This is a genomic window from Nostoc sp., from assembly GCF_036917155.1.
Classification (GTDB): domain Bacteria; phylum Cyanobacteriota; class Cyanobacteriia; order Cyanobacteriales; family Nostocaceae; genus Nostoc.
On the sequence record NZ_JBALDZ010000210.1, the window covers coordinates 1 to 53,347 of the forward strand.

The window sequence follows — 53,347 nt, forward strand, 5'->3', positions numbered from 1 at the left end:
GATGTTTGAATGGTTTATTCGACACACTACCTTTGATTTTGCCACTCTTAAAATGTACGGAGTTTTTTCAAAAATCAAATAGGATTCCTATAGTATAAAAGTTAAGTGTCAATCATTGATTCAGATGCTAGTTTGTCCAGTCATCCACTGGACATATTAAAATTGTCCAGTAGACAACTGGACAAGTTAACAATGACTGGACAAACCATCAAAATATCTAGCCTGCAACAACGCTACAAACTGAACTCTAGGCAAGCAGTCAACAACCGGATCAATGGATTAAAGATAGACCCAGTAGCCCGTGGGGAAATATCCCTTGAGCAATTAGAGCTACTGGACAGACTGGACAAGCATATTCGGGGTGGGGGTGCGATCGCTGATTTCCCAATTCAGCCAGAAGTCCAAATGGACAAACTAGACATTCTAGACAAACCGGAAAGACGCATTGAATTTAATAACAGTGAGGCGACTGCCATCAACATCATGGCAGGGTTGATGGAAAAAATGATGTCTTGCGCCTATGCAGGGCATTCGTCACCACTGGCTAATTATGAGGAACTGGAGAAAGCAGTCAAATTTGAATGGGTGCTACCGACATCTTTAGTCAAAACATTAACAGGAGTTTCCCCAAAAACGACGCATGACAGTGATACTTTTGTTTGTGGAAGCTTTGCCTTTACCAAGACAGGTAAAATTGGGCGTGAAGCTGGCTGGGAGGTAACAAAACGACTGGCTAACTTTGACTTAAAACAGCTATTTCCTGCCCGCCAATCAATTTAGCAGCTATGCCTTGAGCATCACTTGGTAAGTGGTCTTTACCAATGCTTAAACTAGCTGCTAACACAGCTTTTAGTTCGGCTTCTGGCAGATATTCAATTACTAGCGCGATCGCCTCCTTCAACTGCTCAGAAATATCAGTCACTTCCACATCAATAATCTCAGCATCCACGCTCACAAGGGATTGAGATTCAGGAACCAATTCTTTTTTTAAGAAGGGAATTTCCCCAAAAGAAGTCTTGCAAAGTATTACGTCTCCTTTACTCAACTCTTCCTTAACTTCAACTGTCTCCCCGTAGCACGGATGCGATGAGAGTGATACCTTATACTTTGTGGCTGGCGGTGACGGTGGCGTTTCTGGTTTTGGTTCGGTGGCTGCTAGAGCGATCGCAACTCTAAGCGATGGCAATGGTGATGATGAAGCGAAACGCGTTTCGTTTCTTAGTTCATCCCACTGTTTGATTATGCGATGCCATTCCCTAGAAATCTTCATTAAGAATTGGGCATGACGCATCGTAAAACGACAGTTTTCTTCCACCCAAGAAGTGAATTGACCATAAGGCAATTCAGCTTTTACTTGAATTAGTAAATCTCCAGCTTGTTTATCGCACAATAGCGCTTGCTGCAAGTTATTAATTCCAGCTTTGTAAAACTCCTTTGATTGATTAAAAGCTTGATTAATATTGTTAGCTAATTCTGATAGCGCTAGCGGTAGCGACATAGGAGCGTCTAAATTCATAATTCTTCTTGTGATAATGATATTCGTAATTTGACCAATCCTAAGTTAATATAAGCCTTGATTCTTTCAGGAGTTGCCTTTTGGCGTTTGGCAATATCTTGAATCGAAACATTGCTGAAAAATTTTTCAACAATGGCAGTTCGTTGTTTAGCTTGCAGTCTGTTCAAGTGTTTTAGGATTGCTTCGTCATCAACCTCTTCATCCAATGCCTGCATAGGCTCATGAAGAAGCTCGTCCAAGCTGATGGTTACATTGCTGTCTAAGGCATCTATCTCTCGCCATTTTTCTTCACTTATGCCCAATCCCAAGGCAATTTGTGAAGCATCCATAACTCTGCCAAGTACTGCTAAAGACCTCTGCAATCTCCGCACTTTTGCTTTAGTTTCAATGGCAGTGCGCGGCAACTTTACCGATTGCCATTGGTCACGTAAAAAGTGCTGAATTTCCCCTTGAATGTAGGGAATAGCGAAGGAACTGAAGGCGTTTCCCGTAGCAGGGTCAAAGCGATCGGCCGCTTTGATTAACCCGATATAACCTAATTGGTATAAGTCCTCATAAGGTTCGCGGCACACTTGAGACATCCGGTGTACTACTTTGTGGACTAATTTTTCATTTGACTGAGCCAACAAATTCCGCTCACTAACAGCAATCGACCGCATAAGGCAAGCAACCAAATATATAATCAGGTTATTTGGTGGCAACTAATACAGTCATGAGCAGCAGTACGGAAGATTGATATTATTTTTATGAACCCCAAATATTATCATGCGAGACAGCCCAGTAAGTAACTTTACTTGCTAACCAGTTAATTGCTTGACTTGTAGAGTCACACATATCGTCGTTTGCCCCATTAGGAAAGGTACTAAACTCAGTCACAAAGTCACCCACCCAGTTCGCGATACTAGGATCTGGTAGAAAAACATTACCCGCCTCGACGAAAGGCGCGATCGCAACCGCACGAACTAGTTTCCCCCCTTCTGGTTCAATGGCAATTAATCCTGGTATCTCGCGCTCCAGCATACTAATTACAGCTGGCCCGTTAGCTTTATCCTCAATCAGTTTGGCAGTGGAATTGGGGTATTTGGCAGAGAGGGCGCGAATTGCTGCGATCGTGGCGTTGATGTCCATGCGATCGCGTACCTGGTCAAGTAAGTAAAATTGTCCTCCCCTCTTACCCCAAACCTGCCCCACGACGAAATCAGACTTTTTAGAATCTTTGAAGGTGCAATCCCATGACTGAATGACCATATCAAAGTCGCTGGGAGCCACTTTGTAGTACTGCCACCATGAGCGCTTGAAGTGTCCGCCGTCAGCAGGTGCAGGGCGTTGTTGATGCTGTCCGGCATAGCCATAGGAACCAAGCGCTGTTTTTTCCTCTTGCAATATCTCCTTTGAGAAGCGCTCTGGAAACATCAACTCCCCTGGCTCTGTTCTGGGGTCAACCCAGCCCAATGCAGTGGGTGATTGTTGTTTTTCAAATTCTTGGGGGATGCACAGATGTTGCCATCTGCCTTGCTTGAGAACGTGACCTGATAAATCCTGTTCGTGCAAGCGTTGCATGATACCAATCCGCACAGATGACTTTAGATCATTGACCCGGTTACGAATAGCGCTATCCCAGCGATCAATAACTCCCTGCCTGATAAGCTCAGAATTAACTTCTTGTGCATCATGTGGATCATCCCAGAGAAGGCAATCCCCGCGATCGCCTGTAATCCGGCTGTTGAAACCAAAAGCACTGCGTACACCGCCCTTTGTGTTCCAAAAACTTGTTTTGGAATTATTGTCATCTCGCAACTTCCAGTCTGGTGAAAAGCGCTTCTGATACCAATCGCTCTCAACCACATCCCGGCAATAGACGCTATCTCGCAAAGCCACGCGGGGATTCGCTGAAAGGAAAATAGCTCTCCATGAAGGGCAAATTGTCCAAAACCAAGCAGGGGTGCAAACAGATACCACTCGACTTTTTAAACTCCCTGGCGGGACGTTGATTAAAAGGTTTTGAATTCGCTGGACGTAATGCGGATTTGTTTTATGCTTAAACCAATCAAGCAGGGTTTCTTGAATATGCCAGCACATAGCATCAATGTGCCAAGTCCAAAGCAAATCCGTGCTGGGTTCCAAAACTTCCCAGCTTTCTCGCACAAAGTCTGACAGAGAGAGCGTTATCTTGACTGTCTGCGAGGCAGATGCGTTAAGAGCAGCTTGCTCCCACTGCCGTCTAACGCTTACGCTCTTTTTTGCCACGCATTATTCAACTCAATCAAAAATTCTTCAGGGCCAATATCAAGCTCAATCACGCGTTCGACTAAATCAGCCACCGTCTCAGGCTTCAACTTGCGCTTCAGTTCAATCAATTTCACAAGCGCCGTCGCCATACTTCCTTTACCTAGTTCCGCACCTGGAAGCGAAGCGTGAATATCCGCGATCGCACTTTCAACCACCTCAATGTCATCCAGTCCCTCGCTCGTGTCACGTCGTCTAGCAGCTTCACGTAGCTTCGTCCCTCCAAGCTTCTCTTTTGGCTTTGGTTGCAATTGAATGACATTGCTGCTTTTGCCTAATTGTCTGTGCGAATCCCAGTTACCATCTTTTGCCCAGCGATCAATAGTGCGACGAGTGACACCAAGGGCAGCAGCTATTTCTTCAGGTGGGACACCTGTAATATACTTGGCTTCAGCAAGCTTGATTTTGCCGTCGTCTTTCTTTCTGGACATTATTCGGACAATATAGAAATTATGATCTTATAGACAAATCCAGAATTCCCTACTGAGTAGTGATCGCAACCTTTTTGTCTGATTTGTCCAACGATTTTTTTATGAGTAATTTTCCCCCAGAACGCATCGAGGATGCCCTAAAATTTTGCTGCTGTTCATTCTATCGTGACCGACAGATTTGTATTTACGCTGGGGGAGGGAGCGCAAGTCAGCATGATATGTATTGGGCTTATGCGATTTACGATGCGAATGGCGATCGCCTAGCCTACGAAAATCTACAAAACTGTCTGGATGTTGATGATGGGCTGAGATTTTGTGAAAACTTGATTGACCAATGGGACGCGCCCATAACCTACGAAGATGTCAGGCTGTGGCGTGATATTTGCGAATATCTAAGTCAACGAAAATCTCCTACTAGTTCCTACTACATAACACTCAGAGTCCCAGGATGTGATTACCTTGTGGGTTATGATCGCACCCACAGACAAAAACTCTGGGATAAATTCAAAATCCAGTTAATAGTTTATGAAAAATTTTCCAAGAAGTACGAAGGTTGGAGGCTGAAAGGCAACTGGGAAGATAAAATCGACTTTCTAGAGCAGGTTTATATCTTGGGGCGCGATCCTGAGAGTTTGCCTCGTCCTTGGTTGGATAAATGGGAGAGGAAGCAGCAAGCCAAGAAATATCAGGAATTAGTAAGCGTTTTAAGGTCTATAGAACAGAGATTAGACAACATTCATAGCTGTGATGAGTGGACGCGATCGGGCGTAATGGACTACCTCTCAGCCCACTCATATATACTCAAAGGGCAGCTAGAAAACTTAAGTTATCGTTGTAAAGAAGCTAAGGGTTTGTTGTCAAAACTATTAAGAAATGAACCAGATTGAGAGTATTTTAGGATTTCTGACGGGCTGCGATTTGCGCCTGTGGAGCGATGCCACACACCAGGTTGACACGGAAGGTATCAAGCACCTAGCTAGATTGGTAGCTGAACAACTTGACCTAGAATTATTACGAATCGACGCATATTATTACCAAGAATGGCGAAACTGGGTAATCGTTTTTCGATGGCACACACCTGACGAGCAATTGATTGGAGTTGATTACAGAATAGATGCTAGTCACCTTGAGCGATATAGAAAGCGTGGACAGCTTACCTCTGTAGCTTCTGATGCGATCGCTCGCATTAGAAGAACCATCCCGATCGATAGTCAAAATTGGGTTATTGTCAGGTGGAGAGAGGGTTTTCTAGCCGGAATTCATCAGGCAGGAAAAAGGTCAGTTAGCTTGATTTTGCGCGAGGTAACACAAGACAGAGACTTTGCTACCAACCACGCAAAAGTAACGATTGAGGCATGGATACCTGGTAACGCCATTCCAAGGGGTGATGGTGTAGAAGTTGATGGTATGCTGCTCCAAGGTGAGTTACTGGAATGGCTCGAAATTGGCGAAGAGAGGCGGTTTCGCTTTTCTCCTAACACTCATCAAGTGAATGTGTCTGCTAGTTCGTTGGATGAAACTCGTATCACTTTCACCACCCGCCCAAGAACTAACAGACTGGCTTCTTTTGAGCGAATGCGCCAAATGCTTGAGCTTGGGCAAATCGAGATACCCAGAAGTGGGTATTTTGACAGAATTCTGATGGATTACCCTGGATACCCCAGAGACAGGGACAGGATAGAAATACCACGCCAACGGATGCCAAGCACTGAAATCAGTTTTACTGAGCCATCTGGTGTACCCTTGCAAGAAATCATGTCTCCAATCCCAAACACAATAAACGCAATAGGTGATGTTAGTTGCGAATATAATGCCAAATCCAAATATTTAAGATGCACCGTCAATCCGTGCGGCCCATGTGAAGGGTGTCAACATTATGAAAAAATTTGATTGGTTTACGATACTGGGTGCGTTAGCGAAGCTCGCCTTCGGCATCGCCATTACTGAAAATACCATCTTAATGATTACCCAAGGTGGCTGGTGGATTCTTGTAGGGCTAATGTTCGGTGGGGTTTTCGCGTTTCTAGGGTACTGGAACTGGAAGAATAGGCGATTAGCTCAAACACTTGACTATCTCTCGCGCAACAGGGTAGAGGTGGAATCTGCTGAGTCTTGTCTTGAAACCCTAGTGTCTGCTGGAATGTCAATGGCAGAGGCTATTGTTGCTTGCAGTCAGCACAGTGAATCTCGTGGTTGCATAGGGGATGTGAGTTGCAACTGGAATGCGCGATCGCCCTACATTCGGTGTGCTATGAATCCCGGTGGGGAGTGCCAGGGGTGCAAGGATTATGAGGGAGCTTGATAGCAAGAAAAATTATCTATATGTATCATTCTTAAACAACCCAGAAGCGAAGACTTCCTGGCTCTTAAAGCCTCTTATCGCAGAAGAGAGATGCCGACTTTTTGCGGATATGGAAAATCTGCTAACTCACCTGAAGAGCGTAGATCCCGATCTTAAAAGATGCAGTTACGAAATAAAGCAATTTAATGATTCTGAGTTTTTCCTCTAGACCTAGTAGCGATACCTCAAGCCCATCTCAGCACAAATAGGAAACAGCCTGATAGCCATAGCTTCACCTATCTTAATTCCGTGGTCAGCCACCGTATCCAAACCCCAATCAGCACCACCTTTGTAAACCGCGAAGTCTTGGTTAAACCCAATTCTGGCTACATAGCAGTATTCGCCCAAGATAAAATAGAGCCTAATCCCAGGTTTTATGTCTCTGATGGTTGCGTCCGTGGTTCGCAGATAATTCATAAGCCTAAGTAATTAGAAGTAGAATCCGTAGGGTTAGAATGCAAATATTTATCACTCGTAGCCACGCTTGCATGTCCAAGAGAGTCTCGTACCAGCGCAAGTGATGCACCCCTAGACAGTGCGTGACTCGCGTTGCAGTGTCGAAGCCAGTGCATAGAAACCTTTGAATTTACTCCAGACTCAACTGCTGCATTCTTAATTATCTTATGCGCCATCACCCTGTCAATGGCGTTACCTGTTGCCCCAGTAAATACGTGTTCATGCCCGTGCAGTTGATCTAGCTCTACCCACACAGCGATTGGTACTAGCACCGTCCGCAGCTTCTCACCCTTGCCCAATACGGTAACTTGCACTTCCCCGCTATCACGCTCTTGAAAATCTTCCCATCTCAGCCTACAAGCTTCACTCACTCGCACCCCAGTGGCATAGACAAATCTCAGGAAAGTGCGATCGCGAACTGATAATTTTGGGCAATTAATCAGCTTCAGCACCTCAGTTTGCCTGAGAATGCGACCAGCAAGAGCGGTATCACCCTTGGGCATCTTCAATGCTGCCGCCACATTAAAGCGGGTGTAATTGAGTTTCGTTGCGAAGGTAAATAACGACTTAACTACGTTGAGCTTGCGCTTTTTAGTGCTGGATTTGATGCTCTGCCCATCTAAATGAGTGGAGTAGTCTTGTAAATCTTCCAGTTGGCACTCTTGTAGACCCTTGCCAATGAAACTAAAAAAACGATTTACATCACGACGGTATTCTTTGACCGTAGAAATCGGCCTGCCGTGCAGCCACATCTCTATCAATTTTTGGTCAGTCGAAACACGAGATAAGGAACTCATTAAAGCTAATAATTGCAATGCTTTAGAGTTCCTATAACAAAAGTATCGTTTTGTTTTTTACTTCAGGCTGCAACTTTCGACTGTTCAGAGCTACCAGCCACTTTCCCCCTAAAAGCTTTTCCAGCCGAAAACCCAGGCACTCTGGTAGCCGCAATCTCTATCTTCTCATTGGTTTTCGGGTTGCGACCTTCACGGGCTGCTCTATCCCGTGGGTTGAAGCTCCCAAAACCTACGAGTGTCACCTTGTCCCCAAACGCTACAGATTCCATAATCGCCTCCAATGCAGCACTCAAGACCACATCAGCTTGTTTTTTGGTAATACCAGTTTTTTCGGCTACAGCGTCCACTAATTCACCTTTGTTCATTTTCCTACCTCAAACCCTTGTGACAAAGGAACTCTAACACCGATGCCTCTTTACAGCAAAGGGGGAAAAGGAAGAAAAATTAGGCGATTTTATGAATATTAACAATGGTGAATTACTTTCATTGCTATTTGATGAACCGAAACTAGTAACAGCGCTAAACCAAGCGATGCCCTATATTTCAGTATTTAAGGGACAGACTATCTTAAATGTCAGGTGTGCGAGTATTTCATCGCTTTTGACTCTACTGCAATATCGCCAAGAACTATTTCAAAAATTAAAACCACTTTTCGGCTATGAAATATGTTTAGAATGTGAAGAAACTGGAGCAAGTAATATGGTTGCAACCGCAGAAAGAATCACCCAAGCCAACAGCGTTACAGAAACAAGATTCTTGAGCCTAGAAAGGCTAGCTCGTGTCACAAGCACATCGCCAATTGAAGTGAAAAAGCTACTTGGTAGAGCTAAAGAAGTGATTCACCCGATGGAAGATGGTTCAGAGATGATAACCGAAAATGCCTTTGACAGCGTGGTTTTGCAATGGGCTAAATCCTTCAAAGACAATGGCGTTGAGAGCATGACACCAAACAATACCTCGTCAAAAGAAACCAGACCCCACAAGACTACTACAAAGGTTCTGACGAGTGAGCTAGACACAGAAGACATCATCAAGGTGAAAACTGGAAAAACTGCTGGTTCGCCCAACCTTACTGAAAAAGGCATTCAGCAGACTCTTGAAAACTTTTTCAGCAAGGTGAAGCTAGAGGATACAAGCATTGTTGATGCTGTGAGCGCCTTTATTGAAGGGACAAGCGAATTTGGGCAAGCGCTACGCAAGAAAATAATGGCTGCTTACAAGAAGTTTACTAAAGGTGGAAACCCCCAAGACATCCAAGATAAGCTGATTTTTGGTGCTAAAGCCTATTTGGAGAGCATGGCGGCGACCTCTTGCCAAGAGTAATAATATAGATGCAATTAAACCTACCCCTTGACGAAAAGCGAAAAACGCGGTCTTGGGATGCATCCCAAGTGGAGCGATTTTTCAAGGCAGGGCATAGGCTGCTAGGCAGACGGTTGATATTTCTCGTTAGCATACCGTAGCCGAAAAAGAGCAACATATTCGGGGACGCGATCGCCTCAACCTACAAAATGCGTTGCGTGCGGACAGGGCGATCGCTTTGGCATTGCAGCGTATGTGACGAGCGCATGGAAGCCACAAAACAGGAAACTGAGGCGTGGACTTGGGGACGAAGAACAATAAGCCCTTGCAGGTTTGACTCCTGCCTTTGCCCTTGATAAAATATGATGTTGACAGAGTGGCAGAAATAGTAAATGCACGAACGTGGTTTACCGCACGCAATCGTTCCTACACTAACCGGAAAGTAGGAAGTGCAGGTGCAAGCCCTGCCTTTGTCTTTGGGGTAGCATCTGGCTGCTCTCTATAGGGAATTTTGGCTAAGTACACTCCTATGCAGGGAAAGCGCTTGCCTCCCACCAATTCCATCAATCCCAATAATTTACCATCAACCCTTTCGGATGCAGTTGTCACATACCAAAGCAATCTGATACTGCTACTTGATTGCTGGAATAATCTGGAGGGACAGGAAAGAATGTACCTTCCCAAAGAAGCGAAAGAACCACCCCAGGCGTGGAGCGATCGCATCCGCCGCACCACCTTCGACAACCGCTTTGAGCCTGCAATTAAAGATTACGCAGGGCTTTTAAGCGTTTTTAGCCTCAATGATGATGTTGCCCAAAGCATCATCGACAACAAAAACAACATCGACCAGATGGGCAATGACATCTGGACATTTTTTAATGAAGCTGACCAATACTGCTTGAGGGACGGCTGGTGTGGGGTGATGGTGGAATACCCACCAGTTGATCCAAGTATTGATTCTCAAGGTGATTGGCTGGCAAGCGATCGCCGCCCTTACCTTGTATTAATAGATAGGCGCGATATCATTAACTGGCGCACAGCTAAAATCAACGGAAAGCCAACACTCACACAAGTTACGATTCGTGAGACTCGACTAGAGCCAAGTGGTGATTACGGGGAGCAGGAAGTCGTTTACTACCGAGTTTTGCGTCCTGGAGAATATTTTATATTTCAGATAATTCAGCAAGCAAACCTTCAGCAATTGGTGCTGATAGACCAGGGGACAACCAGCCTTGCATCCATTCCCCTGATTTATTACTCAGTTACCGAAAGCGACTTGTTTGCAGCCAAGTCCCCATTCCTAAATTTGGCGAAGCTGAATATCGAGCATTACCAAAAGCGCAGCCAGCTTAATGAAGTACTAAGGAAATGCAACTTGCCGGTGCCAGTGCGAAAGGGCTTAATCAGAACGGTAGATGACTTAAAAAAAGTCCCTCCTCTGGTGATCGGCCCCAACTCAGTGCTTGACATTCCCAGTGATGGGGACTTTTTCTTTGCCGAGCCAACTGGAGTAGCTATAGCCGCTTCCCGTGACGATATCAAAGATTTGGACGAAGCGATGGAACGCATGACGCTGGACTTTTTGACTTCTGGCGAACATCAAAGGACTGCTACTGAGGTTGTACTTGATTCAACAAAAACCAGTGCCAACCTCAAAGGCGTATCGCGACGGAAGGAAAGCGCAGTACAGCAAATATTTAGTCTCTGGGTGCAATATACGGGTGAATCACAGGGCGGCGGTATTAGCCAGGATGAATCGCTGCTTTCGATCCCGCTTACCTCGGATCAGGTAGATAAGCTCGAAAACCTGGAGACTGCGGGAATAATCAGCCATCGCACCCTGCTGCTGTTATTGAAAGCCGGAAAAGTCCTACCAAGACAATTTGATATTGATGCAGAATTGGCAGCAACTGAACAAGTTCAACCAAAAGATGAGGTGTTAAGCCAGTGATTTTAGAGAACAGCAGCCTTATGGAAAATTTTTCACTCTTGTAACAGCGAATGATTTACAAACTGGTTTCTCCAAATAATCAAATTGTGGAGTTTGAGAACATTACTCAGTTTTGCCGCGATCGCGGATTGAACAAAGGCAATATCTACAAACTTTTGTGCGGCACGAATTCCACTTGCAAAGGATGGCGGCTTGAGGATAAATCAAAACCCTACTGCATAGGGCGAAAACGAAACGGGAATGGATTTTTTAGAGAAAATTGAGCATCAACACCATGAATTTAGAAAATCTGCAACAAATTCTTCTCGAATGGCAACGCACCCTCAAGCTTTTGGATTGGGATGTATCGGTGAAGGTGGTTCCACACCGAGAAATGCTTTCAGGCGATCGGGCATGTTCGCTGGGATTTAGACGAAAAAACTGCGGATATCAGATTAATAATGGCTGAAGATTATCCGTCTGCTGCATTACGCCCCTACAACATCGAAGAAACATTAGTCCACGAGTTACTGCATTTACATCTTGTAACTTTCGATATGAGCGATGAGCCAAAAAGGTTGGCGCTAGAACAAGCAATAAATGTGATCGCCCGCGCCTTAGTCAATTTAAAACATGCAAACATTCCAGCCCAAGGGGACACCCCTAACCTTAACCCAACTGCTTGAACTCTCCACCATTCGCCAGTCTGATGTGGACGAGATGGTGAGGCGATCGCTACCTCATGAAAAACTTTTCATAAATGCCCAAGTGAAGGAAGAGGGAAGAGGGAAGAAGGAAGAAGGACGGACGAAAAACTCATCACTTCTTCCTTCTTCCTCCTATCTTCTTCTTTCTTATGTACCAATTCGATCCAAGTAGCCATAGATACAGAGACTCAGAGAACGGGAGATTTGTAAAGGTTGCCCAGGTAACGCGCTTTGTTGATGAGGAGGTGAATCGCCTAGAGGTGCGATTGAAGGGACATGCAAGGCTTCTGGCGCAAGGTAAAATTGACATTCCCGAATTTCAAACCAGGATGGCGCTAACTCTGAAAGAATCCCACCTGCGGGTTGCGGCCATTGGTGCAGGTGGGACGAAACAATTTACACCTACACATTATGGCAAGATTGGGGCACAACTCAAGAAGCAGTATAAATTCCTTCATGGCTTTGGGCAAGATTTGGCAGAAGGGAAGCTGACGGCAGAACAGGCAATTAGACGGGCTGGGAGTTATGCTCAGTCTGCTAGGACTTCATTTTTGGAAGCAGAATTTACCAGTATGGGTAAAGTTGGTTTTTACGCCAAACGCTTACTAGATGCCCAAAGTAGGCATTGTGGATCGTGCATTAGCTATCAGAGGCTAACTTGGACGCTGATTCAAAATGTCATTCCGCCTGGGGTTGATTGTGAGTGTGGTGGGCGGTGTCGGTGTCGGTTGGTATTTCGCAAGGTTTGAAGCAGGAAAAATCATGATACATACTTTCACTCATGCAAAGTTGAACACCAGTGAATCCTCCTTTCTCGTCAGTTATTGCTCTCGGACTCCAGAACTGACAATACCTACAGGGCGGCTCCTGAATGACTAGGGGCTTAATAACTTCACCTGACTTAAAAAATCCCCACGGATTAAATACTTTCATTTTTCACCCATATTAATAAATCGCCACCATCCATCCCTGCTTTGAAAAAGTCTTAACTCAATTGTTGTTACAGCAAGTGGTTGCACCACAGGCATAACCATATCTTCTTCTAAAGAACAAGGTAATGGACGAATTGGTGCAGGGGAGGCATTCGCTATCAATATCCTGTTACCTCCATAATCAGCGATCGCCTCTTCATAAGTGGCAAACCTAAGATCCAAGAACTTCTTGGATATTCAGCATAAATTGGAACTCTTAATTATCAATTACAAGTTATTTTATGCCATTCACTTTAGAACAACGTTATCAAATTCTCACTGCCCTCAATGAAGCACTACTACGCACCGATCAGATGAGGGCACAGTACGCTGACTCACCTGACGATTTCTATCGCTTCGATGGTACACTCACTTCCACAGAATATCAGAAAGATCGCCCGACACCATTGCTTTTTCAGGAGAGTGATATTTGGACAAGATTAGATGCAATTGAGGTACGCTCTGAATTTTTAGTTAATCAGGTTTTACGAATACTAGCTGATTTCCACACGATTGAAAGGGCTATATTTAATGAGCGCTCTAGCATCAATAGTGCATTAATTAAGGCTGATGTACTGGAATGGGACGTGCGATCGCGCTCTGATGGAATGTATGGGCAAAGGGATGATTTAATTGAAAGATTACGTTATCAATTAAGCTTGCCACCATCACCAGATCCATTGGGTGGAGGGATGCTATTAAGGAGTTGAAATGGCAGGATTCTATCTTCTGGTGGAGATCAAGTACTTTCAGCCAGAAAATAAAGGGATATTGCCGCATCCAGCGAGAGTGGTATTTACAAATTGCTGGTATTACCCCGATTCAAACGAAATTCAAATGGTGGGTGGCGTAGGTAGATTTCCTTACGACTCTGATGGAATATGTAATAATTTTTTAGGCTACTACAAAGCTGAAATAACTGGTGAAATCGATCGCAGTAGATGGACTGAGCCAGACAGATATGAATTGATGGATTAAATTAAATTATGATGCTTCATCTTTCCACAGCCAAATACCTGAGTCTAGTCTCATACAAAACCTATATCAACCCTGGCGATGGCATTCCAGGCGAGGGCTATACCCCAACAGAAGCTATCAGAAATTGGGTGGATAATTGCGATAAATGGATTAAGCAGTATGAAGAACGGCAGATTTCTTTAGGCAAGTTTGCAGAGCTTCTTGGACTCTCAATTGAAGAAGCTAAACAGATGCTTGGGGCAGAAAATATAGAACTCGATCTGGGGATTTCGAGCGAGGCAGACCTAGAAGAGGATGCAAAAAATGCTCAATGATTTCTTATTGTCATTTTTTTTAATCCCAAACAAAAGATTGCCGGACTGGTTCAATTTTTGTCTTGAGATAGTGGCTTTTCTTAATTACTGTATAGCCTTTCTGATGATTGTTGCTTTAATTAAGGAATTACTGAAATACTTTTCAAGACTTTAAAATCTAAAAAGGGAACCAAGAAGAGTGAAGTACATGCCAAGAAATTAACTCATGTCAGGTTCCCTCAGCGATTTTTGCGAAGCACAGCTACTTAATCAGCTATTCGGTGGCATACCTTATAGCACACCCAACATTCTGTATTTCGGTTACATGGTCGGCGTGGCTAGCGAGACTGGCCCCGGCGCTGAACCCAATTCAGGCGGATACCAACGCATTGCCGTTACCAACAACACCACAAACTTTGCCGTCACAGCCAACCAAATCAAGACCAACGCCACAGAGATTCAGTTTGTCGAAGCAACTTCCAATCATGGATTAGTACAAGCGATCGGTATTTTTGATTCTCCCACCAGTGGCAATATGCTGGTGTATTTTCCGTTGAGCAACCCTATTAACATCACCGTTGGGGATGCAATGCGAATTCCGGTTGGTTCCCTAACGGTGCAGTTTGCGACAGGAGGACTGAGTAATTATGTGAAGAATGCACTGCTCAACCAATTATTTGGTGATGTGCCATTTAATGTGATTACAAGCCTGTACGTCGCCTACGCCACCAGCACCCCTACGGATGCTTTGCCTGGAACGGAACCCAGTGGCAATGGCTACGCACGAGTGAGTGTAACCAACAATACTAACAACTTTCCCATCGCCACCTTGGGATCTAAAACCAACGCCACAGAAATTGATTTTGGAGAAGCAACAGGCTCTCAGGGCACTGCCACATTTGTGCAATTATTTGATGCAGCAAGCGGCGGCAACTACCTTGGGAGTTACGCTTTATCGGCAAGTCAGGTAATTAGCGCTGGCACAATCCCCGCCATCCCAGTCAATACTCTCACCATAACTCTTGACTAATGGCACAGCTAAATTTTCCCGCAGGCGCGATCGCCTCTGCCACCACCGCCAACATTAGTGCAATCAAAATTCGCAAGGATTTCGGTAGATCTGGCATAATTGCCACGACTTCAATGGCGAGTGTGGGGTCATTGGGCAAAAAGCGCTCAGTCAAGCCCAATGCGATCCCCTTCACCTCCAATTTATCCGGCAAACTCTTGCGGAAGTTGCATTTTCCCAGTGGGGCGATCGCTTCTGTCACCCAATCTCAAGTAAAATTCTTCCTGAATGTTTCTCCGGCAGCCCCTCCTAAGGGCTGGCTGCATCTGGCAGACTTAAGTACTCTGTTGCATCCTGGTACGAGGCCACCTGAATTCAGTGGTTCTAGGTTGGTGAATGGAGATTTAACCCCTATCTCATTCAAGATTGAGGGTCAAAAACTCGAAGGACTAAACGCTGAATTTACCGCCAAGCGTAAAGACGACCTGACTGCTTCGCCAATTGTTAAAACTGGTGCAGCCGTTCATCAAACCGCGCCAGTTTTGGACAATCAAACCCAGATTGAAACCATGATGGGTAGCTTTTCAATTGAACCTGCGGACACACAGAATTTTCCTGATTCAGAAGTCGAGTTGAGTTACACACTCAAATTCAGCGATGGATTGGGGAGAGTTTACACTGTGGTATCAGGAAGTTTCACTGTTTATTCTGCGGGTTAATATGAACGACGAAGATTTAAAAATCTTGCTGCGGTTATTTGGATGGACTTTGTATAAAGACTCAATCTGGTTGTCTATTTCTCATAAATCATGGGGATATAGAAAGCTAATTTTTCGGTCTAGATAGATGAGTAAATTACTTCCGATTGAAGAGGAAGGGCAAATTGTTGGCTACCTCTTTGACTGCCCTGGATGCGGTAACTGCCACGCTCCTTACATCCGCCCCTTTAAAAACGGGGTGGGTGCAAGCTGGACTTTCAACGGAGATTTGGACAAGCCAACTTTTCAGCCAAGTATCTTGGCTAGGGTTGAGCGAACAGACGGGAAAGTAATGGTCTGTCACAGCTTTGTCACTGATGGGAAAATTCAATTCCTTGGTGACTGCACTCATAAGTTAGTAGGTCAAACTGTTGATATACCTGAACAATAACTAGCATTGGAGGTGTTACCATTAAATACTTCATAGACTCAGAATTCATTGAGGATGGCTCCACAATAGAACTTATTTCTATTGGTATTGTGGCTGAAGATGGGCGTGAATTTTATGCAATCAACTGGAACTGCGATTTTACCAAAGCCAATGATTGGGTTAAGGCAAATGTGTTACCTCATCTTCCTTTTTGTCCTATTGATAGACCTGCTAAGGGGCAAGGTTTGTGGCAATCAAGAAGTGATATAAAAAATGCGATCGCGTCTTTTGTAGGATGTGAATATAAAGGAGGGAAATCGCCTCACTACGCCCTCAAAGAAGGTATTCAGAAGCCCGAATTTTGGACATATTATGGAAGCTACGATTGGGTAGTCTTCTGTCAATTATTTGGAGCGATGATAGACCTTCCCAAGGGCTTGCCAATGTACACCAATGATATCAAGCAGTGGTGCAAGCAACTAGGTGATCCAGAGCTACCAAAACAAGGTAAGGGCGAACACAATGCACTCGCCGATGCACATTGGAACAAGCAAGCTTGGGAATTTTTGAGAACCTTTGAAGAAGATTGTGTAGTTGAAAGAGGTTAATTGTATGACGCAAGATTCGGATCAACTTATAATTATCAACCAGAATTGGACAAATGATGATGGAACTCATGATGGCGGAGTTTCTACAGGTACAGGCTTCACAATTTCATGGCAAAGAGGCCCGATAAATATTGCTGGAAGAAACGGAGCCTTTTTGATTGAAGTCTTAGAGGCTTGCTTTAGTCAATTGGAATATTTTCAAAATTCAGGTTATAAATCCCAAGAAAATATTGATGCTCTGAACTATTTAGACAAATGTATCGAACGCCTTAAATCACGAAGAGAACGTAGAGCTTCTGTTGGAACTCTTGGAACTCATCAGCCGGATCAGTCAAAATAATGTCCTCTTACTCGGCAGGCTAAATCATGCCCACGATTTGGAATGCAACACAGTCAGAATTACCTCAACCATCAAGCATCGTAATCCTTGATAGCCTTGAAAATCGGATATTTGCTAAATTTGAGCAAGAATATTGGCTGTTGGATGTATCGCCCATAAGTAAGTCAATCCGTTGCGATCTTGACTGTTTCCCCTTGTGGAGATACCCAACATATCAAGAATTACGCGATTTTGAATCTTTGAAACTTCATAATCAACTGGCAAAATAGATAATTATGCCTAACTCACTAGAACTAGCTAAAATTGCATACCACGCTTACGGGCAAACAACAGATTTCAAAAATTACCAAGGACTGCCTATGTCTGAGTGGGAGAATCTACCTGAAAAAATTCAGCAAGCTTGGATAGCAGCATCACAGGCAATATCCAGTGAATTTTATTTGGTGCTTGGTAAAGCTGTGCTTAACAATGAAGTGCTGAGGAATGCAATTTTAAGTCAGCTTCCGCATCAGTCAGCTTTGAGGGAAACGATTCTAAACCAACTTCCTCCTCAATCATGACATCTCCCTTCTCAGGATTTGACAACACCATTCTTACCTTCCAGATTGCCGATCGCACCTACACAATTAACGCAGTCGGCAACCGCTCCCCTAACTACCAAGCTCTGATAATTAAAGCTCTCCTCAAACCTCCAACAGATTACAGCACAATCTCGCGCTATGCCGACGAAATTCAGCAATTCGCTGGCGCTGATGGCCATGCGGTGCTGCTTGAAGGGTATTTAGTCGAGCCGCAAGCTTATCCCCAAGGGATTGAATTTTTGATGGAAGCTGACATTGAAATAACTGTGGCTATTGGTAAACAAGAAACGGGGAGATTTAAGCTTTTACCAGTAGTTCAATCCCCTTATATAGTGGCGATGGGGATTGATGCGATTACGCCAATTCGGGGAGTGTTTAGGAGGAATTGATGAAAAATTACGACGGGAGTGCTGACACAATTGGTTTTGGTAAATGGCTTAGACAATTGAGTTTAGGCGATCGCTTTACAGTTACCAATATTCCCTATGAATTAGGAGAAATACCTTTCGTTGCCATAATGCACGGTATTGTCCTCACGGACAACAAAGACTCTAGCTTTACTGTTGGCAAACAATATGGGAAAAATTAGTATCGATCTAAACAAGCTAGACTCCGTTATCAACCGCGCTTTTGATGTGGTGGTAGAAGTACAAGGAGAGGCGTTTCAAAATGCACTCTTATCCGACATCTGGGAATGGCCGCGTGAAACATTCCGCCAAAATAAAGACTTGGTGGGCAGTCCGCGTGATATTTATGATACTGGTGAACTCTACGATTCTCTGGTGATCAGCCGTACCGCTAACGCCGCAGAGTACACATGGGAGGCTGATTATGCTGCGATCGTTCATGATGGCGCAACCACCAAAAACGGCACGGAATTACCTGCAAGACCCTGGACTCATGTTGGATTAGAAGAGTGTAACGCAACAGAGATTATGCAGCAGCAACTCAACAAATATCTGTGAAAAGATATTTGAGGATTTGTGGGAGCAGATGCGCTTTGATTATCAGGAGCGCACCTCCTGAAAAATTTTTCATCTTCTTACTCCAGGCAAGCCACTCTTGACTCGATAGCGCTGTTCGACTAACGGAATTAGGAATAGCGTATCAAGCACATATCCCTGGATTATCAAATTATCAACAGTCCCAGCTATTTCAATCTGGCGATCGCTATTCAATAAATGGGTGACGTGAAGTTGATACGTTACATCAAATTCTTCCCCATTGTGACGATTCCAGGCATGATGCCTCCATTGTTCATCATTCCAAGCATATCCTTCAACATACTCGACACAAGGATGCATCTTTGCAACAAAAATTGCATTATCAAAACAGCATCCAGGGCGAATAAAGTTATTCCAATCTTTACGCCATAGAATAACTTCAGATACTTCTTTCATGTTATCAAAACTCTAATTATGGGCATATTGTGAGTAGATTTTATTTAAAACTATCATGATTGATGCTCTTGTTTTACGAAACGACATCTTGGCAATATTAGCCAATAAACTAGGCACTTATACATTTCCTAATAACAGTGGTATTGCTCCATCGATCGCCTGCCTCCCCGACCCGGATCAAGGCTGGAATTACCCAGAAAACGGTACAAAAACTTCAGGATTAGAAGTGGTAATTAAGCAGCCATATCCTGATATGCAATCAAATATTGGGGGCGATCGCACCTCAATAAGTACATGGGAAATCCACCTAAAGCAATGGGATACAAATCAAAGTCTGGTGGAAGTAATCGGGTTATTGAGTGGCGACTTACCTGGCTATTATTTAATAGAGAGGGTTAGCACAATGCCCTCCAACGATAAATTGCTAACCGTGGAACAATGTAAAATTTTCTTGAAAGATTGGACAGTCGTTACGAGGGAACTCTGACTCCGATTTAATCGGAGATTCAGATGAGCAAGACTTTCCAAGTCGGTGCGGGTAATAAGGTAAAGCTGTGTGTAGCTTTATTGCCACTGGGCGATCGCACCGAACCAATTGACGTAACAATTACCGCAGGCAGTGGTATTACTAGTGGTGCAGCTAGCATTACCGTAACTGCCTTAACAGGCCCTATTGCTGGTGGCACACCTCTAGATTTCACCAACGGCACAGCAACAGTTACCGTTTACTTAGCAGCAGATGCCAAAACAGACGACACCACCCTCACGATTGAAGCTGCTGCGGCTGCGTTAACAGGCAGTTCGACTGCGACTTACACAGCGAAATTGCGGCTACTTGGCGGTACTCAGTTGAGTGCGAAACTTAATAGCGATCGGGCTGACGTGTTGGTTTTTGAAGACCTACTTGGCTACAAAGATGGGGCGATTACAGGGCAATCTTGGGAACTTCCTTGGACGGCGAATTTACTTTCCAGCGATGAAGCTTTCCGGCGCGTTTTCTACGCTGCAAGCAACGCCGTTTCAGGGCGTGAGGTTTATGTTTGGCAGCAAGATCCACCGCCCGCAGGTTACGCAGTTGGCGATGGTTTAAAAGGCGCTGCGGTTGTGATGAACTTAGACAAGTCACTCGAATCGAGTGCCATCTGCAAAGTGTCTCTAAGCTTTATGGGACAGGGTTCACCAACAATTACAAGATATTCACTGACCTAGTGCGATCGCAAGAACGATTCTGCACGAAATCCAACACCGCGTTTACCCAATGCGGTGTTTCTTTTTCGGTTAGCGGGAATTTTGAGCTAGTACACTACCTTGCCTTCATCAATGGCTATCACTCCACCAAAAAACGATTCTCGCCTTGGCAAGGGTTACTCTTACCTCTTCGCGCTTTTCCTGACCGCCCTATTGGGAAGTCAATCTGTGGATATTTCCTTAAAATTTGACAATTCTGGGTTGAAGAAATTTGACATCGCCTCCCGTGAACTAAACGCCCAAATCTTCTATCCCTGTGTTGTTTTGATAGCTGGGATTTTGGGACTTCCCACAGATGCTCTTGCTCTAGCTTTTGGACACTTTTTGACCAAGGGGCGAGAGTAATGTGGGATGGATTGAAAAATTACAACGATGGATCGCTCGATTATTCAAAGGCAAGAAAAAACGTCGTAGTTCCCCAAAAATTATCAAGCGCTGGTACGGGAAACATTGCGCCGTTTTGCGAATTGAAAGAAAGACCCCAGGGGGACTTAGCACCTACCGCATCACCTCAATATACGGCGAGTGCGATTATCTGCTCACACTGGATTACTTGCCCGATTTACAAGCAGAAATGGCTGGGGAATTCAACGGCACCCCTTTCAGACTGCGATCGCACTCTCATCCATACAATTCTGCACTTACGCACCGTTTTGCAGTCTGGCGCGTTTTTCGCAATGGCAGTAGCACTCCTATTGGTATTTGGGATTGCGACTTGGAAGGATTTACCCAAAGTTTTGCACAACGACAACTCGCACCCCGTCGCGCAGTCGCAGGTGTGGCGTTAGCACCGCTCTCGCTTATTCACATTCCGAAAAATCCCAAGCTTTCATGGCAAAACCAGATGGAGCATATTGACTGGCTTTTACTTTTAGAACAGAGGATTAGGGGAGAGCTTGTCATACCAAACCACAATTTGAAGGCAAGAGCTATTTTACAAGAGCCATAGTTGGAAAATTTTTCAGGAGGGGCGATCACATCAATGCTCATCAATCAAATCTTGCTTCACTGCCTCACAAATCACTCGCCGTAGGTATTTCACCCTCTCTTCTTGTGGAAGTGCGTGCAGTGCATCATGAATGCTTTGCGGCAACTTCAAGCCTGTTACCTTCTTCGATAACGGCTCTGTTAATTCCTCATCGTAGACCTTAAATTGCTGCTTTTTGAAACCTTCTGATTGTACTGGCGTGGGATTGGTCATGCTGCTATTCCTGGAAAACCAGAGGATAATCTCATAATAATCCCAAAAAATAATCTATGTCAATCGTTGACATTCCCGGTTAACCAGGTTAATATAGATTCACAAGGGACAAAAACACTACCCCTTGCCAGGAGGTGAAATGATTGACTAAATCCAATGGTGGCTCAAAAAAGCCCAATCCTGAAGACCTAGAGGTTTACGAACCTGCTTCAGTACAAGACGAAAAGGTTGGTTATTACAAAACTGACCTAAAAGGTGAGGAGGGAGAGTTGATTGACGAAGATGAACTCCCCCCTGAGCTAAAAGAGCCGGAACAAGATGAGTCAGCGTAATAGCTGATTCTCTCCCCCAAGTCCTCACTTGGGGGTTTCTTGATTAAGATTATAGCGTATGAGTACAGACACGAATGTTTATCATCCCGATTACTATCGAGTTCTTGAACGTCGGGATGGGAAGTGGTTTTTAAAACTTGGCGAGTTATTCTACTCGAAGTTGCCATTTGCTGTTGACATGAATGATTTTAAATTGCTGTACGGAATATCCAAGCAACAAGTAGCTATTGAATTATTCCGCATCAACGGTGGGATATCTGGCTATTACTTGGCGGATCTCCGTCAGAAAAAATACTACTACTGCGGGGCTGAGGTGGAGGGAGTGAAAACGAAGTTGCGATCGCTTGGCATTGGACGCGAAGATCCAATGGATTAGGCGATCATTTCTAGTAAATCATCCTGAAAAATTCTTCAGGATGATTTATGCTGTGTTGTATTTTGCGTTTTTATGAAAATCGATTAGCACCCAACACTTTAGAAAGCCCTGCTCGAAGATTTTCTGCTTCTTTACCAACAAAACTCTGAGACTCTGGCCAAGTGCTTCCCTGATTTGCTCTTGACACCTGGAAATAGACTCTTACTCCGCTTTCTTCAACGAAGTTCGAGGGAAGAAGGAAGACCGAAGTTGGATGACTTCTTCCATCGAACTTCGTTAAACGCTTGAAAGACGCGGCAACGGAATTGTCTCGCGTTTCTAAAAATTGATAACCAGGATTAACTACAAAACCCTCCTGAAAAATTTTTCAGGAGGGTTTTGACTGCTCATTCACCAGACTTACTGACTTTACTACGCAAGCTCCGGTTGACCAGTCGCTTGTTACTACCCTCTGCATACGCGTTAAAACCCAATACCCAAACAACTCTGTGTAGCTCTGCTGGTTTCCATCCCTCAGAGGCAGCTAAATCAAGTATTTGCTGAAGAAGTTCCTCTGGTACAGCAAAAGTTATTTTGACCATATTGGGCGCACTCGTTTCTGGCATGATATCCACTTCATATACGGCTGGTTGTTCCATAATTTTCGCCTTAGTGGTAGCTACTTGGTAGGTCAATTCAAAATTTAGTTGATCATAGAGCTATCTAGTGACTATCACTAAGGGAACTTTATTGTACAATGCTTACAAAAGTTAAAGCGATCGCAGTTCCATCAAGATATGCGATCGCTCCCACCTTTCGGCAGTTCCCCCAATAGCGCTTGGAGGCAAAATTATCATGACACAAATCAAGAGCATTCAGAGTTCACCATTTCTTCCATCAGCTAGTTCTAGTAACCAGCAGAAGTTAGAAAAGATAGCACAGGATTTAATGAATCAAGCGGGCTTGGCAGGAAGATTTTATCCAAGAGAGCGCGATTTTGTGATGGCTGCATCACGCCTGGTTGTAAAAATAATTGAGAATTTCTATAGTCCTTCTGGTGGTCAGCCGCCTGCATTAAGCACAGTGAGAGCATGGTTCTATCGAGATTGCCCTGACTGGGCGATCGCAGTCCTAGCAAATCAGATTCAGCAAAAATAACTGTGGGATTTCCCACAAACCTATAGCGCTCAATGAGCGCTTTTTTTATTGTTAAAGGCGTGAGCAGATCGTGAGCGATTCATGAACACAACCATGAGCAGATCGTGGTCTGACATTTACAAAACAGAGTGGGCTTTTAAAAGGCTTGATGATGTACTTCCCAATACAACTATTGAACTTTCAAGAAAAGATGTAGTTCGAGAGTTTTACGGAGGAGCAGACAGCACGCTAAGGAGGGACTTATTATGCCTTGTGCCAATGAAAGTTAGACCACTTGGATTTGACTTCATCCCTCAAGATGAAAGCTTTAGTAGAAGCTCTATCGAGGTACTTTTTGAGTTTAGAAAACTGGTCAAAAAATACCAGTATGAAACAGCTGTTCGATTAATTCACCAAACAATGGAGAGGATACATGGGATATAAGAATGCACAACAGGCTGCTAAAGGTACTACCAAACCTGCCGAAACTCGCTCTGAAGAGACAGGGCAAGAAGCCGGATTTCAGATGGACGACCAATTTGAAGCCTTTGATGCAGCGGTTGCTGACAGCATCGTTGATCTGCGCGGCGCTCGGATTATGCAGCGAGTCCTGACCCGTATCGGTAGTGGAGATATGGGCAAAATCGCTCCATTGATGTTCAAGTCCTTTGAACAGGGGACAATGGCCGCTTTGGGGGAGCAAGCGAAACAGTTGACAGAGTGGCACGAGAAACCAGTGAAAGTGCTACAGCCAGCCGCCAAGTCGAACGCATCGTGACGTTATTTTATATGCGAAAAATTAACAGGATTGCTGACCTTGCGCTTTGGATCTTGGTTGTTTTGGGGATTATTGGGGGGGGACTTTCTGCCTATGTAATTAGTAGTTTTTTGGCTGGGGGTAATGGAACAGAAGCAACAATTCAGCCTGTTCGACCTGTTTATTCTGGTGGCGATCGCAGTGGCGATCGTCTTTCTCTGGACGGAAAACTCTCGACTGAAGCAGGAAATTCAAAACAAGGAATCAGATAATGCTGCCTGTGTCTCAAACATAGAGCGCCAGAAGGCAGAATCAGAAGGTTTAATCAAAGGCGTTTTATTAAGGAGGTGAAAGTGGCAGATAAAAAAACATTCGCTTCAGCCTTTGCAAGTGCCTTGGTCAAGGTTAAAAATGGTCAAAATTCGTCAGTGGCGGACAGCCCTGACACCTCGAAAAGCCCTACTGACAGGGCTAATACTCCCATCGCCCCGTCAGTGACTGGACTGATAAAATCCTTCGATTCAGCGCCCGAAATGCAGGGATTGCTGAATAGCTATTTTGGGATTGGGGACTTTTTGACGACGCTGCCAGGTATGACACCGAATGAAATAGGTCAGATGGCTGACCAGCTAGATCAGCTAAATTTCCTTCTGGATAATTTGCCTGCAATTGAGCAAAATCTGACAAGCTATATCGGTGGGATAGTTAAATATCACGAATTCGTGAATCGCTGCGTCAAACAAGGCGTTGCAGGCATTGAGAAAGTAGATCAGTCTGTTTTGGATATCTTCGTTGCCCACAAGGGGCATTTAGGAAATCAAAAGAAACTTGCCGCCGATAGCAGGACGGCTGTTGAGCAAATTGAGAATGAAGTTAGCAGCCACATTGAACTGCAAGAACACAAACTACAAGAGGCTTTGAAACGGGCTGCTAAAAAGCTCAAAGCTGATAAGCAGAAAGAGACAGCCAAAGCTGAAACCGAACCCAATGAAAAACCTGTGGAAATGGTTGCGGTGTTGGACACCAGGGCCAGGCTGAAACGGCTGATGCAGTACGGCACAACTAGCCCGAAAGCATTCGCCCCAACCAAGTCGGCAGCTGTACCCGAAAGCGGGATGAAAAATGGAACGGCTGCCAACTCGGTTTTTGAATTCTTGTCAGGTAGATAGTCAATGGCGAAGATATCAAAGCGTCTCAAAATGATGAAGCTTGTGCATTTTGGCAGCGCTTATGGATTTTGGTTTGCATTGGGTGTAAGCGCTGCCCACTTCTCCCGCCTGCTGGTGGGTGGCTGGATTATCTACATTGCCTTGAAACTATCGATCGCCGGCTGGCTGCTGTTAATCCCGCCCGAAGATGCGTCCCAAGAAACGTTGATGTTGCGGCGGTTGAGCGGGTTGGCGATGGCACTCTCCATCGCCGCATTTTGGGATGTGTTGTTCATGATCTTGAACAACCCAATTACGTTAGGGAGTTTGATTCTCCCGACATGGCAAGTTGGCTTTATTGGATTGGGTGTCTTGATAGCGATGATGATGCTGTTGGTATTTGTGAAGTAATAATTTATGCGGCACTTGCTTTATGCTCCCGCTAGTACGGGACTTTTTATTTGTGGAGCGATCGCAGCGATCGGTAGCTTGTCAGGGTATTTCAACTCCAGAGTTGAATATTGTGACACAGCAACAAACCCCTGTACCAGAGTTGCGATTTCTGTAGATGTCGCACCTCCCAGGACAGCACAAGATGTAGTTGTGCTGCCAGGGAATGGCAAAATGCGGTTGACACTTGGATTAATAGCAATGGTGCTTTTGGCTGGGGGCTATGTTGTCTCTGGGCTAGAAGTTGAAGGGCTGAGTGCGAAAGCAAAACAGGAAGAAACCGACGCTTTCTTAGAGGAAAAACGACAGGAAATTGTCGCCGAGGAGGAAGAAAAGAAGCTGATTTTGGCATCAGACATCCGATTCAAAGATTTTGAACAGCAGTTACTTGACGGGTATGCCATGCTACTGCTGGAAAACAATCCTGAACTAGCAGAGCAGATTTTGGTAGATTTACCCACTGTCCAAATTGAGGCTCAGGCTGTCGAGTCCACTCCAACAATAACTTCGGCGGCTACTCCCGTTGATTCTTTTTCGTCTTCGTCCGATTCGGGTGATGAGAATTCTCCCATAGTGGTAGACAGTACAGCATTGAGAACGCTAGTTGCGGCTGGTGAAAGAGCAATCGACGGACTGATTGATACAAGTCAAAGTCTAATTTTTTTGGGAACACCGGGGGCGGGTAAATCGGTATCGCTGGGAATTGTCCTTGGACGGAAGAAAAAACGATTTGGCGATCGCGTTCAACTGTATGCGATCGCGATGAAAAACGACGGCTTTTCTGGGGCCGAAGTCGGGCGGTTAAATGCAGATTCCAACGTCTGTTATGAGATTTTACTTAAAGTCATTACCGAGCTTCGCATTCGGGCCGGAATGCCCAAATCAGAGAGAGAGGAGTATTGCGAAAGAACTCCAGTAATTCTGATCCTGGATGATTTCATGTCTCAGCAGAAGTTGCTAAGTTCATCGTTGAGTAAAAAAATTGTCCGCTATCCTGAAGAGTCTGGAGCATTTCAGAAAATCTCTTTGGGCGATGCTTTTAATGCGGCGATGGCGGAGATTGTTTTTAACGGTCGAGAGTTAAATGTTGCTGGTTATGTCGGAACGCAATCGAGCAACATTGAAGACTTGAAATTCTTGTCCTCGAAGGGGGGGCGGGCAGGCGTAATTCTGATGTATCAAGCATTCAGAAACGTCAACAAGAACCAAGGCAATTATGAAATTATTAGTCAGGCGATTGGCAACCAGCACGTCATCGCTGATGCCAAAGAACGGGAACGGATGCGAGATGTTTTTCCTCAAGCTAGAGCTTTGTCTGTGCAAGAGCAGCGCCCGATGGTGCTGTCATCGAATGCTGATACAGGGGAATTCATTCTTGGTATTGTCCCCGATTTGCGATCTGAATATAAGGAGTATGAGCGGCTATTTAACAGTGAAGAAATTGATACTGATTTTGCTTGGACAATTCGCAAAGTCAGTGAATTTTATCCCGATACAACAGCAGAGACTTTATTCAGTGAAATTCGCAATCTAGTACAGGACGGCGTGTCGCAGCGGGAAATTATCAGGAGCATTTTGAAGTGCGGGGAGAACAAGCAGCATCCCACGCGATCGTACTCAGTTCACGGGAAAACGTTGTTTCGTTGGCTGGTTGATAACTACGACAATGGCGAGTTGGCGGCAATGCTAGGCGAGGGAGATTAGTAATGTTTGAACGTTTAAAAGAGTTCTTCAGCCCGGTTGAGGAAACGACAACCGCTCAAGAAATGCATTGCTTGAGTGCAGAACCTTTGTCACGCAAAGAGGCGGAACGCCTAGCGCTCAGTATCAATGTTGGGGTCGCTAGGCAGAAAAAAGCTGATAAAAATGCCTTGTAAAACCACGTTTGAGTATGCCGAAAACTGGCGGCTCACCTGTAGAAGGGGATTACGTTTGATGCCATTTTGTACATGCAATCCCATGCATGGAAGGGCAGTAGTTCTCCATCACGTTAAATACAAGCGCAGTCCTGTAAGGCGAATATTGGGAATGCTTCTATTTCATAGCCCCAAGGCGACTGTCTCTGGGCGGGAAGTCATTGGCTATGATGCCTTCCCCCTTTGTGAAAACTGCCATCACAACAACTACGGACGGAGCGATCGCCCAAACAGTGTTCATTACATGAGAGTGTGGAAGCAATTAGGCGGATTAGATAACCACAATGTTCCTTCCTTAGCTTGGCGATTAAGATTTAAGTTTTGGTTTTGGGTAATAGTTTTGCGAGCGGGCAGATGTCTGTTCTCTATATTCCGCAAGGACAAGAAAAATGACTCATTCTGAAAGTTTATCGGGAAAGGCAGAGGGCAGGAGGCTCAGTTGGCTTTTATGGAATTCTGACTCGTGTCAAGAAGCTCGTGACCGTTCGCGCAGCGTCTCGAAGAGAAGGGAACAAGGGTTTAAGACCCCCACCAAATTTTCTTGTTTTGTGGCCTCAATTTAGGAGGGGTTTGAATCCCCTTCTAAATTGAACCTTCTGCCCTCTGCCCTCAGCATAGCTGCCTTCTTCAAATGTTGAAATTAAACCAAGAACAGATGGAATTCCTAATAATTGTAGACAGTCTAGTTTTAGCGAAAGCTGAACTATAGCAAAGTTACAGAAGTTTATTGAATCACATAACAAGCACTCAAACAAAATTCTTTAAAACACCTAATGATAATACTTTCAGCGATTTTATCGGTTTGTAAACTTGCTAATTTTGATGACCAGTCACATAAGAGTCACAAGGGTTAAGTTAAGGGCGATCGCTTGGCCTACGAACTTAAAGATACCTTGCAAATCCGACGATATTCCGAATTGTGGGAGTAGAAACAAAATAGCTCCAGGAAAATTTTCCTGAAGCTATTTTCAGGAATTCAGATCCGTGAATCTTTACTAATCCTGTAATAATTACTACTATTAAGCTGCAGGTGGAGTGGTACTTACTGGTGTCTCCACAGGGGGAGTAGCGGTAGTGGCGGAAGGTGGAGCTTGTGTTTCCCCCTGAAAAAGTTCTTCAAGGTCTGCAAATAGGGTCGCAACGATTTGAAACCCCTTCTGAATAGTGGACAGTTTAATTTGCATGATTATTTTCCAATTTAGATTATGAGCCGATCAAGCAATGCTAGGCACGCGATCGCACCATGTGCCTGAGCAAGTTCACTGAAAAATCAGCCGGGAAAATCCTGGTTATAAGTATTTCTAGGCACATGAATAATTTTTCAACAATGCCTCCGGGATTCATTCTTCTTAATCTTTCGTCGTCAATAGCAGATTAGTACAAAATTAGTTCAGTGATTTTTGCTGCTCCTCAAGATCCAATCTGTGCAGGGCTTGCGTCTTCCTATATTTCCGACTTGTAATCGGAAGGTCGCGAGTTCAAATCCCGCTGCTGGCTTTGATGACTGTACGTAAAAATTCCCTTAGTACAGGTGTGATATTTTCTTCCCGCCAGACTATAGCCGTTTCTACTAATGGCGTTTTCTCCTCCAGAGTGCAATAAACTACACCAGCCCTCTGAAGCTTTTGCAATGAAGACGGCGCGTGAAGTTGTGGGACAAAAGGGTTAGAAGTGAAACGCAGAGGGGCGCAAAGTTGAACGCAAAGTAGCGCAGAGGTTTTAGAGAATTTGTGACAAAAACTTGCGTGTTCTTTCTTCTTTGGGGTTGTTGAAAAATGCGTCAGGGGTGGCTGACTCGACGAGGGAACCGCTATCCATGAGAATAACTCGGTCGGCGACTTCACGGGCGAATCCAACTTCGTGAGTGACGACTACCATTGTCATCCCATCACGGGCTAGACCTCGCATTACATCCAAAACTTCTCGTACCATTTCTGGATCTAAGGCTGAGGTGGGTTCGTCAAACAGCATAATTTTGGGTTGCATAGCTAAAGCACGTGCGATCGCAACTCGTTGCTGTTGTCCACCAGACAACTGTCCTGGATATTTTTGCGCCTGTTCTAAAATTCCTACTCTTTCTAGTAGTTGCATTGCCAATTCTTCGGCTTTTGTCTTTGGCGATCGCCGTACCCAAATTGGTGCTAAAGAGATATTTTGCAGCACTGTCAAATGAGGAAATAGATTAAATTGCTGAAATACCATTCCCACCTCTTTGCGAATAGTTTCAATATTTCGCAAGTCATGACCAAGGGTAATCCCGTCGATTTCAATTCTTCCCTGTTGGTATTCTTCTAAAGCATTAAATGTGCGGATAAAGGTAGATTTACCGGAACCAGATGGCCCCATTAGCACTACTACTTCTCCACGATTGACTGTCAAGCTGACACCCTGAAGAGCATGGAATTTTCCATACCACTTGTGAACATCTTCCGCAATAATTATTGACGCTTGTTTTGTTGTCACAGATTTGCACCTCCGAATTTTTTAGTAAATTAGCGATGTCTCGCTACAAGCTGATGAAATGAATATCAAATAATTGCTGATCTTAGATAGTAGTAATAATAATTTATTGCCATACTTATGCCTAATCAATAATAACTCTAATTAATCAGATTTTACAGTGCGATCGCCTATCTAAAATTTTGCTGGTGAAGAATATCACCACTCGACAAAACTACAACATATCAAGAAGTGCCCCAAGTATCAAGTCGCGCCATAATAGAATTGATAACGACCATAATGGTGTACAAATTTGAACAATTAAGCCGATCTTAGGTGGAAATCATGTTAGGGATAACTTTACAGCAAACGAGAGTTTATCGAGAAATTAAAGAAGAAGGACGACAAGAAGGAGAACAGGAAGCAACTATTAAATTGATTGTTCGACTCTTGACTAAGCATCTTGGACAAGAACTGTCTGAAGAAATGCAAGCAACGATTTCTCATTGACCAAACAAGGCAAAATTTAAAGATTAAAAGGAGTCAGAATACTAGAACCATTCTAAATTCTGGCTCTTAATTTTTTCTGGGATAATTTATTTTTTAAAATCTCTTAACTACTGACTTAACTGTTTTTCTAGTCGCCGAGAAGCTAACGACATGGAGTAACAAAATAACCAATAAATAAATCCAATAAATAGATAAACTTCTGCATAGCGGCCGAGAAACTGTGGTTGTGCCAATATTGAACGGGCAATACCTGTAAGTTCCACTAATCCCACTAAAGATAAGAGTGAAGTGTCTTTAAATAAGCCAATAAATTGACCAACGATCGCAGGTATAACACTACGTAAGGCTTGAGGTAGGACAATTAATATCACTACTAAGGGTGTATTGAAACCTAGTGCTTTCGCAGCTTCAATTTGCCCACGAGGAATTGATTGGAGTCCACCACGCACGTTTTCTGCCATATATGCGGCACTAAATAGTACTAGTCCAGCTATTGCTCGTAATACCCGATCTAAACGCACATCTGCTGATAAAAACAAGGGAAGCATTACCTGAGCTAAGAACAAAATTCCAATCAGTGGCACTCCCCTAATAATTTCAATATACAGGATAGAAAACCAACGGACTACAGGCAAATTGCTTGTGCGCCCTAAAGCGAGTAAAATCCCGATGGGAAAGGAAAGTACAATACTAACTGCTGCCATTAGTAGGGTAAGTAGTAAACCGTTCCACAAATTTGTAGGTACAGGCTGCAATCCAAACCCACCACCAATTAGCCATAAAATTATCGGGAAAGACAATAACCATAATAGGGAAAGCCAAGGACTTAGTAACTTAGTAAACTTTCCTCCAACCCAAGAACCTGCAAATACTAAAACTGCAATTAACAATAACCAAAGGCGGGATGTAAAATCCAGTGGTAAAACAACTAACAAAACGCCGATGATAAAAGCAAACAAAGCAATTCCCCGCTTTGTTGACTGTTGTTTACTAAAGAATACACCGCCAGTTATAGCGCCTAAAGTCGAAGCGATCGCTAGCACAATCCAAGTTCGCCAATATAGCGTTTGCGGAAATCTACCAACTAAAAATAAACGTAAATTAACCTGAATTATCGCCCATTGTGCTTGAGTAGTTGCCCAAGTTATAATTCCTCGCACTACCCAAAATATCAACAACAGACAGACAACAGTTAACAAGCTGTTGTACCAAGTACTGAACAGGTTTTTACGCAACCACAACAATTTTAGATTTTGGATTTTGGATTTTGGATTACTTGTCATCTTAATTATTTATTCTCCCTCCATACCTCTGCTAGACCAATTAAAAAAAAGATTGCGACAGATTAAAAGCAAAAAGCAATTACCACTAAATTTTTCTCTACGAGACGCTACGCTAACAAAATCTAAAATCTAAAATTGTATTATCTCTCTTTAATTTGCACGCTGCGATTGAATAAATTCATCACTACAGAGATAGTCAAACTCAGGGTGAGATAGGTGAGAATAATCAGTAATATCACTTCTACGGCTTTCCCTGTTTGGTTAAAAGTGGTGGAGGCGACAAAATAAATATCGGGGTAGCCGATCGCGATCGCTAAACTGGTATTTTTGGTCAAATTCAGATATTGACTCGTTAACGGTGGAATGATTACCCGCAAAGCTTGGGGAAAAATTACCAACCGCATTACTAACCCTGGTTTTAATCCTAGCGATCGCGCTGCTTCCCATTGTCCCTTCGGTACTGATTGAATCCCACCTCGCACAATTTCCGCAATAAACGCACCTGTGTAGAAAGTTAATCCCAACAGCAACGTTGAAAACTCTGGTGATAGGGTAAACCAAGGAAATTCTAAGCCATTTTGACTAACGCCAATAAAACCCCAAAGGGATATCTTATTTTCTGTTTTGGGAAAACTGAGAAACACAGCAAAGTACCAAAACAGCAATTGCAGCAGTAAAGGCGTATTGCGGAAAACCTCTACATAAACCATCGTGATATTCCGCACCAGCCAGTTGTCAGAAAGTCTGGCAATCCCAGCACTTATCCCAACAATGGTTGTCAGAAAAATTCCTGCGATCGCCACCCGCAAGGAGTTAATTAACCCCACCCACAAAGCACGACTGTAGGTATCAGTGGGTTTGTAGTTAATCAGCGTCTCGCCAATATCAAAAGATGCTTGTTGCTTAAGAAAATCAAATCCAAACGGAATACCCAATTGCCGCAAATTGCGCTTGAGATTATCCCACAGTATTACTACTACAACTACTGCTAAAAATACAGCAATGAGTTGTAAAGTAATCCTCCAAAATCGGACATCACGCCATATAGACGGTTTTAAATTAGTCATTAGTCATTAGTCATTGATTATTCTCTTCATCTCCCTCATCTCCCTCATCCCCCTCATCTCCCTCATCCCCCTCATCCCCCTCATCTCTTCTACCGAAACGGCGGAGAATAAAGCAGTCCACCTTTGTTCCAGAGTTGATTTTGACCACGAGCTAGATTGAGTTTTGTCTTGGGGCCGAGGTTGCGATCGTAAATTTCGGCATAGTTACCAACATGCTTAATGATTCTGGCTGCGAAGTCGTTAGTTAAGCCGAGTCCTTCGCCAAGGTTGCCTTCGGTTCCTAAAAAGCGCTTAATATCTGGATCGGTACTAGTAGCGAACTGACCTATATTCTGGGAAGTAATGCCCAATTCTTCGGCTTTTACTAGAGAATAAACCACCCACTTAACAGCATCACTCCATTTAGCATCCCCTTTAGCAACTGCTGGCGCAAGGGGTTCTGAAGAGATCACTTCATTGAGAATCACGTTATCTTCTGGTTTCGGTAAAATTGTACCCCGCGAAACTAATGCTGAACGATCAGCTGTAATCCCGTCGCAACGACCTTCGGTATAAGTAGCAAAGGTAACGTTAACGTCTTCAAAGACAACGGGTTTGTAAGTGATGCCCCTTTTCCGCATTTGGTCTGCTAAGTTCTGTTCGGTAGTAGTTCCAGTTTGAACGCAGATAGCTTTATTCTTGAGATCTGTCAGGGACTTAATGTTACTACTTTTGCGAACCATGATGGCTTGTCCGTCGTAAAAGACCACAGGTGCAAATTCTAGACCTAGTGTGGTTGCGCGACTAAGTGTCCAGGTAGTGTTGCGGCTGAGAATGTCTACTTCGCCAGTTTGCAAAGCTGTAAACCGCTCTTTGGAATTGAGATTACGAAATTCTACTGCATCTGGCTTATCAAACAAAGCTGCGGCGATCGCTCGACAAACATCTACATCAATGCCACTGTATTTACCATCGGTTCCCACAAAGCTAAACCCTGGTACTTCACCACTGACACCGCAAATTATCTGGCCACGTCTTTTAATGTTATTCCAGCGATTTTGATTTTCTGGTGCAGCTGGAGTACTGCCTGGAGTGCTGGGTGTACTTGCTGTTTTTCCTGAATCTCCATCACAAGCCGCGATCGCAAATACTAAAGGTGCGATCGCTAGAATTAAAGCTGATTTACGCATGAACTTCATAAATTACTAGATCAAAGAATTGTATTGCTCACTACAATCATTTAGTGAAAACAATTTTGTTGCTTGTAATATAAAACTGTAGCAGCCTATGTGCTATATTCATTCGCTTTCAAAAGCGGTAATTGAAGTTTTTACTTGTATTCTCAAAAGCCTCAGATGCTTGTAGAAATTATCTAAATTGGCTTCAGCTTTCAAGTTTGATTAAAAATCCTGCCATCATACTTGATCGAACAATACACTCATTAAACCTAGAAGAGAATATTAAAACTTAAGTGAGTTAGTGCTATATCCTTCACTGCCTAAGATTTGAAAAATAGTGATTATCGCTTCTTTAAGAATGAGCAATATTCTTTCAAAAAATATCATTAACAGCGCCGAACGATCATCTATTTTTCTGATCTTTGCAATGCCCAACACCCAGGGATTGGGGACTAGGGACTAGTCCTGGATTTCTCACCACATCTCATTAATTAAATAAGTAATGAGTAATGAGTAATAAGTAAGATTCTTTACTTATTACTCATTACTCATTACTCATTACTTCACCCGCGAAGGGAGCAGGGGAGCTTGTGAGAAATGCGGGTAGTGACTGGGATATTTTTGCTAATGCCCAATCCCCAGTACCCAATCCCCAGTACCCAATCCCCAATCCCCTTGCACACTTCTATGCAATCAGAAGTATCCACACCAACCCAAACAACTACCCCTAGCAGGTTAAACTAGGTCTGGTAACAACTGCTCCACGTTCCTTATGAGGCTTTTATGGGAGCTAACCTCGAACAGATTGCCAACTATTTAGACAACCTTGGTTGGGACTACCGTTTTGATGATGAAGAAGACCGAATTATAACAGGTGTGGAGGCTGATAACCTAGAAGATTTCCTAATAGTTGTCCAGTTGGATGAAGAAGGAAAATTTTTTCGGGTATTTGCCCCTCAAGTTCTGGCAGGAATCCAAGACCATCCTCACAAGGGAGTTATCCTACAGACGATGCTTGCCATTTCTTGGGAAACCAAAATGTTGCAATGGGAATATGACCCATCTGATGGCGAAATCCGTGCCATTATTGAGTTTCCTCTAGAAGACTCGATTCTTACAGAAAAGCAATTTCATCGTTGTCTGAGTGGGTTAATTCAGATTGTAGATAGCATAGCGATACCTCGCCTGAAAGAAGTGATGGCAACAGGTCTTGATCCGGGGAATATAGAACTTGGGGAAAGACTGTTACTCAGTATCCAAGAAGAAGCCCCAGGATTGTTAGATTTACTAGAAAAAGCAATGGAAGCGCGAAAAAAGCGAGGAAGTTTTCCTAGTGAGTGAGACGGATCATCACTTAAATAGCTATACTCCAAAGTGATACCCTCACTATATACATGAAATTTTCTGGGGCTGGATATTATGACATCCTACGCAACCTCCTCTGCCAAAGCGGAAATGAGTGAACTACGGCGGTTGAAAGGCTTATTACCGCCAGAATTGCAAAGCTGGGTTACGGTTGAAGGCACAACTGAAGTCAATCCACCCCTGGTTCGCTGCGAAGAAATTGGTAAAGACCAGGTAGAAATTCAAATTGACTTGGTGAAATGGGATGCCCTCGCAATGGATCAGCGTAATCTGCTGTTCTGGCATGAAGTTGCCCGCGTTCAAAATGACACAATTCCCAAAGATGGTTGGGAAATGGCAGCACTAGCCATCGGTCTAGGTGGTGCTGTAGGCGAATTGTGGGTACAAGATGGATTGCTGCTGGTGTTAGCTTTGTCGCTTTGTGGTGTGTCAGGCTGGCGACTGTACCAAAAGAATAATGGGGAAAAGCAACTAAGAGAATTGCTCAATGCTGATGAGAAAGCGATCGCACTGGCAACTCGTTTTGGTTATAGCCTCCCCAATGCCTACAAGAGTCTTGGTAGCGCCTTAAAAACCCTGATTGACAATACTCCTAGTAAGCGCCAACGGTCAAGATACGAAGCAAGACTCTCTGCCCTCAAACGCAGTGCCAATAAGGCAAAAGCTAAATCTAAAACTCCAGATGAGGACTCACTGTAATTAGTTAGGAGTTAGGAGTTAGGAGTTAGGAATTATGGCGTTGCTGATTGCGGTATGAAAAATAATTTTGCGTTATTTCAAAATCCTTGTAGAGACGTTGCAATGCAACGTCTCTACATCCAAATTCATACCTCGATTCAGCAACACCGGAATTATGAGTGAAATCCAAACTTCAAACTCCTCATTCCTCGCTCCTCACCAAATCTTACTTTTTTCTTGACTACATCTTTATCAAAATCAAATTTTACAACTGGTTCAGCATTTTATGCGTCTGGGGGATCACACGCACATGCTTGATAAACCCCTTCATCAAAGCTTGCCAGATCAAAACTTGATCGCTGGAAGGCGCAAGCACAGGAATTGGTGAAAATTGTTCTGATACTGCCAAAGGCGTAACAGGTTGTAAAAATACTGAGATATCTGGACTAACCTCTGCCACCAAGGAAGCTGAACGTTCTAACTCGGCGGGATCTGTGTTTTGAGACACAATTATCTTGACAAAAACATTTAAATATGAGTCATAACATAACTGGAGAGATTTACTATGTTCTTGCCAATGACTTTCGCCGCTAACACTGGGCAATTTGAAATCCATGCCTACGGAGTCTAAGTAGGGGAGAATCATTGCTAGTTGTTCTGGGCGATGTCCGCCAGTTTCTAAGTATATAGGTAGGCCAGTTATGGCTCGCACTTGAGGTAGAAACTGCGTTAAAAATGGGGCATGAAGAAGGGGTTCGCCTCCGGTTAAGCTAATGCTATCGTGTAGACAAGGTAGATTTTGCTGTTCCACCCATTCGAGTAATATGGGTAATGGGACAGGGTTAGAGTGGATTTCAAAGTCGCGCAATCCAGGCGATCGCTCTATCCGACAAGTATCAGGTGCATTCCAAGTGTGGGCGCTATCACAAAACTGACAACGCAAATCACACAAAGCAAAACGAATAAATATTTGACGCGTCCCTACATTCAGTCCTTCCCCTTGAATGGCAGAAAAGACCTCAATCAGGCGTGCGGTAGGTGTAACCGTATTTTTAGCAATCATAAAATGAGAGCAACGCGATCGCGCTGCGTCGGCACAACAGCAAGGGTGTTTTTTGGCTTCTTGTTCTATTGTGAATCGTCGCTAGCGATCTCCAATCTCAGCCCCGGTAAATAGCAATTAGTCCTGATTACTACTGATTCCGATATTTAGGTTAGGTAATTTTGTAGGACAAAATAATGTTTGGCATATTACATTATACATGGCAACGAAAGTGCAGAGCTTCATGACTAGCCAACCGACAGAGGTCGATTTTCCAGTTAATTCCCTAAACGACACCGCTATAATACAGGTGCCGATGCGGTTAAGCGTGCTGGAGGCTTTAGGCTTTAAGCAAACCTGCCAAGGCTTAATCCAGACCAATTCACATCCCAAGCAAATCATCATTGACTTTCACCAAACTACTTTTATGGATAGTAGTGGTTTAGGTGCCCTGGTCAGTAATTTTAAATCCGCTCAAGCGAAAGAGATTACATTAACACTGCGGAATGTAACACCTCAGGTAATGGCAGTCCTAAAACTCACGGGATTGGATCAAGTTTTTCCCCTTGAATCTGTGGCTGATGGGTCGCTAAGAGAACCAGAAGACTTAGTAGATAATCGGAAGACAACTCCCCGGAAAGTAGAGCCGTTACCCGCTACTCACCCTTCTGTGGCATCTTGGATGAAACGGTTCTTAGACATTATCGGGTCAATAGTCGGTTTATTAATTACAGGAGTTTTGTTTATTCCCATTGCGATCGCTATTCAAATTAACGATCCTGGTCCCATTTTCTTTAGTCAAACCCGTTGTGGTTGGATGGGGAAGCGGTTTGAGATTTGGAAATTCCGCTCCATGTGTGTGGATGCGGAAGCGAAGAAATCCCAAGTTCAAAACCAAGTACAAGGTGCTTTTTTCAAGAATGAGAATGACCCCAGAATTACCAAGGTAGGGCGATTTTTACGGCGAACTAGTCTTGATGAATTACCCCAATTTTGGAACGTCCTCAAAGGAGAAATGAGTTTAGTAGGCACTCGACCACCGACACCCGATGAAGTGGAACGCTATGAAGTACCGGAGTGGCAACGTTTAGATGTGAAACCCGGTATGACTGGCGAATGGCAAGTCAAGGGGCGTTCTACAGTCCGTAGTTTTGAAGATGTAATTCGTTTGGATTTGCAGTATCAAAAAAATTGGAGTTTGGTGTACGATTTAAAGCTAATTCTCAAAACTATAGCTATTCTATTTAATAGAAACAGTGGTGCTGTTTAGCTAATTACCCTTATTCACAATTTTTTGGTAACTTCCAACTCTCACAATAATTATTAGATATACCCAAGCCCATAATGAACTTGGGTAAATTTTAGGTTTCTACAGCACCAAGTAAGTAAGTGAAATTATCCTACAGCCTTCTGAACTCCTACTACTTCAATTTGTTGCACTTCTGGCAACAAACGCTTCACGCCTTGCTTAACAAATCCCTGCAAAAAACCAATCTGCTGATTTTGCTGAAATACCTTTTGCAAAGTTTGCCGCAAATTCTCCAAATTCAAACCAGTCCCAGAATTGATCGCTATTTCCTGCTGTTGGAAATATTCAACTAAACTTAACCCTGCGACTCTAGTCAGATAAGCTGCACTTACTCCCTGAACTACGCCACCAGCAACAAAGGTAACGGCATTACTTTTCAGAACAGTACTAATTGCCTTTGTCGAAAGTTCAACTAAACCCAATTTCAGCATCAAACTTCCCATTGTTCCAGCTACAGTTTGCGCTTGTTCTAGGGAAAACTTTTGCTGATAGATGTTACCCAAATCCATTACCATTTGAGCATTAATTGCCGCAGTCGCCAAAATATCAAGGGCTGGGACTGGGTTAGCAAAGGCAGCCGCCGCAGCTATCCATTGATATTGTTCAATAATTGGGGTGGTGCGATCGCGTCTGGTTCCATTCAGCCAGTTTTTCGCCTCAGCTTTCAACAACCCAGCTTTCCTCATGGTAGTTAGCCAAACCAGGCGTTGTCCTTGCTGTACCAAAACTTCATCCAACTGCTGAGTTAACTGCTGGATATCTGCTGCTGGTTGTTCCATCCACTCTTGCAAAGCACCATCAGCCTCATGCTTTCGGACTTTGATAGCAATAGGAGAGGCCGCAGTTGCAACTACATTCCCCTGCATTCGCTGTTTTAATGACAGCAAGATGCTGGCACTTTCATCGGCTAAATACTGATCTTGTTTGTTGAAAACCAGGATTGTAGGCTGATTTGCTGCCTTTAGCTGCTGTAAGGTTTGAAATTCTGAGTCTGTCAAATCACCGTTTGTCAGGAACAGAACAAAATCAGATTTTGCTACTTCTGTCAAAATAGCTGCATCTGGATTTTCACCCACTTCTCTAAATAAAGGTGCTGTCTCTTGTAAAGACACGAAATTTCGTGTCTCGACATTTTGCTTTAGCACTTGAATTAAAGTGCTTTTACCCACTGACTTACCGCCAGTCACAGCAACTTTAATTTCTTGTCTGTCTAATTCCAACAATAGTTGGTTAACTTGTTCTCGCAGTGTTTGTAACGCCGGATGGTTTTCTGATTCTTGTGCCAGTTGGTTTATTACAGTTTCAGCAATAGAAATCGCACTTTCCACAGTCGCCCGATCCACGAGCATACCATTTAGCTGCTCTAAACTGTCTTTCGGGCGATTTTGTTGGAATAACCACAAACCACCGCCTACAGCTAAGGCACTCAACAAACCAAACTCACCCACCTGCACTATAGAATCGTGCCAACTGTCCAACATCCACAAAGAAAAGGACAGTCCTAATCCTCCCACTAAAATTGGTCGCTGCAACTTCACAACCATGATTCTCCGCGCCTTTTAGATGGCTATTTCTTCCAGAATAGATTAAAATCCTGCTTCTGGGAATTTAACAGGCGATCGAACACAACTTTCTTTACCTACAGATGCTTGTAAAATTAACTCCCAAGCCTCACTATCATCAGTAGTCCAAGCTAATTCAACATAAAAAGCTACGATTATACGTAAATATTTACTAAGTACAGCATTTCATTAATTCGTAGCTAAGAAATTTGGCAAACCTCTGTGTCCCTCTGCGCTAACCTTTGTGTCCCTCTGCGTTTAAAAACGCTACGATTTTACGCGAAGCTGTACTAAGCTAACATTGAGTTATTGCAAGAGTCTAAGATTTACAGGATAAATAAATATGAATACAAAACTAGTTGAATGTATAGCGCAGATTATTTTATCCTTATCTGAAGAAGAACGCGAACTTTTAGAAACAAAAATTACTGCCGCAGCGTCCTTAACTTAATTTCCTCAATCTGAATTGCTAAATCAATCGCTTGTTGACATACGCCAGAAACGTTAAGGCTCTCCTTAAACATCTGCAAACGCTCGTGAAGATTATCGGGAAGTGTGATTGTGATTCGTTGAGCCATATTCATACATACCACCTTAAATAGTACATACTAAATATAGCAGTATGTACTGAATTAAATAGTCAATACTACTCCCATATTTATTTTTTAGTAAATACTAATTTTGCCAGTCAAGTATTTACTGTTATCTTTAAGAATCTTTAAACGCTACCTAAAGCAAAACCCCGGAATCTTTTCAAATTCCGGGGTTTTATTTCAATTTGGTGGCGGGAAGTGGATTTGAACCACTGACCTTCGGGTTATGCTTACCAACTACAACTTTCGTTGCCCAGACTTACTGGTTTGTGGTCTGGACTGTCCCTTCACCCTCGGCGTTATCGTTAGGGTGTCTGCCTTCCAGTCTCTACACCTTCTCCATTTCTGGAGCTTGGTTCGGGATTACCGCGCTATTGGCTTCCCCGAGTTTGACAGATAAACGCACATAAGTTTCTTTACGTGCCGCCCATAGCAAACTTAACTAATAAGCGTCTAGTTAACTTTGCCCGTTGAGCCCGACGAGCTACCAGGCTGCTCTATCCCGCGTTGCTCTCGACTTATTCATACTAACCTATAGTCAAGAGTTTGGCAACTACAAAAATGATAATTCTCCAATTACTTCTAAACGCTTGTATTTCCCTAAGGTGACAAACTTCTCTGAGAGGCTTTCGGCGGCACTGGGAGTAATCCAACCCATTTGCTGGAGTAAGTGAATCGCCACGGCGTATTTTGCCCGTTTTGCCCCATCCATGACTTTGATTGCCAAGCCCAAGCCTTCACCGAGTCTACCAATGCACTGCACTCCTTCGGAACCAGTTTTACTGACCAGTTCCCCAGGAGTTAAGCGCATCAGTTCCGTATCAAATTCTCCATCTCCTGCTACCATAGCGGGGTGATGAGTCATAGCCCGAACGATGCGCTCCATATCCAAGTTGGTACTAGAGGCTAACAGTGCATATAAAGATGCCATGTGACCGAGTTGCATCAGATAAGTTGGTACGCCACAGTCATCATGAGCGCTAATAAATTCCGCTGCTGGCATCCGCAGCAACTCTGCGACTTTGCCCAAAATTAACTGCTGTATTGGGTGCTTGCGTTCCAAGTAGTTATTAAGGGGCCAATGGCGTTGCTGACAAACAGCTAACATTCCTGCATGTTTTCCAGAGCAATTGTATTCTAAAGGACTCCGCTTACCTTCAGGAATTGGACACTGGAGTATAGTCGGGTCAAGATCGGCCCGCCAAAGGATGTTAAATACCTGTCGGACTTGATCTATTGTTCCTTTGTGGGAACTTGTGATAATTGCTAAGTCGCGATCACTGAGTTGATAGCGTTCCAGTGTCCCTGTGGTGGTGACAGCGAGTGCCTGAAATGGTTTGAGGGCTGAACGGATAAATGCAGCAGTTTCAGAATTTCCAGCAACGGTGAGAACCCGTCCTCGTTCGTCGCAGACAACAGCTTGGACTATATGCCTGGATTCAATAATACCTTCTCGCAGCAACCGGACTTCCAGTGCTGCGGCTTGAGTTCGTTTTCCCATTGTCATGGGTTTATATTTATCACCTTTTTTAATTAATTAGTCATTAGTCCTTTGTCTTTTGTCCTTTGTCATAAGTCATTTGTTTATTCACTAATGACTAATGACGAATGACGAATGACGAATGACTAATGACTTTTTAAAACAAATGCCAACCTATAGTACCAATAACGTACATTCCCGCCAAGCCAGCAAAGGTAAATTGTAACCGTCGCAGAATGGGTTTGATTTCGTATGCAACAATTAAGCGATCGCGGTTGAGGACTTCCTGTGGTTTAGTCCAAGTTTGGCCGTCGTACCAGCCTGACTCTTCATAAAATACTGTGGGACTGCAAAGGCGATCGCACACGTAGAACCAACCTAAATACAACCTTACCAGTATTAGTACTAACCCGACACTCGCTCCGGCTGCACCACAGAGAAGAAAATGTGCAATATACTTGTGAGGGGGAAAACTTGCCGCAGCTATGGGCCCTGCGAATAACCAAGATAGACCCCAAATCCAAACGAGTTTCGTGATATACTCGCGCCAATCTAGAGTAGTATCACGAAACAGCCAGGAAGTTTTTAACTCTTCGTATTCATTGAGCGGTTGTTGGTCTGTAGGAACTGGGCAATTAGAAACCGAAGACCTAATCATGTTGGCTTACCCTCATCCTCGTCAGATTCTGGAAGGGAAATACGTTCTGCATGAATCCAGAACGCTTCTAAATTATAAAACTCCCGTTCCTTGGGCATCATAATGTGAACGATCACATCACCGTAATCTTGTAGTACCCAACTCCCCTCGACTTTTCCTTCTGTCCTTAAAGGACGGCGTTGCAACTCAGTTTCGACTTTTCCTTCAATTGCTTGAGCGATCGCCCTGACCTGTACCCTAGAATAACCAGTCATCATCACAAAGTAATCAGCCAGGTAAGATACCTCTGCTACTTTGAGTAATAATATCTCACCCGCTTTGCGGTCTGATGCCGCAACCGCAATCGTTGCAGCTAATTTTCTGCTTGCCTCTTCGGTTTGGCCGTGGCTTATTACCGCACTCTTCGTCAGTGGGACAGATTGCAATGGGAAATTTCCTTGGAAATAATCAGTCATTAAACCTCAGGTGCTTTCTTCCTTTTGAAACAATTGTTGACATTTACTTACAAACAACAAACAATTGATCTGACAAACAAATGTGTCAATAGGTTTTTTTGAATACTAACAAAAAAACAGGTGTCTATGGGGGCTAGTTTGATAATTGGCTGTTTGGATTTCGACATCCGCAACTGCTGATTGCTGATGGTTATTGTGCAGCGATAAATCAACCAATAGCTTTCCAGCAATCATAGACAGCGAAAATAATCGCAGATTCATCAAACAGCATAATATGTGATGTAAGGCTAGTAATTCGCAGGTAAGGCTAAATCTAGGCTTTAGACTTAGACTGCCTGCTAAAAACTACGAGCCAACACAGCATACTCATGACTGAATCTACCAAAAGTGCGAGTAGTATACGGATAGATTAGTATTAAAAAATACTAAAAATTCTCCATATATGGATAACAAATTGGTTTACTCACGGATTGAATGAAGTGAAGCCGTGGGATTTTTAGTTTAACAATGCACCTGAAAACCTGCTTATCTATTGCTATATGTTTCCTAATAAAATTAGCGATCCTCAAAATCTCCTGCTACCTAGATTTGAGGGCATAATTACAATTTCTACAGATGCAATGTAACTTTGCTGCAAAGCTTAAACTTCTTGTTTCGTAACTATGCCTGTAGACTGAATTGCTCGACGATTTGCTATCAATGAGTAACATAAGGACTCATACTGATTTAAAGCTTGCTCAAAAGAATATTGCTCAACGGCATATTGGCGACTTTTGTAACCCAGAGTTTTGACTTTTTCGGGATTTTGGTACAAATCTAAAATTGCGATCGCTAAAGCTTGCGGATCTTCTGGAGGAACGATAACTCCGCCGCCACTTTGCCTGATGGCTCTTGCTGCCGTACCATTGTCGGGGACAGAGGCAACTAAGGCCCCTCCACTGGCAAGTAACACTTGAATTTTTGATGGCATATTGAAGGATACAACATTTTTCTTTTGCACCACCAAGCCAACATCGGCAGCTGCTAACATTTGTGGCAAATCTTTGCGGGGTTGAAATGGCAGTAACAAAACATTATCTGCGCCGCAGTCTAGACATTCCTGTTGCAATCGCTGTAAACCTTTGGCCTCGCCAACGATGACAAAGACAATATCTGGGATATGGCGCAATACAGAAGCAGCTTTGACGACGCTTTCTAAACCTTGGGTGAGGGCAATGTTACCAGAATAAAGTACTACAAATTTGCCATTCAGATTATGGGCTGTGCGGAAAGGGTTATCTTCTTTAGGCAAAGGGCGAATAAAATTTACATCAACCCAGTTGGGGATTTGCACAATTTTGTCAGCTTCTACACCCTTAGATCGTAAATTCTCCACAAACCCATCGGCGATGACGCTAATTTTACTAGCAGTGCGGTAGGCAAATTTTTCTAATAATGTAAACAACTGGATGAGTAATTTATTTTTAAGTAGACCGACGTGGACTGCTGCTTCTGGTAATATATCTTGTAGATTTAAGATCACAGGACAAGCACGTAACCATCCTAAAAGAGCAACTGGTACACAGCTTGGTAAAGATGGTGATGTTGAGAGGATCACATCTGGACGCCAACCGATGAGGGCGGGTACAAAACTAGTGACAACGAAACTAGCATCTAATAACACCCTATCTAATAGGTTGGGTTGTGGACGAATCCAAACGTAACTGCGTTGAATTTGAACGCCATTTTTGTATTCGTTGACATACCACTTGCCCCGATACTCTTGGTAAATTTGACGTTCGGGGTAGTTGGGCATAGCAGTTACTACGCGCACTTCATGTCCACGCTTCACTAGTCCCTCTGCTAATTCAGTCATCAGTGGGGCAATACCAATTGGTTCTGGATAGTAGTTGTAGGAGTAAATTAAAATCCGCATAAAAAATTAGTCCGAAGTACCCCGGTTTTTCTTTAATGACAAATATTTGTCTGAAACATTATTTGGAGCTTGGGAACTCCTATATTTAATTGTGACTTCAGACTCTTTCTCTGTCAGGGATTTTCCTTAAAGATTGAGTAAACTTAGATATGAAATACTTAGAGTAATTGTGAATTTTTTTTACTATTTAAGCAGTCTTCAAATTGTTCGTTTTTGATTGGTACTTACGTAGAAACCCTAAGTATATTAGGGTTGGCAAACCCTTAAGACCAGATTGGGATAGCTAGTATTAATTTCCCTGGAAGGAAGGATATAACCAATTTTAGTAATATTTGATATTAATTAACACTGTTTTATCATGCTAGTAATTTAATGAGCGATCGCCCTTGTATTTTCTCTTTTTTTGCTGGATCGGGTTTCCTAGATTTAGGTTTTGAAACCAGCGGTTTTAATATTGTTTATGTCAATGAAATCTTCGCCCCATTCATCGCCGCCTATCGCCATTCACGGGCAGTTCTGAAAATGCGATCGCCTGTATATGGATATCATCATGGTGAAGCAGCAGATGTAACAAATCTTATTACTGGAAAAGCAGCACAATGCCTTCAAGAAGTAGTCAAAGACTGCCGCAAATCTCATAATATAATTGGTTTCATCGGCGGGCCTCCCTGTCCTGATTTTTCTATTGGTGGAAAAAATAGAGGGCGTTTAGGAGATAATGGCAAGCTTTCCGCTTCTTACGTTGAATTAATTTGCCGCAATCTTCCTGATTTTTTTTTATTTGAGAATGTTAAGGGTTTATGGAAGACGACAAAGCACCGCTTATTTTTTGAATTGCTCAAGCAACAATTACAAGAAGCAGGCTATATATTAACAGAGCGGTTAATTAATTCTATTGAATACGGCGTACCCCAGGATAGAAATAGAATTATCCTAATTGGCTTCAAAAATAGTTTTCTTCAGGAAATGAAAATCGCATTTGATAAAAAATTACTTTCTGAAGAAACTTTCCCTTGGAATAATTGCATTTTATATCCTCAAGAAAAAGTTTTTGCTTATCCTTGGTGTAAGTATGAACCATTCAAAGAAAATTCTCTAACACCTTGCCCTGGTGGCATACCTGAAGAACTGACAGTTGAATACTGGTTTAGAAAAAATAATGTTCTAAATCATCCCAATGCTGAACACTATTTTCAACCAAGGGCAGGTATTACAAAATTTGCTGCTGTTCAGGAAGGAGATAATTCCAGGAAGTCTTTCAAACGTCTGCATAGATGGCGTTATTCTCCAACAGCTTGCTATGGAAATAATGAAGTACATTTACATCCTTACAAAGTCCGGCGGATTTCTGTAGCAGAAGCTCTAGCTATCCAATCTTTGCCTGCAAACTTTATACTTCCAGAAAATATGTCGCTCACTAATATGTTCAAAACTATTGGTAATGGTGTCCCATATTTGGCATCAAAGGCATTAGCTCAAACTATTATGAACTTCTTAGGAACTGGTGTGAAAAATACTGTCGATCTTCATAACATTACTACTACTTAACGTCAACTTAAATACTTATAGTAATTCTGGGATATCTGTAAAGCTGATATTCAAGACAATTCAGCAGCTTGTTTTCAGGATAAACTCGTAATAAATGTGGTTTAATATATATATAAGAAATGTTTTAATTTTTTATAAAGTTTAATAATCAATCACTGGCAGAAGACACGATGGCAGCAGACTATCCAGACATTGATATTGCGCCATTTATCGATCACTCCCTGTTAACGCCAACAGCTACTCCAGAACAGGTTGAGCAATGGTGTGAAGAAGCATATAGATTCAACTTTGCGGCGGTTTGTCTTTTCCCCGCGAATGTCAAGCAAGCAGTTGAACTCCTCCACGGTAAAAACCCGAAAGTTTGTACGGTGATAGGCTTTCCTTCTGGTGCAACGACTTCAGCAGTGAAACTGTATGAAGCTCAAGAAGCGGCTGATAGTGGGGCTACTGAGTTGGATGTGGTCATAAACTTGGGTTGGTTAAAAGCTGGCAAAACTGAAGAAGTCCACCGGGAGATTGCTGAAATTTGCGAAGAGACTGGGCAAACGGTTAAGGTAATTTTGGAAACTAACCTGTTGACGGATGCGGAGAAAAAAATAGCTGCTGAAATAGCTATGGAGGCGGGAGCGGCATTCTTAAAAACCAGTACTGGTTGGAATGGTGGTGCAACAGTGGCAGATGTACGACTTTTGCAGGAATTGGCCAAAGAAAGGGTGGGAATTAAAGCTTCAGGTGGTATCCACACAATCAATCAAGCCCTAGACTTAATCGTAGCTGGTGCTACTAGATTAGGCACATCTCGCGGTATGGATTTAATCCGCCAGCGCGATAACCTGGGGAAAGGTGAATAGTCATTTGTCCTTTGTCATTTGTCCTACCCTGCGGGAAGCCGCAGAAGCGTCTATGTCATTTGTCCTAATCTAATGACCCTTGACCAATGACTAATGACTAAATAACTACTAATGACTAATGAGTAGAACTTACAAAGCAACTGGTATTAATCTTAAAACCCAGGCGCTAGGAGAATCGGATAAAATAGTGACGATTTTGACACGGGAATTCGGTCTAATTCGAGCCGTGGCTCCAGGGGCACGTAAGCACAACTCCAGCCTTGGTGGTAGGAGTGGGATGTTTGTTGTGAATGAACTATTGATTGCCAAAGGGCGATCGCTTGATAAAATTACTCAAGCACAGACTTTAAAAACTTATCCTGGTTTAGCTAAAGATTTGGGAAAACTGGCCGCCAGTCAATATTTAGCAGAAATAGTTCTGTGTGAAGCTTTGAGCGAACAACCCCAAGAAGAACTTTATGATTTGTTTAATGAACATCTTCATCGTTTGGAGATGGTGTCTAATGAAAATCCATCTGGTGTTTTAGCTCATCTGGCTCATGGTGTATTTCATCTTTTAGCCTTAGCAGGACTAACACCACAAGTGCAAATCTGTTGCCTATCTCAGCACCCCCTCAAGCCAGACTTTACAGATCCCAACTGGCAGGTAGGATTTAGTATCCCCGCAGGTGGAACGGTTTCCTTAGAAGCTAGGGAACGTTTACGAAAAGAGGGAGAGAGAGGGGCAGAGGAGCAGAGGGGCAGAGGAGCAGGGGGGCAGAGGGAGATTAATAACCAATTCCTCATGCCCAATGCCCCATCCCCAATGCCCAATACCCAAACAGTTGTTGTGCATCGGCAAGAAATACCTGTGATTTCTTGCCGTTTGGGTGCTATGGAACTGGCTTTGCTTCAACATCTGTCACAACCAGAGATAATGCAAGTTGATGGTGCTAAAGATCATCACTGGTTATCTGTTGAGCAGACTTTGCGCCAGTATGCTCAGTATCAATTAGGTCGCCCTATTCGCTCTGCTACCTTGATCGACTCTTATTTTGCTGCCAACCATGATGCAACCGTCTGATTTGGATAAAAAAATCCTACCTTTGTCACCAAGCCTCGTCAAAAAACAGAATAGGGTATCAGATCCGACAGTCAGGAATCACTTGAGTGCCGTTTCTAAGTGTACACCTAGTCAAATAAATAGCCAAGAAATGTCCCCAAAAGACGTTTCTAAAAACGATCAAAGTTGGACAACAGAAATCCCAAAAACTGATGTTCCAAGTCAATCAGAAACACAATCTGAGGACAAATTAACCACTGCTGAGGTAGATAATAACGGCACTCGTAATGGGCATAATTTGCCAGTAGCCGCGATCGCAGAAAAAGAACCACCGCAATTAGATGGATCTGGTTCAGGTGGAGAAGCTATTGCAGGGAATGTAAAACAGCAGGGATTTTTACCTGTATTAAAAAACCCTAATTTCTTGGCTATTTGGGGTGGTCAAGTTTTTTCACAACTGGCAGATAAAGTTTATTTGGTGCTGATGATTGCCTTAATTAATACTCAGTTTCAAGGAAGCAATCAGAGTATTAGTGGTTGGGTGTCAGTCTTGATGATGGCTTTTACGATTCCAGCCGTATTGTTTGGTTCCGTTGCTGGCGTGTTTGTCGATCGCTGGTCGAAAAAGGCTGTGCTGGTAGCCACGAATATTTGGCGTGGCATTCTGGTTTTGTCAATTCCCTTCCTGCTGTGGTTGACTCATGATTGGAAACCCATAGGAGTGCTACCAGTGGGTTTTGTAATCATTTTGGGTGTGACTTTTTTAGTTTCGACTTTAACGCAGTTTTTTGCCCCGGCAGAACAGGCGGCAATTCCCTTAATCGTAGAAGAACAGCATTTACTCTCGGCAAATTCGCTTTACACAACAACCATGATGGCATCGGTGATTGTTGGGTTTGCCGTTGGAGAACCGTTGTTAGCGATCGCAGATGGACTTTGGCTGCAAATTGGCGGTAGTGGTAGTTTAGGTAAAGAACTTTTGGTAGGTGGTAGTTATGCGATCGCTGGACTAATTTTGTTCCTCCTGGCAACTAAGGAAAAACACCACCACCCCGATACAGAATTCCCTCACGTATTCTCTGACTTGCGGGACGGTTTTGCCTATCTCAAAGCAAATCATCGCGTCCGCAATGCTTTGCTTCAGCTGATTATCTTGTTTTCTGTCTTTGCAGCATTAACCGTTCTAGCCGTTCGGATGGCAGAAATAATTCCCAACATGAAAGCCTCCCAGTTCGGCTTTTTACTAGCAGCTGGCGGTGTTGGCATTGCGGCGGGAGCAACAATTCTCGGTCAATTTGGTCAACGCTTCTCCTACACCCAGCTAAGTCTGTACGGTTGTATGGGTATGGCAGCATCCTTAATTGGTCTATCAGTATTTACAACTCAACTGTGGCTAGTCTTGTTACTGGTGACGCTATTAGGTATCTTTGGGGCGCTAGTGGGAATCCCGATGCAAACCGCAATCCAAACAGAAACACCTCCAGAAATGCGCGGTAAAGTTTTTGGCTTGCAGAACAATGTAATTAATATTGCTCTCTCCTTACCTTTAGCATTGGCTGGTGTCGCAGAAACCTTTCTGGGACTACAGGTAGTTTTTTTGGGATTAGCTGCGATCGTCTTTTCAGGAGGTATATTAACCTGGTATAACTCACACAAGTAGTTATCAGCTAACAGCAGTTATTATTCATTACCTTGAAGTAATTAATATTTACTTAAAGCTTTTGTGTTCATGGTAAACTATGGTCAGTGAAAATTTATCACATACTTGCTGGATATGAATCTGACATTAGTCAGAATAAGTTGTTTCAATATCAGAAATTAACAACTTATAAGTAGAATAAATAAAGCCATAAATCCACTGGTTTAATCAGCTTAAAATAAGCTTTTTAAACTGGTAGAAAGTTGTGGAAATTTTTAATAAATAAAAGAACCAGCAAGTATAGCTAGATAAAAGATAAATCACAAAGGACACAAAAGTAATAGCTCAAACCTGCTTTTATTACAGCTAAATAAAGAATGCGTATAGCCTGGATTGGAAAAAAAACACCCTTTTGCGGCAATGTCACCTACAGTCGAGAAATTACAAATGCCTTGCTAGATAGGGGACATCAAGTTAGCTTTCTTCACTTCGCCCAGGAAGAGTCTGAACCTGATAATTGGCCAAATCTTCGAGAGGTTTCCCTGCCTTTCATTTACAAGTCGCAGGTTTACACAATTCCCACTTTTAAAGCCACCAAAGTTTTAACCGATTCACTGCGGGAAATCAAACCAGATGTAGTCCATGCTTCCTTGACGTTATCTCCTCTAGACTTTTTTCTACCGGAAATCTGTGAGGAACTGAGGTTGCCCCTAGTTGCCACTTTTCATACACCCTTTGCTGGCAAGGGGGCAAAGCTGATATCGGGAACACAACTTTTGGCTTATCAGCTCTACGCGCCTTTTTTGGTTAACTACGATCGCGTGATTGTATTTTCCCAAATTCAGCGAGAATTATTGGCAGGGATGGGCGTGCGGGAAGAAAATATTGCTGTAATTCCCAATGGTGTTGATACCGCCAAGTATTCTCCAGGACTTTCTAAAATCAAAGCAGAATTTAAAGCCGAACGCCTGTTTGTCTATCAGGGTAGAATAGCGCCAGAGAAAAATGTCGAAGCCCTCCTCCGGGCTTGGAAACAGTCGGCAATGGCACCTGGTAGTAAGTTACTAATTGTTGGCGACGGCCCTTTGAAGTCTTCCTTAGAGCCGTTTTATGGTTCAGAATACGGCATTATCTGGTTGGGATTTGTCGCTGATGAAGACCGACGCATCGAAATTTTGCGGGGCGCAGATGTATTTGTTTTGCCTTCATTGGTAGAGGGTTTGTCTCTATCTCTGTTAGAAGGAATGTCATCTGGGTTAGCTTGTTTAGCAACAGATGTGGGTGCAGATGGAGAAGTCTTGGAAAAGGGCGCAGGTATAGTTATTAATACTAAAACAGCGCGATCGCAATTAAAAACCCTCTTACCAGTGTTGCAAGACCATCCAGAGTTAACAACGTTACTGGGGCAAAAAGCTAGACAGCGTGTATTAGACCGCTATACCCTGAGTAAAAATATTACTCTACTGGAAGAACTTTATAAAGAAGTTTTAGCACAGCGACCTCTACCGTTAAGTCGCAGAGCTTAGGGGTAGAATTTCACTTACCTAAGCGTGATATTAGATGCCCAACTTCTTCAAGAAGTCGGGCATTTGGGCAATTATCGGCAAAAATTAATATATTAGTTAATATAAAACAGGACTTACGCAAAAATTACTAAAAAGCTTAATTTATCGAACCGCCTTCTCTTCGAGAGGCTGACGCCAACGCGCAGCGTCTCGTAGAGAAGACGCCAAGAACGCCGATAATTCGTAGAGTGTGCGTAAGTCCTATAAAAGAATAAATAACACTAAGTTCAAGCTACAAAATCAACAAATGACTGCAATCATCGACATAAAAACATTATATGAATCCAATTACCTGCAATGGTTAGAAGAGACTATTAAATGTCTCAAAAATCGACAATTAGCAGAAGTTGACTATGGAAATTTAATAGAAGAATTGGAAGATTTGGCTAAAAATGAAAAAAGGCGAATAAGAAGTTTGTTGGAACAAATTATTAGACATTTATTACTTTATCAATATTGGGATTTAGAAAAGCCCAGAAATGCTAATTATTGGGCTGCGGAAATTATTAGTTTTCGGAACCAACTAAATGAAGATTTAACTGCCAATTTACGCAATCATTTAGAGGAGAATCTCAACATAATTTATAGCAATGCCTTAGATTATGTTAAGGCTAAAACACAGCTAACCAATTTCCCTGAATTATGTCCTTATACCTTAGAGCAGATTTTGGATAAGAATTGGTTGCCTTAATCTTAAATTTTGATTCTTTGCGCGAGACATATTCATATTTTAACTCAGCAATACCATAAGATTAAGTCGCTACAATTTATCATATTCTTCTGGTTCTACGTTAGGGACTTTATTCAAAACTTGCTGGAATTTTTCCCAACTACCGCTTTTAGCTTTTTCTTCCAAATAGTCTTTGGTCATCCATGCGGAAACTTGTGCAGATAAAGCAATAGTTGCAAGTTGTTCAATGGAAATATTTTCTCTGGCTGCTAAAGCTTCAATTTGTTTATATAAAGATTCAGGTAGCTGTACATTTAAGTTAGTCATGGGATTTCTCCTACTATTTGCAAGAATTCTTTGGGTGAAACTACCCTCAGTCCAAATTTTTGTGCGCCTTGTAAATCTTTTTGATTATAAGTGATGATAAAGTCGGCTTGGCATTCAACAGCTAAATCGATAAGAAAATCATCATCAGGATCGCGTGCTACTGGCCGCCATACATAGAAAATGCTACATCTATTAGCGATTGTACAAATAGCTTCAATAACATTGTCAATATTTTCATCACTCAATCCAAGCTGCTCTTTTTCTCTTTTGAGAATTTCTTCATACTCGAATACTAAGGTAGTAGAGACATTCAACTGCCAACGCCCATCATTAAGTATTGTTAATAGTTTGTAAGATGCACCACGGTTAGATCGTAAACCAGAAAGCAGTACATTAGTATCAATTATAAGTTGGTACGGATTTTTCATGGTTTCGCAGTAGTATTTTTGCTCTAGCGACAAGCTTATACTCTACCTATTGATCAATTAATCTTTGAATTATCAACTAAAGACCATCCTAAAGTAGTTGGCTGTTCATAAACCCGCTTTAGAGTATTTACATCTCTGGGAGAAAT

At 43.1% G+C, this 53,347-nt stretch carries 71 protein-coding genes and 2 pseudogenes (1 of these 73 cut by a window edge); 47 read left to right on the plus strand and 26 right to left on the minus strand.

From position 1 onward, the window contains the following. Positions 1-192: 192 nt before the first annotated feature. A complete protein-coding gene (locus V7K67_RS26955) occupies positions 193-780 on the plus strand; it encodes a hypothetical protein (protein ID WP_335169152.1) in 588 nt (195 codons plus the stop codon). On the opposite strand, the gene V7K67_RS26960 is transcribed toward V7K67_RS26955, so the two are convergent. The 4 genes from V7K67_RS26960 to V7K67_RS26975 form a co-directional block, all read right to left on the minus strand. Next, positions 734-1,516, minus strand: a complete 783-nt coding sequence (locus V7K67_RS26960; RefSeq protein WP_335169155.1) for a DUF3102 domain-containing protein — start codon at positions 1,514-1,516, stop codon at positions 734-736. The two genes, V7K67_RS26955 and V7K67_RS26960, sit on opposite strands and share 47 nt — an antisense overlap. After that, on the minus strand, positions 1,513-2,175 hold the full coding sequence (locus V7K67_RS26965; protein ID WP_335169157.1) for a sigma-70 family RNA polymerase sigma factor: 663 nt from the start codon (positions 2,173-2,175) through the stop codon (positions 1,513-1,515). The genes V7K67_RS26960 and V7K67_RS26965 overlap by 4 nt, the downstream gene beginning before the upstream one ends. A gap of 85 nt (positions 2,176-2,260) precedes the next feature. Then, positions 2,261-3,763 (minus strand): phage terminase large subunit, encoded by a 1,503-nt coding sequence (gene terL, locus V7K67_RS26970; RefSeq protein ID WP_335169159.1) that lies wholly within the window; start codon positions 3,761-3,763, stop codon positions 2,261-2,263. Further along, positions 3,745-4,233, minus strand: a complete 489-nt coding sequence (locus tag V7K67_RS26975) for a helix-turn-helix domain-containing protein (RefSeq protein ID WP_335169161.1) — start codon at positions 4,231-4,233, stop codon at positions 3,745-3,747. Before V7K67_RS26975 ends, terL begins: the two co-directional genes overlap by 19 nt. A gap of 101 nt (positions 4,234-4,334) precedes the next feature. Here V7K67_RS26975 and V7K67_RS26980 point away from each other — a divergent pair, with 101 nt between their 5' ends. From V7K67_RS26980 to V7K67_RS26990, 3 genes and pseudogenes are all read left to right on the plus strand, one after another. Next, positions 4,335-5,120, plus strand: coding sequence for a hypothetical protein (locus V7K67_RS26980; RefSeq protein WP_335169163.1), 786 nt, complete (start codon positions 4,335-4,337; stop codon positions 5,118-5,120). Positions 5,121-6,018: 898 nt separating this feature from the next. Beyond that, positions 6,019-6,123 (plus strand): annotated as a pseudogene (locus tag V7K67_RS26985) (DUF6464 family protein); the annotation flags it as partial. A 250-nt stretch (positions 6,124-6,373) separates the two neighbouring features. Further along, positions 6,374-6,535, plus strand: coding sequence for a DUF6464 family protein (locus V7K67_RS26990; RefSeq protein WP_335169250.1), 162 nt, complete (start codon positions 6,374-6,376; stop codon positions 6,533-6,535). 210 nt (positions 6,536-6,745) lie between these two features. Here V7K67_RS26990 and V7K67_RS26995 read toward each other — a convergent pair whose 3' ends face one another. The 3 genes from V7K67_RS26995 to V7K67_RS27005 all read right to left on the minus strand — a co-directional run bounded on the left by V7K67_RS26995 (position 6,746) and on the right by V7K67_RS27005 (position 8,192). Beyond that, positions 6,746-6,991: a hypothetical protein gene (locus V7K67_RS26995; protein WP_335169165.1), complete on the minus strand. Its 246-nt coding sequence runs from the start codon at positions 6,989-6,991 to the stop codon at positions 6,746-6,748. Continuing rightward, complete coding sequence (locus V7K67_RS27000; protein ID WP_335169167.1) at positions 6,988-7,827, minus strand: tyrosine-type recombinase/integrase; 840 nt, start codon at positions 7,825-7,827, stop codon at positions 6,988-6,990. Before V7K67_RS27000 ends, V7K67_RS26995 begins: the two co-directional genes overlap by 4 nt. Positions 7,828-7,889: 62 nt before the next feature. Then, positions 7,890-8,192: an HU family DNA-binding protein gene (locus tag V7K67_RS27005; RefSeq protein ID WP_335169168.1), complete on the minus strand. Its 303-nt coding sequence runs from the start codon at positions 8,190-8,192 to the stop codon at positions 7,890-7,892. A 91-nt stretch (positions 8,193-8,283) separates the two neighbouring features. On the opposite strand from V7K67_RS27005, the gene V7K67_RS27010 reads away from it, so the two are divergent. Next, the gene (locus V7K67_RS27010; protein WP_335169170.1) at positions 8,284-9,150 is read left to right on the plus strand and encodes a hypothetical protein; all 867 of its coding nucleotides are present in this window, start codon (positions 8,284-8,286) and stop codon (positions 9,148-9,150) included. Between the two features lie 405 nt (positions 9,151-9,555). Here V7K67_RS27010 and V7K67_RS27015 read toward each other — a convergent pair whose 3' ends face one another. Then, entirely contained in the window at positions 9,556-9,738 is a 183-nt protein-coding gene (locus V7K67_RS27015) for a hypothetical protein (RefSeq protein ID WP_335169172.1), read from the minus strand. A 61-nt stretch (positions 9,739-9,799) separates the two neighbouring features. Between V7K67_RS27015 and V7K67_RS27020 the strand changes: the two genes are divergently transcribed. From V7K67_RS27020 to V7K67_RS27035, 4 genes are all read left to right on the plus strand, one after another. After that, positions 9,800-11,080, plus strand: a complete 1,281-nt coding sequence (locus V7K67_RS27020) for a DUF4055 domain-containing protein (protein ID WP_335169174.1) — start codon at positions 9,800-9,802, stop codon at positions 11,078-11,080. A gap of 274 nt (positions 11,081-11,354) precedes the next feature. Further along, positions 11,355-11,528: a hypothetical protein gene (locus tag V7K67_RS27025; RefSeq protein ID WP_335169176.1), complete on the plus strand. Its 174-nt coding sequence runs from the start codon at positions 11,355-11,357 to the stop codon at positions 11,526-11,528. After that, positions 11,521-11,745, plus strand: coding sequence for a hypothetical protein (locus tag V7K67_RS27030; protein ID WP_335169178.1), 225 nt, complete (start codon positions 11,521-11,523; stop codon positions 11,743-11,745). The genes V7K67_RS27025 and V7K67_RS27030 overlap by 8 nt, the downstream gene beginning before the upstream one ends. Positions 11,746-11,915: 170 nt before the next feature. After that, positions 11,916-12,515 carry a hypothetical protein gene (locus V7K67_RS27035; RefSeq protein ID WP_335169180.1) on the plus strand — a complete coding sequence of 200 codons (600 nt, stop codon included), beginning with the start codon at positions 11,916-11,918 and terminating at the stop codon, positions 12,513-12,515. Positions 12,516-12,695: 180 nt separating this feature from the next. On the opposite strand, the gene V7K67_RS27040 is transcribed toward V7K67_RS27035, so the two are convergent. Beyond that, positions 12,696-12,920, minus strand: a complete 225-nt coding sequence (locus tag V7K67_RS27040; protein ID WP_335169182.1) for a hypothetical protein — start codon at positions 12,918-12,920, stop codon at positions 12,696-12,698. Positions 12,921-12,979: 59 nt separating this feature from the next. On the opposite strand from V7K67_RS27040, the gene V7K67_RS27045 reads away from it, so the two are divergent. The 13 genes from V7K67_RS27045 (at position 12,980) to V7K67_RS27105 (ending at position 18,639) form a co-directional block, all read left to right on the plus strand. Beyond that, complete coding sequence (locus tag V7K67_RS27045) at positions 12,980-13,447, plus strand: hypothetical protein (protein ID WP_335169184.1); 468 nt, start codon at positions 12,980-12,982, stop codon at positions 13,445-13,447. Between the two features lies 1 nt (position 13,448). Next, positions 13,449-13,715: a hypothetical protein gene (locus V7K67_RS27050; RefSeq protein WP_335169186.1), complete on the plus strand. Its 267-nt coding sequence runs from the start codon at positions 13,449-13,451 to the stop codon at positions 13,713-13,715. An 8-nt stretch (positions 13,716-13,723) separates the two neighbouring features. Further along, on the plus strand, positions 13,724-14,029 hold the full coding sequence (locus V7K67_RS27055) for a UPF0175 family protein (RefSeq protein WP_335169188.1): 306 nt from the start codon (positions 13,724-13,726) through the stop codon (positions 14,027-14,029). A gap of 205 nt (positions 14,030-14,234) precedes the next feature. Beyond that, entirely contained in the window at positions 14,235-15,038 is an 804-nt protein-coding gene (locus V7K67_RS27060; protein WP_335169190.1) for a phage tail fiber protein, read from the plus strand. Beyond that, positions 15,038-15,736: a hypothetical protein gene (locus V7K67_RS27065; protein WP_335169191.1), complete on the plus strand. Its 699-nt coding sequence runs from the start codon at positions 15,038-15,040 to the stop codon at positions 15,734-15,736. Before V7K67_RS27060 ends, V7K67_RS27065 begins: the two co-directional genes overlap by 1 nt. Before the next feature lie 127 nt (positions 15,737-15,863). After that, complete coding sequence (locus V7K67_RS27070; protein WP_335169193.1) at positions 15,864-16,166, plus strand: DUF6527 family protein; 303 nt, start codon at positions 15,864-15,866, stop codon at positions 16,164-16,166. Between the two features lie 74 nt (positions 16,167-16,240). Next, the gene (locus V7K67_RS27075; RefSeq protein ID WP_442943941.1) at positions 16,241-16,753 is read left to right on the plus strand and encodes a 3'-5' exoribonuclease; all 513 of its coding nucleotides are present in this window, start codon (positions 16,241-16,243) and stop codon (positions 16,751-16,753) included. A gap of 4 nt (positions 16,754-16,757) precedes the next feature. After that, positions 16,758-17,093, plus strand: coding sequence for a hypothetical protein (locus V7K67_RS27080; RefSeq protein WP_335169194.1), 336 nt, complete (start codon positions 16,758-16,760; stop codon positions 17,091-17,093). A gap of 26 nt (positions 17,094-17,119) precedes the next feature. Next, on the plus strand, positions 17,120-17,362 hold the full coding sequence (locus V7K67_RS27085) for a hypothetical protein (protein ID WP_335169196.1): 243 nt from the start codon (positions 17,120-17,122) through the stop codon (positions 17,360-17,362). Between the two features lie 6 nt (positions 17,363-17,368). Next, positions 17,369-17,653 (plus strand): hypothetical protein, encoded by a 285-nt coding sequence (locus V7K67_RS27090; RefSeq protein WP_335169198.1) that lies wholly within the window; start codon positions 17,369-17,371, stop codon positions 17,651-17,653. Then, on the plus strand, positions 17,650-18,063 hold the full coding sequence (locus V7K67_RS27095; protein ID WP_335169200.1) for a hypothetical protein: 414 nt from the start codon (positions 17,650-17,652) through the stop codon (positions 18,061-18,063). Before V7K67_RS27090 ends, V7K67_RS27095 begins: the two co-directional genes overlap by 4 nt. Then, the gene (locus V7K67_RS27100; protein ID WP_335169202.1) at positions 18,063-18,263 is read left to right on the plus strand and encodes a hypothetical protein; all 201 of its coding nucleotides are present in this window, start codon (positions 18,063-18,065) and stop codon (positions 18,261-18,263) included. Before V7K67_RS27095 ends, V7K67_RS27100 begins: the two co-directional genes overlap by 1 nt. Beyond that, complete coding sequence (locus tag V7K67_RS27105; protein ID WP_335169204.1) at positions 18,250-18,639, plus strand: hypothetical protein; 390 nt, start codon at positions 18,250-18,252, stop codon at positions 18,637-18,639. Before V7K67_RS27100 ends, V7K67_RS27105 begins: the two co-directional genes overlap by 14 nt. A 69-nt stretch (positions 18,640-18,708) precedes the next feature. Here the strand turns inward: V7K67_RS27105 and V7K67_RS27110 are convergent, their stop codons facing one another. Then, positions 18,709-19,074 carry a hypothetical protein gene (locus V7K67_RS27110; protein WP_335169206.1) on the minus strand — a complete coding sequence of 122 codons (366 nt, stop codon included), beginning with the start codon at positions 19,072-19,074 and terminating at the stop codon, positions 18,709-18,711. 55 nt (positions 19,075-19,129) lie between these two features. On the opposite strand from V7K67_RS27110, the gene V7K67_RS27115 reads away from it, so the two are divergent. From V7K67_RS27115 to V7K67_RS27130, 4 genes are all read left to right on the plus strand, one after another. Continuing rightward, positions 19,130-19,561 (plus strand): hypothetical protein, encoded by a 432-nt coding sequence (locus tag V7K67_RS27115; RefSeq protein ID WP_335169208.1) that lies wholly within the window; start codon positions 19,130-19,132, stop codon positions 19,559-19,561. Positions 19,562-19,584: 23 nt separating this feature from the next. Beyond that, positions 19,585-20,283 (plus strand): hypothetical protein, encoded by a 699-nt coding sequence (locus V7K67_RS27120; protein ID WP_335169210.1) that lies wholly within the window; start codon positions 19,585-19,587, stop codon positions 20,281-20,283. Between the two features lie 111 nt (positions 20,284-20,394). Further along, complete coding sequence (locus V7K67_RS27125; protein ID WP_335169212.1) at positions 20,395-20,667, plus strand: hypothetical protein; 273 nt, start codon at positions 20,395-20,397, stop codon at positions 20,665-20,667. 1 nt (position 20,668) lies between these two features. Continuing rightward, complete coding sequence (locus tag V7K67_RS27130; RefSeq protein WP_335169214.1) at positions 20,669-21,271, plus strand: hypothetical protein; 603 nt, start codon at positions 20,669-20,671, stop codon at positions 21,269-21,271. A 30-nt stretch (positions 21,272-21,301) separates the two neighbouring features. On the opposite strand, the gene V7K67_RS27135 is transcribed toward V7K67_RS27130, so the two are convergent. Continuing rightward, on the minus strand, positions 21,302-21,523 hold the full coding sequence (locus V7K67_RS27135; protein WP_335169216.1) for a hypothetical protein: 222 nt from the start codon (positions 21,521-21,523) through the stop codon (positions 21,302-21,304). Between the two features lie 143 nt (positions 21,524-21,666). Here V7K67_RS27135 and V7K67_RS27140 point away from each other — a divergent pair, with 143 nt between their 5' ends. Together V7K67_RS27140 and V7K67_RS27145 are read left to right on the plus strand one after the other, a co-directional pair. Then, positions 21,667-21,855, plus strand: coding sequence for a hypothetical protein (locus V7K67_RS27140; protein WP_335169218.1), 189 nt, complete (start codon positions 21,667-21,669; stop codon positions 21,853-21,855). Between the two features lie 58 nt (positions 21,856-21,913). Then, the gene (locus V7K67_RS27145) at positions 21,914-22,231 is read left to right on the plus strand and encodes a hypothetical protein (RefSeq protein ID WP_335169220.1); all 318 of its coding nucleotides are present in this window, start codon (positions 21,914-21,916) and stop codon (positions 22,229-22,231) included. Positions 22,232-22,617: 386 nt separating this feature from the next. Here the strand turns inward: V7K67_RS27145 and V7K67_RS27150 are convergent, their stop codons facing one another. Continuing rightward, entirely contained in the window at positions 22,618-22,905 is a 288-nt protein-coding gene (locus V7K67_RS27150; RefSeq protein ID WP_335169222.1) for a hypothetical protein, read from the minus strand. Positions 22,906-23,065: 160 nt separating this feature from the next. Here V7K67_RS27150 and V7K67_RS27155 point away from each other — a divergent pair, with 160 nt between their 5' ends. The 9 genes from V7K67_RS27155 (at position 23,066) to V7K67_RS27195 (ending at position 28,021) form a co-directional block, all read left to right on the plus strand. Then, a complete protein-coding gene (locus V7K67_RS27155; protein WP_335169223.1) occupies positions 23,066-23,368 on the plus strand; it encodes a hypothetical protein in 303 nt (100 codons plus the stop codon). A gap of 81 nt (positions 23,369-23,449) precedes the next feature. Then, the gene (locus V7K67_RS27160) at positions 23,450-23,791 is read left to right on the plus strand and encodes a hypothetical protein (RefSeq protein ID WP_335169225.1); all 342 of its coding nucleotides are present in this window, start codon (positions 23,450-23,452) and stop codon (positions 23,789-23,791) included. Further along, complete coding sequence (locus V7K67_RS27165) at positions 23,781-24,125, plus strand: hypothetical protein (RefSeq protein WP_335169227.1); 345 nt, start codon at positions 23,781-23,783, stop codon at positions 24,123-24,125. Before V7K67_RS27160 ends, V7K67_RS27165 begins: the two co-directional genes overlap by 11 nt. A 123-nt stretch (positions 24,126-24,248) precedes the next feature. Next, positions 24,249-24,455, plus strand: a complete 207-nt coding sequence (locus V7K67_RS27170; protein WP_335169229.1) for a hypothetical protein — start codon at positions 24,249-24,251, stop codon at positions 24,453-24,455. Positions 24,456-24,457: 2 nt separating this feature from the next. Beyond that, positions 24,458-25,273, plus strand: a complete 816-nt coding sequence (locus V7K67_RS27175) for a hypothetical protein (protein WP_335169230.1) — start codon at positions 24,458-24,460, stop codon at positions 25,271-25,273. Between the two features lie 3 nt (positions 25,274-25,276). Continuing rightward, a complete protein-coding gene (locus tag V7K67_RS27180) occupies positions 25,277-25,663 on the plus strand; it encodes a hypothetical protein (protein ID WP_335169232.1) in 387 nt (128 codons plus the stop codon). A gap of 6 nt (positions 25,664-25,669) precedes the next feature. Continuing rightward, complete coding sequence (locus V7K67_RS27185) at positions 25,670-27,406, plus strand: hypothetical protein (protein WP_335169234.1); 1,737 nt, start codon at positions 25,670-25,672, stop codon at positions 27,404-27,406. A gap of 2 nt (positions 27,407-27,408) precedes the next feature. Next, positions 27,409-27,579, plus strand: coding sequence for a hypothetical protein (locus V7K67_RS27190; protein ID WP_335169236.1), 171 nt, complete (start codon positions 27,409-27,411; stop codon positions 27,577-27,579). A gap of 58 nt (positions 27,580-27,637) precedes the next feature. Continuing rightward, on the plus strand, positions 27,638-28,021 hold the full coding sequence (locus V7K67_RS27195) for a hypothetical protein (RefSeq protein WP_335169238.1): 384 nt from the start codon (positions 27,638-27,640) through the stop codon (positions 28,019-28,021). 1,316 nt (positions 28,022-29,337) lie between these two features. Here V7K67_RS27195 and V7K67_RS27200 read toward each other — a convergent pair. Then, entirely contained in the window at positions 29,338-30,081 is a 744-nt protein-coding gene (locus V7K67_RS27200; protein WP_334730667.1) for an amino acid ABC transporter ATP-binding protein, read from the minus strand. Between the two features lie 210 nt (positions 30,082-30,291). Between V7K67_RS27200 and V7K67_RS27205 the strand changes: the two are divergent. Next, positions 30,292-30,561, plus strand: a pseudogene (locus V7K67_RS27205) (DUF2887 domain-containing protein); the annotation flags it as partial. Between the two features lie 113 nt (positions 30,562-30,674). Here V7K67_RS27205 and V7K67_RS27210 read toward each other — a convergent pair. The 3 genes from V7K67_RS27210 to V7K67_RS27220 form a co-directional block, all read right to left on the minus strand. After that, positions 30,675-31,850 (minus strand): amino acid ABC transporter permease, encoded by a 1,176-nt coding sequence (locus V7K67_RS27210; RefSeq protein ID WP_334730665.1) that lies wholly within the window; start codon positions 31,848-31,850, stop codon positions 30,675-30,677. 140 nt (positions 31,851-31,990) lie between these two features. Next, entirely contained in the window at positions 31,991-32,917 is a 927-nt protein-coding gene (locus V7K67_RS27215; protein ID WP_334730664.1) for an amino acid ABC transporter permease, read from the minus strand. A gap of 89 nt (positions 32,918-33,006) precedes the next feature. Beyond that, on the minus strand, positions 33,007-34,086 hold the full coding sequence (locus V7K67_RS27220; RefSeq protein ID WP_334730687.1) for a transporter substrate-binding domain-containing protein: 1,080 nt from the start codon (positions 34,084-34,086) through the stop codon (positions 33,007-33,009). A gap of 771 nt (positions 34,087-34,857) precedes the next feature. Here V7K67_RS27220 and V7K67_RS27225 point away from each other — a divergent pair. Further along, positions 34,858-35,415 carry a hypothetical protein gene (locus V7K67_RS27225; RefSeq protein WP_179066625.1) on the plus strand — a complete coding sequence of 186 codons (558 nt, stop codon included), beginning with the start codon at positions 34,858-34,860 and terminating at the stop codon, positions 35,413-35,415. Between the two features lie 78 nt (positions 35,416-35,493). After that, complete coding sequence (locus V7K67_RS27230) at positions 35,494-36,138, plus strand: DUF3318 domain-containing protein (RefSeq protein WP_179066624.1); 645 nt, start codon at positions 35,494-35,496, stop codon at positions 36,136-36,138. A gap of 244 nt (positions 36,139-36,382) precedes the next feature. On the opposite strand, the gene V7K67_RS27235 is transcribed toward V7K67_RS27230, so the two are convergent. Next, complete coding sequence (locus V7K67_RS27235; protein WP_334707457.1) at positions 36,383-37,180, minus strand: 7-carboxy-7-deazaguanine synthase QueE; 798 nt, start codon at positions 37,178-37,180, stop codon at positions 36,383-36,385. A gap of 199 nt (positions 37,181-37,379) precedes the next feature. Between V7K67_RS27235 and V7K67_RS27240 the strand changes: the two genes are divergently transcribed. Beyond that, the gene (locus V7K67_RS27240; RefSeq protein WP_334730663.1) at positions 37,380-38,429 is read left to right on the plus strand and encodes an anti-sigma factor antagonist; all 1,050 of its coding nucleotides are present in this window, start codon (positions 37,380-37,382) and stop codon (positions 38,427-38,429) included. A gap of 125 nt (positions 38,430-38,554) precedes the next feature. Here the strand turns inward: V7K67_RS27240 and V7K67_RS27245 are convergent, their stop codons facing one another. The 6 genes from V7K67_RS27245 to V7K67_RS27270 form a co-directional block, all read right to left on the minus strand. Continuing rightward, positions 38,555-40,012, minus strand: coding sequence for a YcjF family protein (locus V7K67_RS27245; RefSeq protein WP_334730662.1), 1,458 nt, complete (start codon positions 40,010-40,012; stop codon positions 38,555-38,557). 443 nt (positions 40,013-40,455) lie between these two features. Continuing rightward, a complete protein-coding gene (locus tag V7K67_RS27250; protein WP_335169242.1) occupies positions 40,456-40,608 on the minus strand; it encodes a hypothetical protein in 153 nt (50 codons plus the stop codon). Positions 40,609-41,176: 568 nt separating this feature from the next. After that, positions 41,177-42,130, minus strand: a complete 954-nt coding sequence (locus tag V7K67_RS27255; RefSeq protein ID WP_334707460.1) for an asparaginase — start codon at positions 42,128-42,130, stop codon at positions 41,177-41,179. A gap of 130 nt (positions 42,131-42,260) precedes the next feature. Then, positions 42,261-42,761, minus strand: a complete 501-nt coding sequence (locus V7K67_RS27260; RefSeq protein WP_334707461.1) for a CGLD27 family protein — start codon at positions 42,759-42,761, stop codon at positions 42,261-42,263. Next, positions 42,758-43,216, minus strand: a complete 459-nt coding sequence (rsfS, locus tag V7K67_RS27265; protein ID WP_335169244.1) for a ribosome silencing factor — start codon at positions 43,214-43,216, stop codon at positions 42,758-42,760. The genes V7K67_RS27260 and rsfS overlap by 4 nt, the downstream gene beginning before the upstream one ends. 640 nt (positions 43,217-43,856) lie before the next feature. Then, positions 43,857-45,131, minus strand: coding sequence for a glycosyltransferase family 4 protein (locus tag V7K67_RS27270; protein ID WP_334730660.1), 1,275 nt, complete (start codon positions 45,129-45,131; stop codon positions 43,857-43,859). A gap of 372 nt (positions 45,132-45,503) precedes the next feature. On the opposite strand from V7K67_RS27270, the gene V7K67_RS27275 reads away from it, so the two are divergent. The 6 genes from V7K67_RS27275 to V7K67_RS27300 all read left to right on the plus strand — a co-directional run bounded on the left by V7K67_RS27275 (position 45,504) and on the right by V7K67_RS27300 (position 52,467). Beyond that, positions 45,504-46,679: a DNA cytosine methyltransferase gene (locus tag V7K67_RS27275; protein WP_334730659.1), complete on the plus strand. Its 1,176-nt coding sequence runs from the start codon at positions 45,504-45,506 to the stop codon at positions 46,677-46,679. A 170-nt stretch (positions 46,680-46,849) separates the two neighbouring features. Then, positions 46,850-47,530, plus strand: a complete 681-nt coding sequence (gene deoC, locus V7K67_RS27280; protein ID WP_292848093.1) for a deoxyribose-phosphate aldolase — start codon at positions 46,850-46,852, stop codon at positions 47,528-47,530. A 118-nt stretch (positions 47,531-47,648) separates the two neighbouring features. Further along, the gene (recO, locus tag V7K67_RS27285; protein WP_334730658.1) at positions 47,649-48,593 is read left to right on the plus strand and encodes a DNA repair protein RecO; all 945 of its coding nucleotides are present in this window, start codon (positions 47,649-47,651) and stop codon (positions 48,591-48,593) included. After that, the gene (locus V7K67_RS27290; RefSeq protein WP_335169254.1) at positions 48,580-50,232 is read left to right on the plus strand and encodes an MFS transporter; all 1,653 of its coding nucleotides are present in this window, start codon (positions 48,580-48,582) and stop codon (positions 50,230-50,232) included. Before recO ends, V7K67_RS27290 begins: the two co-directional genes overlap by 14 nt. 356 nt (positions 50,233-50,588) lie before the next feature. Further along, on the plus strand, positions 50,589-51,737 hold the full coding sequence (locus tag V7K67_RS27295) for a glycosyltransferase family 4 protein (RefSeq protein WP_334730657.1): 1,149 nt from the start codon (positions 50,589-50,591) through the stop codon (positions 51,735-51,737). 286 nt (positions 51,738-52,023) lie between these two features. After that, the gene (locus V7K67_RS27300; RefSeq protein WP_334730656.1) at positions 52,024-52,467 is read left to right on the plus strand and encodes a DUF29 domain-containing protein; all 444 of its coding nucleotides are present in this window, start codon (positions 52,024-52,026) and stop codon (positions 52,465-52,467) included. A gap of 69 nt (positions 52,468-52,536) precedes the next feature. On the opposite strand, the gene V7K67_RS27305 is transcribed toward V7K67_RS27300, so the two are convergent. The 3 genes in view from V7K67_RS27305 to V7K67_RS27315 are tightly spaced (at most 53 nt apart) and all read right to left on the minus strand, a layout consistent with a single transcriptional unit that may run on beyond the window. Then, positions 52,537-52,773, minus strand: a complete 237-nt coding sequence (locus tag V7K67_RS27305) for a hypothetical protein (protein WP_118167601.1) — start codon at positions 52,771-52,773, stop codon at positions 52,537-52,539. Further along, positions 52,770-53,201 carry a putative toxin-antitoxin system toxin component, PIN family gene (locus tag V7K67_RS27310; protein ID WP_335169247.1) on the minus strand — a complete coding sequence of 144 codons (432 nt, stop codon included), beginning with the start codon at positions 53,199-53,201 and terminating at the stop codon, positions 52,770-52,772. The genes V7K67_RS27305 and V7K67_RS27310 overlap by 4 nt, the downstream gene beginning before the upstream one ends. Before the next feature lie 53 nt (positions 53,202-53,254). Continuing rightward, positions 53,255-53,347: the final stretch of a peptidase gene (locus tag V7K67_RS27315; protein WP_334730654.1), read on the minus strand. The gene runs 726 nt beyond the window's last position; only the last 93 of its 819 coding nucleotides appear in the window; its start codon lies off the right edge, out of view; the stop codon is at positions 53,255-53,257.

What these genes read in the sequence shown, in the direction of transcription:
- V7K67_RS27125 (WP_335169212.1), top strand. Translation starts at nt 20,395, where the DNA reads ATGGCTATCACTCCACCAAAAAACGATTCTCGCCTTGGCAAGGGTTAC.
- V7K67_RS27105 (WP_335169204.1), top strand. Translation starts at nt 18,250, where the DNA reads ATGGGAAAAATTAGTATCGATCTAAACAAGCTAGACTCCGTTATCAAC.
- V7K67_RS27085 (WP_335169196.1), top strand. Translation starts at nt 17,120, where the DNA reads ATGCCCACGATTTGGAATGCAACACAGTCAGAATTACCTCAACCATCA.
- V7K67_RS27270 (WP_334730660.1), bottom strand. Translation starts at nt 45,131, where the DNA reads ATGCGGATTTTAATTTACTCCTACAACTACTATCCAGAACCAATTGGT.
- V7K67_RS27245 (WP_334730662.1), bottom strand. Translation starts at nt 40,012, where the DNA reads ATGGTTGTGAAGTTGCAGCGACCAATTTTAGTGGGAGGATTAGGACTG.
- V7K67_RS27080 (WP_335169194.1), top strand. Translation starts at nt 16,758, where the DNA reads ATGACGCAAGATTCGGATCAACTTATAATTATCAACCAGAATTGGACA.
- recO (WP_334730658.1), top strand. Translation starts at nt 47,649, where the DNA reads ATGAGTAGAACTTACAAAGCAACTGGTATTAATCTTAAAACCCAGGCG.
- V7K67_RS27210 (WP_334730665.1), bottom strand. Translation starts at nt 31,850, where the DNA reads ATGACAAGTAATCCAAAATCCAAAATCCAAAATCTAAAATTGTTGTGG.
- deoC (WP_292848093.1), top strand. Translation starts at nt 46,850, where the DNA reads ATGGCAGCAGACTATCCAGACATTGATATTGCGCCATTTATCGATCAC.
- rsfS (WP_335169244.1), bottom strand. Translation starts at nt 43,216, where the DNA reads ATGACTGATTATTTCCAAGGAAATTTCCCATTGCAATCTGTCCCACTG.
- V7K67_RS27240 (WP_334730663.1), top strand. Translation starts at nt 37,380, where the DNA reads ATGGCAACGAAAGTGCAGAGCTTCATGACTAGCCAACCGACAGAGGTC.
- V7K67_RS27090 (WP_335169198.1), top strand. Translation starts at nt 17,369, where the DNA reads ATGCCTAACTCACTAGAACTAGCTAAAATTGCATACCACGCTTACGGG.
- V7K67_RS27030 (WP_335169178.1), top strand. Translation starts at nt 11,521, where the DNA reads ATGGCTGAAGATTATCCGTCTGCTGCATTACGCCCCTACAACATCGAA.
- V7K67_RS27055 (WP_335169188.1), top strand. Translation starts at nt 13,724, where the DNA reads ATGATGCTTCATCTTTCCACAGCCAAATACCTGAGTCTAGTCTCATAC.
- V7K67_RS27045 (WP_335169184.1), top strand. Translation starts at nt 12,980, where the DNA reads ATGCCATTCACTTTAGAACAACGTTATCAAATTCTCACTGCCCTCAAT.
- V7K67_RS27160 (WP_335169225.1), top strand. Translation starts at nt 23,450, where the DNA reads ATGAACACAACCATGAGCAGATCGTGGTCTGACATTTACAAAACAGAG.
- V7K67_RS27035 (WP_335169180.1), top strand. Translation starts at nt 11,916, where the DNA reads ATGTACCAATTCGATCCAAGTAGCCATAGATACAGAGACTCAGAGAAC.
- V7K67_RS27145 (WP_335169220.1), top strand. Translation starts at nt 21,914, where the DNA reads ATGAGTACAGACACGAATGTTTATCATCCCGATTACTATCGAGTTCTT.
- V7K67_RS27110 (WP_335169206.1), bottom strand. Translation starts at nt 19,074, where the DNA reads ATGAAAGAAGTATCTGAAGTTATTCTATGGCGTAAAGATTGGAATAAC.
- V7K67_RS27005 (WP_335169168.1), bottom strand. Translation starts at nt 8,192, where the DNA reads ATGAACAAAGGTGAATTAGTGGACGCTGTAGCCGAAAAAACTGGTATT.
- V7K67_RS27300 (WP_334730656.1), top strand. Translation starts at nt 52,024, where the DNA reads ATGACTGCAATCATCGACATAAAAACATTATATGAATCCAATTACCTG.
- V7K67_RS27115 (WP_335169208.1), top strand. Translation starts at nt 19,130, where the DNA reads ATGATTGATGCTCTTGTTTTACGAAACGACATCTTGGCAATATTAGCC.
- V7K67_RS27180 (WP_335169232.1), top strand. Translation starts at nt 25,277, where the DNA reads ATGGCGAAGATATCAAAGCGTCTCAAAATGATGAAGCTTGTGCATTTT.
- V7K67_RS27255 (WP_334707460.1), bottom strand. Translation starts at nt 42,130, where the DNA reads ATGACAATGGGAAAACGAACTCAAGCCGCAGCACTGGAAGTCCGGTTG.
- V7K67_RS26980 (WP_335169163.1), top strand. Translation starts at nt 4,335, where the DNA reads ATGAGTAATTTTCCCCCAGAACGCATCGAGGATGCCCTAAAATTTTGC.
- V7K67_RS27120 (WP_335169210.1), top strand. Translation starts at nt 19,585, where the DNA reads ATGAGCAAGACTTTCCAAGTCGGTGCGGGTAATAAGGTAAAGCTGTGT.
- V7K67_RS27235 (WP_334707457.1), bottom strand. Translation starts at nt 37,180, where the DNA reads ATGATTGCTAAAAATACGGTTACACCTACCGCACGCCTGATTGAGGTC.
- V7K67_RS26990 (WP_335169250.1), top strand. Translation starts at nt 6,374, where the DNA reads ATGTCAATGGCAGAGGCTATTGTTGCTTGCAGTCAGCACAGTGAATCT.
- V7K67_RS26995 (WP_335169165.1), bottom strand. Translation starts at nt 6,991, where the DNA reads ATGAATTATCTGCGAACCACGGACGCAACCATCAGAGACATAAAACCT.
- V7K67_RS27100 (WP_335169202.1), top strand. Translation starts at nt 18,063, where the DNA reads ATGAAAAATTACGACGGGAGTGCTGACACAATTGGTTTTGGTAAATGG.
- V7K67_RS27195 (WP_335169238.1), top strand. Translation starts at nt 27,638, where the DNA reads ATGCCATTTTGTACATGCAATCCCATGCATGGAAGGGCAGTAGTTCTC.
- V7K67_RS27215 (WP_334730664.1), bottom strand. Translation starts at nt 32,917, where the DNA reads ATGACTAATTTAAAACCGTCTATATGGCGTGATGTCCGATTTTGGAGG.
- V7K67_RS27025 (WP_335169176.1), top strand. Translation starts at nt 11,355, where the DNA reads ATGAATTTAGAAAATCTGCAACAAATTCTTCTCGAATGGCAACGCACC.
- V7K67_RS26955 (WP_335169152.1), top strand. Translation starts at nt 193, where the DNA reads ATGACTGGACAAACCATCAAAATATCTAGCCTGCAACAACGCTACAAA.
- V7K67_RS27260 (WP_334707461.1), bottom strand. Translation starts at nt 42,761, where the DNA reads ATGATTAGGTCTTCGGTTTCTAATTGCCCAGTTCCTACAGACCAACAA.
- V7K67_RS27190 (WP_335169236.1), top strand. Translation starts at nt 27,409, where the DNA reads ATGTTTGAACGTTTAAAAGAGTTCTTCAGCCCGGTTGAGGAAACGACA.
- V7K67_RS27020 (WP_335169174.1), top strand. Translation starts at nt 9,800, where the DNA reads ATGTACCTTCCCAAAGAAGCGAAAGAACCACCCCAGGCGTGGAGCGAT.
- V7K67_RS27065 (WP_335169191.1), top strand. Translation starts at nt 15,038, where the DNA reads ATGGCACAGCTAAATTTTCCCGCAGGCGCGATCGCCTCTGCCACCACC.
- V7K67_RS27070 (WP_335169193.1), top strand. Translation starts at nt 15,864, where the DNA reads ATGAGTAAATTACTTCCGATTGAAGAGGAAGGGCAAATTGTTGGCTAC.
- V7K67_RS27310 (WP_335169247.1), bottom strand. Translation starts at nt 53,201, where the DNA reads ATGAAAAATCCGTACCAACTTATAATTGATACTAATGTACTGCTTTCT.
- V7K67_RS27220 (WP_334730687.1), bottom strand. Translation starts at nt 34,086, where the DNA reads ATGCGTAAATCAGCTTTAATTCTAGCGATCGCACCTTTAGTATTTGCG.
- V7K67_RS27170 (WP_335169229.1), top strand. Translation starts at nt 24,249, where the DNA reads ATGGAACAGAAGCAACAATTCAGCCTGTTCGACCTGTTTATTCTGGTG.
- V7K67_RS27050 (WP_335169186.1), top strand. Translation starts at nt 13,449, where the DNA reads ATGGCAGGATTCTATCTTCTGGTGGAGATCAAGTACTTTCAGCCAGAA.
- V7K67_RS27230 (WP_179066624.1), top strand. Translation starts at nt 35,494, where the DNA reads ATGACATCCTACGCAACCTCCTCTGCCAAAGCGGAAATGAGTGAACTA.
- V7K67_RS27095 (WP_335169200.1), top strand. Translation starts at nt 17,650, where the DNA reads ATGACATCTCCCTTCTCAGGATTTGACAACACCATTCTTACCTTCCAG.
- V7K67_RS27275 (WP_334730659.1), top strand. Translation starts at nt 45,504, where the DNA reads ATGAGCGATCGCCCTTGTATTTTCTCTTTTTTTGCTGGATCGGGTTTC.
- V7K67_RS27290 (WP_335169254.1), top strand. Translation starts at nt 48,580, where the DNA reads ATGCAACCGTCTGATTTGGATAAAAAAATCCTACCTTTGTCACCAAGC.
- V7K67_RS27295 (WP_334730657.1), top strand. Translation starts at nt 50,589, where the DNA reads ATGCGTATAGCCTGGATTGGAAAAAAAACACCCTTTTGCGGCAATGTC.
- V7K67_RS27305 (WP_118167601.1), bottom strand. Translation starts at nt 52,773, where the DNA reads ATGACTAACTTAAATGTACAGCTACCTGAATCTTTATATAAACAAATT.
- V7K67_RS27010 (WP_335169170.1), top strand. Translation starts at nt 8,284, where the DNA reads ATGAATATTAACAATGGTGAATTACTTTCATTGCTATTTGATGAACCG.
- V7K67_RS27185 (WP_335169234.1), top strand. Translation starts at nt 25,670, where the DNA reads ATGCGGCACTTGCTTTATGCTCCCGCTAGTACGGGACTTTTTATTTGT.
- V7K67_RS27155 (WP_335169223.1), top strand. Translation starts at nt 23,066, where the DNA reads ATGACACAAATCAAGAGCATTCAGAGTTCACCATTTCTTCCATCAGCT.
- V7K67_RS27000 (WP_335169167.1), bottom strand. Translation starts at nt 7,827, where the DNA reads ATGAGTTCCTTATCTCGTGTTTCGACTGACCAAAAATTGATAGAGATG.
- V7K67_RS27225 (WP_179066625.1), top strand. Translation starts at nt 34,858, where the DNA reads ATGGGAGCTAACCTCGAACAGATTGCCAACTATTTAGACAACCTTGGT.
- V7K67_RS26960 (WP_335169155.1), bottom strand. Translation starts at nt 1,516, where the DNA reads ATGAATTTAGACGCTCCTATGTCGCTACCGCTAGCGCTATCAGAATTA.
- V7K67_RS26965 (WP_335169157.1), bottom strand. Translation starts at nt 2,175, where the DNA reads ATGCGGTCGATTGCTGTTAGTGAGCGGAATTTGTTGGCTCAGTCAAAT.
- V7K67_RS27060 (WP_335169190.1), top strand. Translation starts at nt 14,235, where the DNA reads ATGTCAGGTTCCCTCAGCGATTTTTGCGAAGCACAGCTACTTAATCAG.
- V7K67_RS27250 (WP_335169242.1), bottom strand. Translation starts at nt 40,608, where the DNA reads ATGGCTCAACGAATCACAATCACACTTCCCGATAATCTTCACGAGCGT.
- V7K67_RS26975 (WP_335169161.1), bottom strand. Translation starts at nt 4,233, where the DNA reads ATGTCCAGAAAGAAAGACGACGGCAAAATCAAGCTTGCTGAAGCCAAG.
- V7K67_RS27165 (WP_335169227.1), top strand. Translation starts at nt 23,781, where the DNA reads ATGGGATATAAGAATGCACAACAGGCTGCTAAAGGTACTACCAAACCT.
- V7K67_RS27135 (WP_335169216.1), bottom strand. Translation starts at nt 21,523, where the DNA reads ATGACCAATCCCACGCCAGTACAATCAGAAGGTTTCAAAAAGCAGCAA.